This is a genomic window from Lysinibacillus sp. TE18511, from assembly GCF_054062295.1.
Window position 1 is genome coordinate 57,672 of sequence record NZ_JBSSFD010000002.1, and the last position, 57,671, is coordinate 115,342.

Here is a 57,671-nt window from a genome sequence, read left to right on the forward strand (position 1 = left end):
ACCTTGACGATAATGGTCCTAAAGAGTTTGAGCTTGAAGAACACTTACTATACGTGATTGCCAAAAAAATTGCTGATCAATACGGTAAGCAGCTACCTGCCTGCCGTGTTGAAATGGCAAGTGAACTTCCATTAGCCCGTGGCTTAGGGAGCAGTGCTGCAGTAATCGTTGCTGGAATTGAACTTACTAATCAAGTCTGTGCGCTAGGCTTAACTGTACAGGATAAACTCAATTTATCCTCACAAATCGAAGGACACCCAGACAATGCAACAGCTTCCGTCTTAGGAGGATTAACAATTTCATCAATGGATGAGAACGGTGTTGTGGATACACTCCATGTGAATGATATTGATGCTTCCTTTGTTGTATATGTACCCGACGTCGAACTTAAAACAAGTGAATCTCGTTCTGTTTTACCAGAACAATTTGATCGAGCATATTCGGTGCATGCTTCTGCAAATGCTAATATGTTGGCTGCGTCATTAATGGCTCGTGATTTTGAGCGTGCAGGACACTATATGGAAACAGATTTATTTCATGAGCCTTTCCGTGCCAAACTAATTCCACAATATAAAGAAATTCGTGCAGCCGCAAAGGCTAACGGTGCATTTGGAACAGCCTTAAGCGGAGCAGGACCAACGCTGATTTCCATCATCCCTACTGCTATTGCACAGAATTTCGTAAATGCCATGGAAAATCAATTTCCAGAGCATCAAATTATCTTAACAAAAGCCGATGAATATGGTGTACAGGTAAATTTTGGACGTCTACTGTAAAAGTAGACGTTTCTTTTTGAAGGAGGAAGTAGCTTGAAACCAATTATATTCTGTGATTTTGATGGCACTATAACAGAAACTGATAATATCGTCTCACTTATGACTCAATTCGTACCAGAGGAATCTGAGAAAATTGCTAAAGCAATGATGAAACAAACAATATCCTTTAAAGATGGCGTATCAGCAATGTTCGAGCTATTATCAACTGAACAAAAGGATACTGTTATTCAATATTTACTGGATACAGCCATTATACGTGAGGGCTTTGGCGATTTCGTTCGTTTTGCACGAGAGAAACATATTCCGTTTTACATTGTTAGTGGTGGTGTCGATTTTTTCATTGAGCCACTACTAAAAAAATACGGCCCCTTTTCTGGTATATATTGCAATAGCGCCGATTTTTCAGATCAACAAATTAAGCTCGTCTTTCCCAATAGCTGTGATGAAGAATGTGAGAAATTTGAGACCCAGGGCTGTGGCTGCTGCAAACCAAGCGTCATGCGAAAAGTGGCACAGAGCGATCATTTTAAAATCGTGATTGGAGATTCCCTTTCTGATTTTGAGGCTGCAAAACAGGCAGATTTAGTACTTGCTAGGGATTATCTTATTAAACGCTGTGAAGACCTTCATATTCCTTACAAGCACTTTGAGACATTCTATGACTGCTTAGACGCTGTAAAAGAGCTTATTAAGGTAGAAAAGGCTATTTCAAAATAACCATAACAAAGGGAGCCTGTCTCCATTTAAGACGGCTCCCTTTGTAGGTTTATGATTTATTATTTACTTTAAAATGTCTTTTGCGACGTTCATACCAAATGACACAGATTATGAACCAAGTATAACCCATACTCCATCCAGCCAATACATCTGAAGCAAAATGACGAGCTCCAGCAACCCGAGACAAGCCAATAAGCACTGTTAATATAATTGCCCCAAGCCAAAGCAGCGTTTTTCGTCTCTTACTATTATTCTCTGAAAATATATAAGCGATTGTAAATAAATACAAGATACCTGTCATAGAATGCCCTGATGGAAAGCTAAAGGATGTTAATTGTTCTTCAATTTCAGGCCTTGGTCGTTGTACCCATTTTTTCAATAATTGGTTAAGAACGTTCCCAGCTGCAATTGTTAATAAAACAAATAATATAGCTCGGTAATTTTTTATCTTCCATGCTAAATACACAACTAATAATATCGCTACAGTTACTACAAATGCCGGTTCTCCTATATAATGAAAAAACTCTATAAAACGATTACCGAAAAATAGATTTGCCATTTTATTATCAAAATTAATGATCCACTTACTTTCATAAGTAGCGCGTAACACAAAAAAAGTAATTAGCGTTACTATCGCCAAAGGATATGCCCATTTCTTCACTTCATACTTCACCTCAAAACTAGTCATGCCATGTTGTTTTATTTTTCACATCATAACATATTTAAGTAAGTTAGAGGTAAATTTACTATCTAACTCAACGAGCTCCCTCTTTCTAGGGTAATGACAAATGTTTTTTTGTCAGGTTTATTAAAATAATTTGAAAGTACCAACGCAACGATAAATAAGATTGCAACAATAGATATTATCTTTCTAAACAAAATAAACACTTCCTCATCCCTTAATATCAGATTCAGTTTGAATTATTTTAATAATACAGGATCAAATAGCCAATCCATTGGTCCAAAGTTCGTATCCTTCTCGCCTTTTACCTCACGAGATATATTGTTTTTAATTACCAATTCTCTAAATTTTCTACTAAACAAAGTTTTTCTATACAAATATCTTCCATCATGGCTCCATTCTGCCGAGAAGAATATATCACCTGTTAAGTTTGTTAAATTTTCATACTTATAACTATCAGGTCCGTTGATAACCCCACTTAATCCGCAACGACACGGAGGTTGCTCTGTCGCAAAATACAACTTAACTCTTTCAGTGCTGCATTCAGGTAATACTTGTGTCGGTATAATTTGAAAAGCTTGTTGCTTCCCTTCTTCCGGTCCTTGATGAATTACCTCTAAAAGTTCATAGCCTCTAATATTCTCTCGCTTCATTAAGGTCACTAATTCCTGTGAAGCTACCCAATATCCACTCACATGTACTAGATGGCGATCTCTCATTTTTGTTGTATCTATCACCAATGGTGAAAGTTGCTCTTTTTCCAATAGCCCACAATGTTGACAGTAGGTGCTTATAGAAAATAAAGTCCCTCTATCTTCTATAAACATATCAGGTGAGTTACCTGTGGAATTTAATGTAAACAATGGTGCTTGCTCATATTCACTCTCTGAAAAATCAAAGTAAAAACGTTCTCCAATTGAAACAATCCCTAATTCGCGTTCCAATGATTTATATAATGCTGTTACATGTTCATATGTTATATTTTCATTTAATGTAAAAATAGGATTAAATGATGCCTTTAAATTCTTTTTTCTTATTTCAGGGGCACCAATACAAATCCCATAGCGATTATATACTTTAATGACTTGCTCTTGACTAGATTCATCTATAGAAAATAAATTTTCAAGTTCTACTTTCAAAATACACGCCTACCTTTATATAAAGTTTTATGGTGAAGTATGTTGACTAGCTGGTATCTTAAAAAATCTACAATCTCTACTTTATTCATAGATAGTCAGGCTGCTTATTTTAAACGAAATCTTATATATATTATTACTCACTATAACAAATCTACTTACCACGATTATCTTAAGCGTACCAGTACTAACACCGATATTTCAACGGTGGGTTTACGCCATTTTTTTGGCGGTCTTGCCCCAATTTTTGGCGTGATTTGGCGGACATCAAAAAACACCGCCAAAAAATGGCGGTGTTTCAAAACAATATAGGTATTTAACATTATAATTAAAGAAAGATTAACCAAGTTAATATATAGTATTTTAAATTCACCCAAACCTTAACAAATGTCATCCACAACTTTTGATAAAGAACCAAAAAATACCAATATCAATAACTTTAACATATAGCTAAACTATAGTAAATTCATTCTTTCTGCAAGATTTACAGCATCGGTACGAGAATCTACATTCAACAAAGAAAACAACTGTGTTAAGTATCTCTCTGTTGTTCGCTGAGGAATATTTAACTCTAAAGCAATTGCTTTGTTCGTGTGTCCTTTAGCAATCAATCTTAAAATTTTCTTTTCTTTTTCATTTAAGTGGATATCGAGCTTAGCATCCTGCAGTTTAAATCGACTATCGAGAAAATCCAAGAAATTTTGCGGTAAAACAATTTCACCATTTACAATAGCTCTTACAGTTCGTAATATTTGTTCTTTGGAGGCTGTTTTAGCTAAAATACCTTCTATTTTTCGTTCCAAAATAAGTGGATAATAATCTGTAATATCATTACCTGTATAAAGGATAATTGAAGCATTTGACTGGATAGCTTTTATGTTGCGGGCTAAGTTAATACCATTTTCTAATGGCATATTTATATCAATTAAGTAGATATCATACGGCTTGTTTTTAATTCTCTGTATGACATGAGTTGCATCACTTTCTGTATCAACTATAATATCTTCATTTTCTTGAAATAATTTTTTCGTTCCCTCTAACACAATAGGGTGATCATCCACTATAAGCATCGTAATCAAGTGTGTCACTTCCTTCTTTTACTGTAATTCTAATAGACATTCCTTCATTCACTTGTGAATCGATGTAAAAATACCCGTTAAAGGCCTTTACACGCTCTTGCATACCCCGAATTCCCATCGATTCTGCCACAATGATATCATCAACATTACAGCCTACACCATCATCCTTATAAATAATTTTAAAACCATCGCCCATTTCTTGAAGATGAATGGCAACTGTTGTTGCATAGGAATGTTTCATAGCATTGTTGAGTAATTCTTGAAATAATCGATAGATCATTAAATTCATACGCTCATCCTCTAAATAAAGACGATCTATCTTATAAAACAACTCAAAGCTTGCTCTTTCTATTACTTTGCGAATTAGCTTTTCTAATGCTGCATTTAGCCCTAATGTATCTAATAATGGAGGCTTCAAGTTTTCACAATAAGCTCTTAATTCATGTAAAGACGCAACCATCTGCTTATGAATCTTTACAAGTTTTTGTTGAATATCGGCAGGATCCTTTGCATTTACCAGAACATCAACTTCCCGAGCAATATGTAACTGTTCTTGTAAATTAGTGTCATGTAATTCTTGAGCTAATTGATATTTCTCCTCTTCAAATCTTAACCATAGTAGCTTGTTTAACCAAGGTAATTGACTATCATCTGCCTGTCTCATATGCTTTAGTTCCTCTAACAGTTCTTCCACCATCTTTGTATTTTCAATAAAATTATTTACATATAATAAAAGCAATTCAAGCCATAGAAGCTCTTCATCTTTTATATGAATCGAGTTATTATGTTCCAATACTAAGGCTCTTTTAAAATGAGCATCTTGATGGAGGAAGGCTAAGTAGATGTTCTCAATTCTCCGTATTTCCCCTAATTTTATATCCTCTATTAACGCTGGATTAATTGAAAGTTTTCCCTCAATCGTTGAAGTAAATTGATTAGTGTCATAGTCATAGGTTAATACAAATACATGCTCTAGCTCAAGATGTAATGAAACCTCACGTGCAAACTTCTCTAGAAGCTCATTTATTTTAATTGTTTTCCCAATTCTATCTACCGCAGTATATAGTTGATGTATATAGTCCCCTTTTGTCGAAAATAAAATTTTTCGCTTTCGATAATCGACCCTCTCTTTTATGTGAAAAAGCACAACTAACGATATAAAAGTGAAAAAAGAAACACCTGACACGACTGCCATTGATAAAAATTCCCCTGCAATCCAATACAAACCAACTGTAAACCATAACGTAAAAATCAATGAAAAAATGACATAATAACGAAGTCTTGTAATATGGTATTCAATATCAAATAATCGTTCTGCTAACTGTGTAAAGATAAAGCTAAAAGGGATAAGCAATAAAAATAAAGAGCTGGTTTCACCTGAAAGAATATACGTATCAAAAAAAATTTCAGGGAGTGAATACAAAAAAAGAAATGGCAGAAACGGTATCAATATACTACTTAACAATATTTTCAACTTAGGTGATTTATATTTGAAATAGCTTAGTAATAAGATACTAAGTATAATAAGAAGAAGAATAAAGAAAAGGGTTAATACTACATCATTAAAAAAATAATAAGAAGCAGGATAGAAAACACTAATACTGGCCAGTAAAAAAGCGATTACAGGGAAAATATAAAAGAGTTTGACATTATTTGTAAACAGCCAATTTATTTTTATAAATAAATGATAATCTCTTAAAAAATGTAATAATAAGACCAAACATAATACCATACTGCTACGATTTACTATAATCCCAATTCCATTTACTCTACTAGATACTCCACTGCTTACATAAGCTAATGCAACAGTTAGCATAAAAAGAATAAGTAAGTTAGTAAGCTTTGTATTTTTTTGATTAAGATGTAGATAGACCGTAATGAATAGAGTTAAAACATAATAACAAGCTGGAATTAAGAATATATAGTAGAATTGGTGAGGAATATCTAAATGTTTGATATGTATGTCTTGTATATCTCCATTTGGCTTCATTATTGTTATTTTATTAGCCGCCATTATTTTAGATTTATATTTTAGCTGATTTAGATGATCCATTGGCACATCATCTACTCTTAAAATAACATCATCCGATGAGATATTTCTCCATCCGGTCCAGTCTTTATAGTAGGGCTGCGTTACTCCCCACTTGCCATTCTCTTTTTCTACCTTAATTTCTAATAACGGCGCGCTATAATTCACATAATTCAGATAAAGGCCAATCACTAAATAGAGCATTATAGCGGGCCAAAATAACTTACTACTCAACGTTTTTACTCCCAAAATTTACTACCCAATTCTATTTCACTACTAAACGCATCTAAAGTTGCTTTTTGTTCTACAGACGAAATTCCAATCAATGAGGCTTTTTGTGTTTTTAATGGAGCAACTGGGTCTGGATTTTGTTCTAGATATTGAATTACATTCATCAAACAACTCTCTCCTCATTTCATTAGTTTTTTTAGGAGGTCTTTACCTAATTCGTTTATAGCCACATTTTCAAAATTATTTAATGCTTTAAACTTGTAAACATTTTTTATAGTAATTGCATAACGTATTGCACCACCATGTGTCAACTCGTTTTCTGTAGCATTATTATCTAAAATTGCATCTATATCACCGTTGTAATAATTTATTACAGCTTTAGAAACATCATTTTTCTGTGATAAAAGATAAATAATAGGCAATGAGTATCTTTTATTTAGCAGATCATTTTTAGGTCCCCAAGCTTTTAAACTTTGAACATCATTTTTGATTTGTTGGATAATACCTATGTATTTCCCATACTCCTCAACCTCGGAAGATATTTCTCCTTTTGCAAGCACTTCACCAATTAAACAACCCATCGCTGTTAAAGAACCAGACTTTTGGTCAATCATTTGTAAATATGATTGCTCATCCCTACAAATATTAAGTAAATCTAGCTGCTGACCATTTATACTCCGTAATGCATATTCTTCTAGTATCTGAATAGCAGTACCTTTATGTTCGAAAGAAGTTCCACTTATAATTCTAGAAGCCATAACTAGCATAGATATAGCCACATTTAATGATAATTCAGGTGTTTTACTCCAGCTATAGTTCGAATCCTGATCCTGTATGTCATCAATAATATCAAAGGACAAAATTAAAAGTTCAATCGCTGCAGCAATTTTATAAATGTCCTCGTTCAAACAATCTGTAAATGCTTCATAATGCCAATAACAAATTTCACCAAACGAATAACCAACTTCTTTTTTTTCTTCCTTAAAGCTTTTAAGCATTGATCGTAGTTCATAACCTATCAATGCCTCGTTTTTAATAAGAATGTCCAATGATTCATTAATCCGTTCGTCCAGTCCCTTCAATAGTCCTCTCCTCCCCTAAATATATTATCAAATAGTATACAGATTAATGGGAATTAATACTATACAAAAAAATATAAAGTAAATATTTTACATATATACTCATCATCAAAAGTAGCAATGATATTTGTTAAAACCTATGTCATATATATTAAGTTGGTTGGAGTTTAGACAGGACAAATTTTTAGGAATCATCGTCACAGTTGAACCCTGAGAAGGTGTAAAGCACCCAGTAAAAAACGGATGACTCTATAACCGCCAAAAAGTGGCGGTATATCTGTAAACCACGCCATTCTTTTGTTAAGGAATAGTAAAAAAAGTGGCGGTGTTGTATGATGGACCGCCATTTTTTGGCGTAAACCCAACATTGAAATGGCGTCCTAACTGATGATACGCTTACATTAAGCTAAGACAAATTTATTGTATTGCACGTAACGCTATCTTTGATTAATTCAAAGCTAAAATATTGGAACAATTTAAAACTACTAGCAAGGAAAATCGTCAATACCGGGAGTGATTGAAATGAAAAATGAAGTAAATGAAAACGTTCTAATACTTACGGCTACTTTTTCCTGTACAATTCGTGTCTCTGATGAAGAAATCAACATTAAAAAGCTTTCGAATGAACAGCAATATATTGAGCAAATAATTATTCATGCTGAGCAACAAGCGTACCAAGAAACGTTAGCAGAGTATAATAACCTGCCTACATTTTCAAATCTTATTTGCGATATTCCTGGATTTGAGGATACTTTTTTGCAAAAGCTCGATACTTTTATTGAGCCCTATGGAATTTTAAGAGTATCTGAAGAAAGTTTGTCTATGTTGCCTTTAATAGGTCCATTTACGTTAGGATTGAACATACATGCACCTATAATCTATACGTCTCCAAGCTATAGTATCATAAATGCAAGAGGCTATCGCTCTAGCACTTCCTCTAGTGTAAATGCTGTAAAAATAGGCGAACCGGTCGGCTTACCTGATTATCTCAATAATTTAGAATTAGAAATGGATATACCCTCTTCAGGGAAATCTATTACTATGATGGAAGCAAATTGGACACCTAAACAATCGACTGCCCATTTTATAGGGGTTTTCATTAATGACAGCGGTATTTCTTTTAACATTACTGCGGCATTTAATTCATGGAATAGAGCGTCCATTAAACACTAGGTTTAGGTTTTAAGCGTCACTAAAACCGTTATGTTGGTTTAACCCAGACACATTTATATCGAGGCATAATTAATTTATTTTCGAGCTCCCACTGCTATAAATAATGGGGATGGCACAGTTGCAAATGCGCCTCCCCATCCTATCTGACTTTCTATCCGTCACTTTTGTTTCTTTACATACTACAAAGGAGAGACGGCCTGCTATGCCTCTACGCAGAACCAAAAAAAGTGCCTCAAATGAATTTTGAGACACCTTTAATTATTAACCTTTTACATAATAAACTTCTTGACCGCTTTCGATCATGTAATCGGGTTTCGGTTTACCTGCATTTGCTTTATGACCAGCAACATGCTCAGGGTGCTTCTCCCAATTTTTCCATGCCTCTTCTGATTCCCAACGAATCACAATTAGCACTTCCTCATCACCACGGCGTACTTTTTTTACGAGTACTTGCTTATCAATAAAACCTGGTTGTTGTTCAAGTAATGTTGGACCATCTTCTTTTGCACCAAAGCGCTCAATAATTTTATCCGAATGCCCTTCTGTAACGACAATACGTTTAATTTGTACAAACATATTATTTAAACGCCTTTAAAACGTCATCAATTTTTTGAGTTTCAGAAGTTAAACCGCCACCAGATAAATACCAAACTTGTGAATCTAAATAGAAGATTTTATTGTTTTTCGCAGCGTTAGTAGCCCCAACGATTTCGTTTTCAATCGCAGCTTTCGTACCAGACTCACCTTCAGGGTTTACAGCAGAGTCGCGGTCAACAACAAATAAAACATCTGGATTTGTCTCACGTACATACTCGAAGCTTACATTGTCGCCATGTGTTTCAGCTTTAATGTTTTCATCAGCAGCTTTTACACCAAATACATCATGAATTACACCAAAACGTGAACCAGGACCATATGCAGATAATGAACCTTCAGATCCTAAAACGATTAGAGCTTTTTCATCAGATGAAGCTGTTTTAGCTTTAACTTCTTCTACTTTTGCTTCGTATGCAGCAAATGCATCAGCAGCTTCTTTTTCTTTACCAAAGATTTTACCAGCTAATTCAGTATTAGCTTTGAATGAATCCATGAAATTAGCATTATCTACACCAACATATACAGTAGGCGCAATTTTAGATAATTCTTCGTAAGCAGGAGCTTGACGACCAGAAATGAAAATAATATCTGGATTCATTGAAGATAATGCTTCAAAATCAGGCTCTTTTAAAGATCCCACATTTACATAAGTTGTATCTGAATATTTGCTTAAATAGCTAGGAACTGTTTTTTGAGGAACACCCGCAACTTCGACGCCTAAAGCATCTAAAGTATCAAGGAAACCATAGTCAAATACTACAACATTCTTTGGTTGTTCTTTAAGAGTTACTTCTTCAAATGTACTCTCACCATTAGTGCTACCTGGAATTGTGATTGGGTAAGCTGAAGCTTCTTCCTTTTTCTCTTCAGCAGGCTTACTATCAGTTTTAGAATCTGTATCCTCTTTTTTTGCATCGTCCTTTGAGCCGCAAGCAGCTAATACTAATAGCATCATCGCCATTAATACAGTAAGAAATTTCCAATTTTTCATTGTAAAATTGCTCCTTTAACATTATTATTTATTATTCAGATGGATATAACCATCCATTATTACTTCTATGAGTTAAAATACACGCAAATACGACAACCATTCTGTTCTTGAACGGGGATATCCATATCATAGATTTCCTTAAGCGCATCAGAGTTAATGATGTCATTTGTTGGACCGTCTTTGACAACACGTCCATTTTTTAATGCGACAATATGATCAGAGTATACGGAAGCAAAGTTAATATCGTGTAATACGATGATCACTGTTTTCCCTAGCTCATCAACCAGCTTACGCAAAATTTTCATGATTTGCACAGAGTGCTTCATATCCAAATTATTGAGCGGCTCATCAAGCAAAATATAGTCTGTGTCCTGTGCAATAACCATTGCGATAAATGCACGTTGACGTTGACCACCTGATAATTCATCCAAATAATTGTGCTGCATATCATCTAAATTCATATATTGAATTGCCTCGTCTACCTTTTGCTCATCCTCTGGCTTTAAATTCCCCTTTGAATAAGGAAAACGACCAAATGAAACGAGTTCACGAATTGTTAGGCGTACATTCATATAATTTGACTGCTTTAAAATCGATACACGCTTCGCAAAATCGTCCGACTTCCAATGACGTACCTCGGATTTATCGAGTAATACTTCTCCAGTGTCTGCATTAAGTAAACGGCTTACCATTGAAAGCAATGTTGATTTACCTGCACCATTCGGTCCAATAAAAGACGTAATTTTCCCTGGTGCAACGTCGACACTGACATCTTGAATGACCGGTTTTTTTCCAAAATACTTGGAGATTGCTTTTACTTGGATCATCCTGCTGACCTACTTTCCTTCAATAATAAGTAGATGAAGTACACACCACCTACAAAGTTTATAATAACGCTAAGTGTTGTATCGAAATTAAAAATACGTTCGACCATCCACTGTCCACCGACTAAAGCAATAACACTCATCACACAAGAACCTGCGATTAACACCGAGTGCTTGTACGTCTTAAAAAATTGATACGATAAATTTGCCACGATTAAGCCAAAGAATGTAATAGGTCCAACAAGAGCTGTAGAAACGGCGATTAACACCGAAGATACTATGAGCATACGCTGTACAAGCTTATCATACGGTACCCCTAGGTTAATTGCTGTATCACGACCAAGAGACATTACGTCTAATTGGTTCATGTGACGCCAACCATAAATAAAGGTAATGATTATGACAACAGCTGCAAGCCACACTAAATCCGAATTCACATTATTGAAGCTTGCAAACATTTTACTTTGTAAGCTTAAAAACTCATTTGGGTCTATTAATACTTGGAAGAACGTTGATACGCTTCCTAAAAACGTTCCGACAATCATACCGACAAGCAGCAAGAAATAAATCGGGCGTTTTCCTTCCTTGAACAATACACGATAAAAAATTAACGCAAAGACAACCATGGCTAAAACAGCTAGTACGAAATTGTATTTGGCGTTAATGACGAATATCGACATCGAGCCAAAGAAGTAATAGATGAACGTCTGAACCAACATATATAATGCATCAAGTCCCATTACACTTGGCGTTAAAATACGGTTATGTGTAATCGTTTGGAAAACCACTGTTGAATAAGCAATCGCAATCCCCGTTAACGACATCGCAAACACTTTAATAAGGCGACGCGGGAACGCATAATGATAGTTACCATTAAGTTCATAAAATACATACAGTAAAATAGAAGCTACAGCCAGCCCTAGTAAAATCAACATTTTTGTACGGTTACGCATATGCTTTCCCCCTAAACAACATAAATAGGAAGATCGCACTTCCGATGACGCCTACCGTCATACTAATTGGAATTTCATAAGGGAAAATCAGTACACGCCCTATAATGTCACATATTAATAAGAACGACATCCCGAGTAACGCTGTATGAGGCAATGTCTTAGCGAGATTATCCCCTTTGAACAAGGAAATTATATTGGGAATGATTAAACCAAGGAATGGAATCACGCCAACAGTAAGTACCACTGTCGTTGAAATAAGTGCTACTAACACTAAACCTAAATTCATAACGAATTTATAGGAGAGACCAAGGTTTTTTGCAAAATCCTCCCCCATTCCAGCCACTGTGAAGCGATTCGCATACATGTAAGCTATAATCAGCACGGGTACACTTATGTATAAAAGCTCATAACGACCTTTCATCATTAATGAGAAATCTCCTTGTAACCATGCAGAAATGTTTTGGATAATATCCGCCTTATACGCAAAGAACGTTGTAATCGACGAAAGGATATTCCCAAACATTAAGCCAATAAGCGGTATAAAAATCGCATCTTTAAACTTTATTCGATTTAATATTTGCATAAACAATAATGTGCCGGCTAAAGCAAATATGAAAGCAAAGGTAATTTTTTGAAAATACGTGACATTTGAGAAAAACATCATCGAAATTAGTATCCCCAACTTAGTAGCATCTAAAGTACCTGCTGTTGTTGGTGACACGAATTTATTCCTACTTAAGCTTTGCATAATTAAACCAGCAATACTCATACCTGCACCTGCTAACAAAATTGCTACAAGTCTCGGTATACGACTAATTAAGAATAGTCTAGTTTCTTCTGATTCGAAGTCTAAAAGGTCGCTAGGTTTAATATCTACTACACCGATAAATAGTGACACAATTGACAACACTACAGTTGCTGTTAAAAGATATCTTATTTTCATTGTAATCCCCGGTAGATTCATTTTTGCTCGTAATTGACTTTTTAATGAAAACGATTATCATTACTTACGATTCTCATTATAAGCATGTTTCCATTCTCAGTCAACCTTCAATTGAGAATTGATATCGTTTTATTCAAGAAACCTTAAAAACAACGCTATAATAACGTAATTTTCGTGATTTCTATTATTTTCGAGGTTGAATTGCTCTACATTTCCCACACACATAAAAAGGTAATTGAGAATAAAATACTAATACCTTCTCAATTACCTCATCAATTAAGCCATTTGTCGAACTCCTCTGAGCCATGCAACAACAATAAAAACTACTAAAATAAAACCGACATACCCCATTACAGCATATAACTTTGCTACAAGCGTCGTAAAACCAGCAAGGCTTGCTAAAAAACCCAAACCACCAATAAAGACAGCGGCTATTTTAAAACTAGGCCTGCTCGGTTTTAAAAATCTTACCATGAAAGAATAGAACATCCCCACTGCTGTATTATAAATCATCCCTAATAGAGAAATTGACATTAGTAGACCGACTAGAGGATGAATCTCATTCGCTAAGACTAGCATCGGTATATCTATACCAACGATTACATTCATTTTCGCAAGAAGGGAAAGGTTAATAAGCAAAATTAAAGCTCCTAACAAAATCCCGCCAATAACGCCTCCCATCCCTGCCACTTTCTCATTGCGGATAGATCCACACATAACAGTTAATAGCGAAAAACATACACCGATATTAAAAGACATATACAGTAAGGCCGTAACCCACCAACTTTTAGAGCTTGCCTGTGCTTGCCGTGCAATAACAGCTTGTTCTACAAAAGTTAAATCCATCGTAGCTAATGAATAGACCGCAATGGTCGATACAATTGTTAGCAGATAAGGTGTGGCAATAGCAATAATGTTTATAATGCTTTTCATATTCATCATAACTGTCGCTATAGTAAGTACAATCATGCAAATACTCCCCAGCCAAACTGGCAGTCCAAACATTTGTTGAAAAGTAGCACCCGCTCCTGCAAACATGATTACTGCTACACCAAATAAGAAGAGCGACAGTAAACAATCCATCACAAAACCTACAGTATTACCTGAAATTTGATAAATCAAATCCTTATGTGATTTCGTACGTAGCCTTGAGCTAATTTGTGCAATGCACATCCCTACTAAAGCAAATCCAATCGTAGCAATAAGTGCACCATAAATTCCATAAAAACCATAGCTCGTAAAATATAGTACGATTTCCTGTCCTGATGCAAACCCCGCACCGACGATAATTCCTACATAGGCACCACCGATTTGCAAACTTTTTTTCAATCAGTTCTCTCCCTGTTTATCCTATTATTAGGATCATCATCAAAACGTGTGGTTGATTTCCGTTCCGACTGGGCGCTTTGTCGCTGACGCTTCGCTTTCGCTTTCGCGCAGATAAAACATTTGCCGCTGACGCTTCGCTTTCGCGCAGATAAAACATTTGCCGCTGACGCTTCGCTTTCGCGCAGATAAAACATTTGTTGCTGACGCTACGTTAGCACTACGCTTTCGCACAGAGCAAAGCTTCCTGGGGGCGTCCGATGAACCGCTTATCCCCAAGGAGTCACCCAGCCACCACTCTAATCAACTTATTTACATAGTAGACATTTTTCCAAAAGTCATCCACAACATTTGGTGATGAACCTATTATTGATAGACCTTCTTACTGATTGTTAGCTTATCAATTACCTTCATATTAGGTGTATATCCAATTCCGGCCATTTGTGGCACATGAATATAACCATCCTCTACAATTACTTCAGGTGTAATGATATCTTCATACCAATAATGGTTAGAGCCGGCAGTATCTCCGGGCAATATAAAATTCGTGAGTGATGTTAATGCAATATTATGCGCTCGTCCGATTCCCGCCTCTAACATACCGCCACACCAAACAGGAATATTATTTACTTCGCATAAATCATGAATTCTCCTAGCTTCCGTTAAACCGCCAACACGCCCTATTTTGATATTGATTACACCACAACTACCAAGCTCTATCGCTTTTCGAGCATCCTCATAGGAGGTGATGCTTTCATCTAAGCAAATAGGCGTTTTTAACCTTCTCTGCAGCTTAGCATGATCGACAATATCATCTACTGCTAATGGCTGCTCAATCATTAATAAATTAAATGCATCAAGTTGCTGCAATACATTCATATCGTCCAATGTATAAGCCGAATTAGCATCTACCATTAATGGCAAATCTGGCATCTCAGCTCGAATAGCACGAATAACTTCTACATCGTGGCCAGGCTTAATTTTTACTTTTACTCGTTTATAGCCTTTATCTACATGACCTTTTAATAAATCAATTAATGCCTCTGTAGACGATTGAATACCTACGCTAACGCCTACCTCTATTCGCTCCTTATCTCCACCTAACGCTTGAGCAAGTGATTGTTTTGTTTGCTGAGCATAAATATCCCATATAGCCCCTTCAATAGAGGCCTTCGCCATGCAATTACGACGAATAGAGGAAAACAATGTACTGACTTCATCTGGATGCCCAATCTCTTTATGTAACAAGATGGGTATCAAAAAGTCTTCAAGCATATGCCATGTTGTTTTTAATGTCTCTTCTGTATACCAAGGCGCTACAAAGGCAACAGCTTCTCCCCATCCTACAGTCCCCGATTGATCTTTCGCTTCTATAAGTAAGAGCTCTTTTTCATCAATTGTGCCAAAACTCGTTGAAAATGGTGCTTTCATAGGCATTCTTATATGCCGCACTGTAATCTGTTCTAGTTTCACAAAAATTCACTCCTTATCCTCATTATAAAGCTAATAAGGAGCGTCTGACTAACAGATAGCTATGCACATATTCATCATGCTTTTTCATTCGAACAATCGCATAATTTTGTTCAAATAATGTCGTTAAAATAGTACGAACTTTATAACGCCAGTCCTCTGCAAGCTTAGGACTCTCTACTTTTATCTTTTGTGAAAATTGAGGAATAGGTAATAAATAGGCGTCCTTATAAAATGATTGATCTCGCCGAAATTCACTATCAATATCGAGCACAGGTAAACCATCCACCGTCAAAGACCACGATACAATTCCTTCAGCTTCTTCTTCCAATTCGTCCAGTGATTCCTCCACTTGATCGCGTTCAATCCACCACTCTATTACAATACGATCTGAAGGTAGCCCCTCGTTAAAATCATCCTGGAGTGGACCATAATAATCATTTTCATACTGATAACTAAAAGCATTGAGCTTCAAAAATGATAAATTAGCCATCCGTGCTTCTAGCGGATCAAATAGCCATCGCACAAGTTGAAATCCATGTTCTTTTGCATATTCCTGCTGGGCATGCTTTAATAATTCACCTACACCTTGTTCACGATATGTTTTCTCCACCCCAATCATGTGTGAGTGTAAATACATCATCCCTTCACGGCAACCAACAAAACAATAATTAAAGCCAATTAGCTTTTCACCCAAATATGCTCCAAGCACAAGTCCACCATTTTGTACAACTGCTAACAATTGATGCAAGGGAATAGCCTGACTCCCCCAAATTTCCGCGTTCAAGGTTTGTACTTCCGCAATCTCTGTAGCTGTCATTATTTTTTGTATACGCACTCTTTTTAACATTATGCTGAATCCTCCTTTGTTTTCCCCGATGCTAGCGCTAACAATACTGCTCTTGTAAGGATCTCAACTCCTGTTACTAGCCTTGCCTGCTTAAATCTCATCTTTGGATGATGTAATCCTGGTGTTAATCCACAGCCTAAACCTAACATTGTAGATTTTAAATGCGGCCTTTGAACAGCATAATGATGAAAATCTTCTCCTCCTGGTGTACGTACTGGCTTTCTTAGTTTCGACAGCCCCACTGCTTGAACAATTGCCTGTTCCATATTATATTGAGCAGTTAGGTCTACCTCAGCTGCTACTACATTTGCTACAGTACGTAATTCAATCTGTACCTTATACAAAAGCTTAGCGGAGTCAATGACTCGCTTTACTCCTTGGGCAAGGGCGTCCATCACATCATTTTGTTGAGCGCGAATATCAATGGTGAACGATGCATTCCCCGGAATAATATTGCCAGAGTCTCCTCCCGCTTGGAATTTTGTCATCTTAATTGATACCGGAACCATTGGATCTGTATGAATCGTTCTTAAATCTTCTATAATAGTCGCCCCTACTTCAATCGCATTTACGCCGAGATGCGGTCTTGCAGCATGGGCATCTTCTCCAATAATTTCTCCTTCGAGCAATCGAGAGGCTCCATGATACAACGCAGCACAATATGTACCATCTTCCAGCTCATGGACAGGTCTTACATGAACACCAAATAAAGAGTCTAAATCATCAATGATTCCTTCTTTTAAAACAGCTAAAGCACCTGTCCCTTTTTCTTCAGCTGGTTGAAAAATAACACGAATTGTACCGTTGAATGATTGAGCAAGCTCTTTCAAAAGTAATAGCGCACCAATTGCCATCGTCATATGACCGTCATGCCCACAGGAGTGATTCGCTCGAAATTCGCCATCTACCTCCTGCCATAGCGCGTCAATGTCCGTACGCAAACCAACTTTAGGCTCACCATTTCCCACATCAACATAAAGCCCTGTAATGTTTTTAAAGCGCACCGGCGAAAAACCTTCGCGTGTTAGTAAATCAAAAATATAATTTGTGGTTTCTATCTCATGCCAGCTTATTTCCGGGTTCGCGTGTAAATACGTGAAAATCTCCATTAATCTCGGCCTCAAACGATCCAAAGCTTCCTTCATAGAACTAACCTCCTGAATTTTCATACTATTACGATTATTATAACGAAAATAAAATCTTTTCTACAAACTTATACCCACATTCAACAAATCTATTCCACGAAAAAACCAATCACACTCAGACAGTGAATAAATAGATCACATCTATAACGCTGGATTCATTTCCGTGCCGACTCAGCTCTATCGTAAAGCGTCCGATGAGCTGCTTGGAGCAACATGGATTTTTGTGCGTAAGCGTAGCGGTAGCAACATCACAAAGGCATTATTACAGGACATGATGCTTTATGATGCGCTATTTAATAGTTCCATCCGTCACTTTGGCTCTTTTTTCCGTTGCTTCGTCGGGGCTATCCACGATTTTGGCTGTTCTATCCACGAATTCGGCTGCTCTATCCACCACTTTGACGGTTCTATCCACGAATTCGGCTGCTCTATCCACGACTTTGACGGTTCTATCCGTCGCTTCGGCCTTTCTTTCCGTCACCTTGGCTCTTCTTTCCGTCGCTCTGAGTTCTATCCGTCGCTCTGAGTTCTATCCGTCACCTTGGCTCTTCTTTCCGTCGCTTCGATAACTCTTTCCGTCACCTTGGCTCTTCTTTCCGTCGCTCTGAGTTCTATCCGTCACCTTGGCTCTTCTTCCGTCGCTTCGATAGCTCTATCCGTCACCTCGGCTCTTCTTTCCGTCGCTCTGAGTTCTATCCGTCACCTTGGCTCTTCTTTCCGTCGCTTCGATAGCTCTATCCGTCACCTTGGCTCTTCTTTCCATCGCTCTTAGTTCTTTCCGTCGCTTTGGCTCTTTTTTCCGTTGCTTCGTCGGGGCTATCCACGATTTTGGCTGTTCTATCCACGAATTCGGCTGTTCTATCCACCACTTTGACGGTTCTATCCACGAATTCGGCTGCTCTATCCACGACTTTGACGGTTCTATCCGTCGCTTTGGCCTTTCTTTCCTCCACTTCAGCTCTTCTAAATTTCCCATGCCCCTTAATACAAAAAAGGTGTGAGTACAGTTATTTAAATAACTGTATTCACACCTTTTAATTAGTTAATACCTCGCATAGCTTTTGAAATAATCGGCGAAAGTATTAAGATTATAATCCCTAAAACAATAGATAAGAAACCTAAGAAGCCGAAGTACGTGAATTCACTTACCGCTTCATAAACCTTTACAAGCTGTGCGTTAATAGCTTGCGCTGCGGCACTTGTTAAGAACCATAGTGACATTGTTTGTGCAGCAAAAGCCTTTGGAGCCAATTTTGTAGTGGCTGATAACCCCACTGGAGATAATAATAGCTCCCCAATCACAACTAAGAAGAATGATAGTACTAACCACCATGGGCTTACTAAAGTTTCCCCACCTGATAAATATGCTGGAATCATCATAACTAAGAATGATAATCCTGCGAAGAATAACGAAAATGCAAATTTACGTGGTGTAGATGGTTGTTTATCACCCAATTTTAACCACAACGTTGCGAATAATGGCGCCAACGTAATGACGAATAATGGGTTTAATGATTGGAACCAAGAAGATTGAAGCTGGAAGCCGCCAACATTCAACTGTGTACGTGAATCAGCATACGTAGCTAAAATTGTAGCGCCCTGCTCCTGGATCGCCCAAAACATCACTGCTGATAAAAACAACGGAATATATGCAAGTAGACGAGACTTCTCATCATTTGTTGTTTTTTCACTGCGATACATAACAATAAAGAACACGGTTGGAATGATAACCCCAAGAGCCGTAATGATTAAACTAAAAACATCCACTGTCAATACACCAGTTTTGATGCCAATACCACCTACGATGATGATCAGTAAAGCAGCAATTCCGAATCGTGTAAAGACTCTTTTTCGCTCTTCAGGCTTTAATGGATTGTTTACTTGTAAGCCTGCTTTGCCTAAATATTTTTTCTCTGTTAATTTATAAACAATTAAACCAATTAACATCCCTAACCCTGCCATACCGAAGCCAAGGTGGAAACTATACTTTTGTCCAATTGTTCCGACAATAAATGGTGCAATGAATGCCCCCATATTAATACCCATATAGAAAATTGAAAAACCTGCATCACGACGATTATCAGTTTCAGCATAAACATCTCCAACAACGCTAGAAACATTCGGTTTTAATAAGCCTGTCCCGATGACAATAAAGGCCATTGACGCAAATAACATGCCCACGCCACCAGGTAACGCTAGCAGTAAATGACCAATCATAATGAACACGCCACCATAGAAAATAGTTCTACGTGTACCTAACAGTCGATCGGCAATCCAGCCACCAATTATTCCCGACATATAAACAAGTGAGCCGTAGATGGCCATAATGGAGTTCGCTGTTCCACGATCCAGACCTAGACCGCCTTCATTCAATTCATAATACATAAAGAAAATCAGAATTGCTCGCATACCATAGTATGAGAATCGTTCCCAAAATTCTGTGAAAAATAATGTAAAGAGCCCTTTAGGGTGTCCGACAAAGCCATTTTGAGGGACGGATTTTACAATTTCATCTTTAGTAGACATAAAAATATCCTCTCCCAATTTCATTATTTAATAAAAATATTATTACCCATTGATAAGGATAAAAAACTTTATTTCATCATACTAAAGTGTTTTAAAAACTTTTTCAAGAGTTTTAAAAAATGTTGAAAATTTATCACTTTTCTATATATTCTGAATGATTTTTCTGTAATTATACCAAAACCATTGATATTCCTAAGTTTTTTACTCCTCGATACACACTAAATTACAAACCCCACAAAAAATTATTCTAAAATATATTATAGTCAGATTTTTTATTTTTTTAACAAACTAGCTAGGATTATCTAAAATTTCATGTACCGCGATACAAAACTGCTTTCACGATGACGCATTTTAACAAAAAAAGCATGCTAGAAGCGAAGTACCTCTGGCATACTTTTAGAACAATAATGTTATTTAATTACAAATTGCTGATATTTTGCATAATCCGCTTCTTTTACCTCTAGTGTTAGCAACGTACCATTTTCTTCATATGCTGTTTCATAGACAGAGGCATGTTCATTTAAATAAGATACGATATTCCCTTGTTCATACGGAATAAGCATTTTACATGTTATATAATCAGAGAAAATATGCTGACGTATCATTTGTAGTAATTCCTCTAATCCAATCCCTTGCTTCGCTGAAATCCAAATATTATCACCGCTGACAACAGGGTATGGGACGTTTGCTATATCAGCTTTATTATATACATAAATTGTCGGAATCCCCTCAACACCAACCGCTTTAAGCGTTTCATTTGTTACTTCCATCATAAAGCCGTGCTCAGAATTAGAAACATCCACAACATGTAGTAATAAGTCGGCATCGCGAGCTTCTTCTAATGTTGAGCGGAACGCCTTTACTAGATGATGTGGTAGTTTGCTGACGAAACCAACTGTATCTGTTAATAAGAATGTCTTTTTATCTGGCAATTCTATTTGACGGACAGATGTTTCAAGTGTGGCAAAAAGCATATCCTTTTCAAACACTTGTTTATGATCTTCTTGCCCTATCTTAGCAAGTAGCTGATTCATAATAGTTGACTTACCAGCATTCGTATAACCAACAATGGAAACGACAGGGATAGCGTTTTTGCGTCGTTGCTTACGCTGCGTCTCTCGTTGTTCCTTTACATGCTCTAGCTCCTTCTTAATTTTCGCAATCTGATCCTCAATTTTTCGACGGTCTAGTTCTAGTTTTGTTTCACCAGCACCACGGTTTTTAAAGCCACCACCTGTGCCACCACCTTGACGGCTGAGAGACGCATGCAAGCCGACTAATCGCGGTAGCATATATTGCAATTGAGCTAACTCGACCTGCATCTGTGCTTCACGTGTTTTAGCACGACGTCCAAAAATATCCAAAATCAACATCGTTCTATCAATAACCTTCGTCTCTAAATCACGCTCTAAATTACGGATTTGTGAAGGTGATAATTCATCATTAAAAATCACTAAATTCGCTTGTGCTTCATCATAAAAGTTTTTTATTTCTTCAATTTTACCAGTACCAACATAATGAGATGGCGTAATGCGCTCTAAGTTTTGCGTGATAATGCCAGCAACTTCAACATTTAAAGCTTCAGCTAAATTTTCTAGCTCTTCCATTGAATAATCAAAATGCTCATCATTCCGTAAATTTACGCCAACCAAAATGGCTTTTTCCAATAAAATATCTACTTCTTTAATTCTATCCATCCACAAACCTCCCACCAATACCTTAGTACTACTACGACAAATTTTCTCCATCTTACCATATAATGCACTAATCCGCGTCGTTTAAAAGCTAACTCTTGCTTTTACTAACGTTCATACCTAAAAATGCGCCCTCCTAAGCAAAAGGCGCATTCTCATTCATTTACTACCGTTCTTCTTTTAGTAATACTTCAGTACGATTGAATTCATCTTCAATATCCTTATTCGGTTTATAAGTTACAATACTGACAACTACCGCAACGATTAAGCACACTAAGAAACCTGGAACAATCTCATATAAGGCATCTGATAAAACGTCAATTTTCCCCCAGATAAAAGCTGTTGCAGCCCCTGTCACCATCCCACTGAGTGCTCCGTAATTCGTTAATTTTCTCCAATATAGTGACAGCAATATTACAGGACCGAACGCCGCACCGAAGCCAGCCCAAGCGAAGCCCACTAAGTTTAAAATAGAACTGTCTGGGTTCCATGCTAAAAACGCTGCGACAATAGCTACAACTAAAACAGCAACACGACCAATAAAGACATAATGCTTATCGTCCGCTGTTTTATTAAACAACGCTTTGTAAATGTCTTCTACAAGCGCTGACGAAGTAACAATTAATTGTGATGAAATGGTACTCATTACTGCGGCTAATATAGCAGCTAGCATGATGCCTGCAATAAATGGATGGAATAATATTTGACCAAGCACAATAAATACTGTCTCAGCGTCCTTTAGCTCACCTGCATTTTGCTCAAAATATGCAACACCTACCAAAGCTGTGGCAAGTGCCCCTAATAGGCTTAACATCATCCAACCAATACCGATACGACGAGCCTGCTTTGTTTCTTTTACTGAGCTAATGGCCATAAAGCGTACGATAATATGTGGTTGTCCAAAATAACCTAGTCCCCATGCAAGTGATGAAATAACGACTGCTGCTGTTGCAGTAGAAGGTAATAAGCTCAAATGTTGAGGATCCACCATTTTAATGGAGTCTATTGTGTCTCCAATTCCACCTGTTAAAAATAATCCGAATAACGGTACAGTAATAAGCGCTAAAAACATAATTAGACCTTGTAAAAAGTCTGTATAACTAACCGCTAAAAATCCTCCAAATAATGTATATGCCACAACAACCCCAGATACAATTAATAAGCCCGTGTGATAGTCATATCCAAAGGAACTATCGAAAAACTTGCCTCCTGCTACCATTCCTGAAGAAACATAAAATGTAAAAAAGATTAAAATAATAATACCTGACGCAATTCTTATTAACTTTGTATTGTCACGTAAACGATTATCTAAATAACTCGGAATGGTAATTGAGTCATTAGAAACTTGTGTATATACACGCAACCTTGGTGCTACCAATAACCAATTCAAATAAGCGCCAATTGTTAAACCAATGGCAATCCAGGCCTCAACAAGTCCATTTAAATAGATTGCACCTGGTAAACCCATTAACAACCAGCCAGACATATCTGCCGCACCTGCGCTCAACGCTGTGACAGCAGGACCAAGCGAACGCCCACCAAGCATGTAATCCGTTAAATTCGATGTTTTAATAAATGCATACCAACCGATCCCTAGCATAGCGACCATATAAATAATAATCGCAAGTAATTGATACATGTTTGCCGACATATTTCTCCTCCTCTTTCCCAGTTAGTCTTCTTTAGTAAAAACCTTATAATAAAAATACCACAAATAGACAATTCAACCTATAATCATTTAGAAAACTAATTCCGAAATGTAAAGTAACATTGTACTGCATAAAATGTGATAAACTAGTGCCATCTATTACACGATAAAGAAGGCGAAATGTATGACATTTGAAGAAATGAAAGCCCAGCTTATGGAGCTAATTTTACAACAGCAGCTCGTTACTGCTACAATCAGTCAACCTCGTATGAAATCAAACGAAGTAAAACGTATCAAACTAAAGCCTCTATTGCTTAAGGAAGTTTATCATATACAAATTGAATACCAATTTGAACGTATTTTAAAACACGAAAACATTCTATTAGAAGATTTCCCTGCGAAGCTAGAAGCAATTTTTAACGATTACCGTCAAGCACATATTGATTTTATGGATGAAAAAGTACATGTACAACTATCAAAAAAGAACAAAGTACTATGGAAATCTGATGAATCCTCGGCTCCAAAGCAAGTAAACTTAGCACATAATCGCAAGAAAAACTATTTACTAGCTGAAGATAAGCCATACCCCTTTTTAATTCGTCTTGGGGTGCAAACAGAAGAAGGAAAAGTAAAAAAACAAAAATACGATAAATTTAAACAAATTAACCGCTTCATCGAATTTATAGATGATGCATTAACATATTTACCAAAGGATCGTCAGGTTCGTATTTTAGATTTCGGCTCAGGCAAATCCTATTTAACATTCGCCCTATACCATTATTTAAAAGTTGAAAAAGGCTTAGATATTCGTGTCACTGGCTTAGATTTAAAGAAAGAAGTCATAGAAGAATGTTCACGAATTGCACAGGATTTAGGCTATGAGCAACTCGAATTTCTAGTAGGAGATATTAATGATTACAATGATGAGTCTGCTGTGGACATGGTGGTGACGCTTCACGCCTGTGATGTTGCTACAGATATGGCATTAGCCCGCGCTGTAAAATGGGGAGCGAGCGTTATTTTAAGTGTTCCTTGTTGCCAGCATGAGCTAAATCGCCAACTTAACGCACCAGCACTTGATATCATGCTTCAGCACGGCCTAGTACGGGAACGTTTCGCAGCGCTCGCAACCGACGCAATCCGAGCAGAAATTTTATCACTAGTTGGCTACGAGGCTCAATTGCTGGAATTTATTGATATGGAAAATACACCGAAAAACATTCTAATCCGAGCATATCGTACAGGCAAAAAGCCAAGCGTGGAACAACGTGCTAACTATGATGCATTTTTAAAGTTACTAAATGCTACACCATTTTTAGCAAATGAGTTACAAGAGTACTTGTAACATATTCACAGATATTTGTGATTGAAGCGCAGGTATTCGTCTCCTTGCCACTAGTATCTCTGAATTTTGTTCAATCAAATTGAAAGGGCAGTCCAAAACTTCTGGACTGCCCTTTCAAATTATAGTTCTTGTCGTAACGCTTGAATAACGTCAATTTTAGTGGCCTTACGTGCTGGGCGATAGCCTGAAATCATCGCTACACCAATACTAATCGCTGATGCAATAATAACAAGCTGCCACGGAATTAATGAAAATATAATATCACTCTTACTAAAAGCATCTTCACCTGTTGCTGCTTCAAGAATTAAAGGCAATGCAGCATTTGCCACAAAGCTAATGACATACGAAATTGCTACAGCGATCAAAGTACCCACAATACCGATGAAAGTGCTTTCCATTAAGAACAATCGTTGAATAAGCTTCGGACTTGCCCCGATTGCCTTTAAAACACCGATTTCACGAGTACGCTCAGTAACTGCCATAGTCATAGTATTGAAAATACCTATTGATGCGATTAATACAGCAATTGTTCCTACAAATATTAAACCGATTTTTAACACTAGGAAAAATACATTCATTTGATCCAATTCTTCAGTAACCGAGTATACGCTATAACCTTTGTCTTTTAGTTTGTCTAATATCGGCTTAACATTTTCCATACTATCAGCAAAAATATTAAACTCCGAATAAAACATTTCATCCTCTTTAACATCACCTGCTACTAAATTTGCAGCTAGCACAGGCTTTTGCTCTACACTCACATAAACGGAGTTATTTATCATCCAATCATTAGAAGGCTTCTCCATCACACCGACAATTGTATATTTCATCTTCTCTGTCTCTTCTACAGTACCCGTATTAGGAACTAAAGACATTTCAATCTCTTTACCAATTAAAGAATCCTTATAACCTTCTTCATTGCCATCATAATACGTGCCTTCCGCTTCAGCTTTTTTATTTTTTTCAACAATAATATTGCGTTCAGCATCATTTAATAATGTTTGAGCAAAATGATAACCTACAATGATTTCGTTTGGCTTTGATGGATACTTCCCTTCCGCAAGTTTGCCATTCACTTGCTCAAAATTCTGCATATTAGTAACGTATAAATTAGAGTTTGTATCACGTCCCTCAAAAAATGAGTGTGCGGGTGCATTGACAGTAATCGTTTCCAGCACCGTTTCCACATGCTCTATACCTTTTATTTCATGTATTTCATCTTCAGTAAATTGTTTATCGCCAAACACTTGAATTTTCGTAACTTTTTCATTCGATAGTATTTCATTGCGCAATGAATCTTGAAGCCCAAATCCGACTGATGCAAGGACAATTAAAAATGCACAGCCCATTGTTGCTGCTAACACAGTCATAAAAACGCGTACTTTATTTTTCTTTATATGCTGTGTTACAAAATCTAATTGATCTTTAAATAACATGCTATGCTTCCTCCTTCACAAGCTCACCATCATACATACGGAATTGTCGATGTGCTATTGTTGCTACTTCCTCGTCGTGAGTAATGATGACAAATGTTAAACCAAGCTCACGGTTTAAACTTTGAATAAGCAACAATATATCTTGCTCTGTTTCTGAATCAAGACTTCCTGTCGGCTCATCCGCCAATAAAATAGGTGGATTTGTAATCAGAGCTCTGGCAATACTAACACGCTGTTGCTGACCACCTGATAATTCATTTGGGTAATGGTCTGCCACCTCTGTTAGACCCACCTTGTCCATTATTTTTTGCACCTTTGCTTTACGCACAGCTTTCTTAGTACCCTGTAATTTTAATGGCAATTCTATATTTTCAAACGCCGTTAAGCCAGGCATCAGTTGAAAGTTTTGGAAGATAAATCCAAACTGTCGCAAGCGAAAAGCTGCACTCTCCGCTTCCGTGAGATTAGCTATTTCCTTTCCGTTTATCTTAATAGACCCTTGTTCAGCCTTCATAAATCCAGCTAACGTTTGTAATAAAGTTGATTTTCCAGAGCCACTTTTACCAACAATTGCGACAATCTCCCCTTTTTTCACCTCGAAGTTGACACCTTTTAATACCGGAACCTGTTTTTCCTTGCCTTTTTTTCCTATTAAAAATGTATGTTGTAAGTTCTCGACTTGAATCATTTTCAAATAAACGCCCCTTTCTCATACTTTCTCCATTGTAGTCAAGAATTCTTAATAAAGTTGAAGGATAAAAATGAAGATATTCTTAAGAAAAAGGGAAAACTTTTAGTAAAACGACACCTTTACATTCTCTTTACAATTCATTTAATATGTTTTCTAAATATTATGTCCAGATAGTATTATTTTTGTATTAAACAGCAGGTATAAATCTTTAAAAACACTATTTTTAAAGTGTTTATCTGTATTAATAAAAATAAACACAGAGATACTTTCATTATTTTGTGAACAATTTGTATATTACAGGAATGTAAAGTTTTGTGTAGATTAGATGAATTTTATGTAGAAAAATTAAAGATTTTGTTATGATAGTAAAGTTTAGAGGCTAATTTATTTATATCCAGGAGGATTCGATTTACATGCTTAACTCAAAAAAACAAGACCCTTTCTTTATAGCTTTGCATAAAATTGCTGAGAATATGAGAGAGGCCGTACATTACGCAAATGATTTTCGTATTAACAGTGTAGCTGACCTAAAAGAGATTAGCATTACTATGAAAAATTACGAAACAGCTGGTGATAAACTTATTCATGAACTGATCGTGATGCTAAACAAATCATTTATGACACCTATCGAACGCGAAGATATTCTCGAATTTGCTATTCGTATGGACGATGTATTAGATGGTACAGAGCATTGTATCGCTCATTTTGAAATGTTTTCCCTAACAGAAGTTGATGAATCAATGCGTACTTTCTTAGGCTATATTTCAAAAAGTGCTGATGAAATTGTTAAAGCAACAGAAGAGTTAAAGAAAAAGAATCTTATTGGCATGCGCCCACACGCAATCCTTATTAAGGACTATGAACGTGAATGTGATGAAGTACAACGTTCATCTATTAAAAAATTATTTGTAAATGAAAAAGATCCAATTCGACTTATTAAATATAAAGATATATATGAGCAACTTGAAGATATCGCTGATCATTGCCAAAACGTTGCAAATACAATGGAAACAATTATCATGCGTAATGCGTAATTAGGAGATGGGCACTTACAATGAACACAATCATTATTCTAACCGTACTGGTCGTTATCTTTGCCCTAACATTTGACTTTATCAATGGCTTCCACGATACAGCAAATGCTATCGCAACTTCAGTTTCCACTAGAGCATTGAAACCTCGTGTAGCCATCTTGCTGGCTGCAACGATGAACTTTATCGGAGCGATTACCTTCGTCGGTGTTGCAAAGGCTCTAACAAAAGACATTGTGGATCCATTCGCTTTAAATGCCTTTCCAGGAGACACGACAGGCTCAGTCGTTATTTTAGCAGCATTAATTTCAGCTATTATATGGAACTTACTTACATGGTATTTCGGTATTCCATCAAGTTCTTCTCACACTCTGATTGGATCCATTGCTGGTGCAGCAGTTGCATCTTCCGGCTTCGGAGTTCTAAACTATAGCGGTTTTACTAAAATCATTATGGCACTAGTGCTATCTCCAATCCTTGCAATTTGTGCTGGTTTTATTATGATGACACTATTTAAATTATTGTTTAAAAACTTAAATTTATATCGTACGAATAAAGGTTTCCGTACAATGCAAATTTTCACTGCTGCCATTCAATCTTTTACACATGGTACAAACGATGCGCAAAAAGCAATGGGGATTATGACAATGGCATTAATCGCGGCCGGTTTGCATACAGGAGATGAAATTCCTTTTTGGGTACGAGCATCAGCAGCAACTGCAATGGGGCTTGGTACCTCTATCGGTGGCTATAAAATTATTAAAACAGTCGGCGGTAAAATCATGAAAATCCGTCCTGTAAATGGGGTAGCAGCAGATTTAGCTTCTGCCTCAGTTATCTTCGGTGCTACATTAATTCACCTGCCGGTATCCACAACACACGTTATTTCTTCCTCTATCATGGGTGTCGGCTCGGCACAACGTGTTCGTGGTGTAAACTGGGGAATGGCACGTAAAATCGTAACTACTTGGATTATTACAATGCCAATTTCAGCCGTTATGGCAACTGTTATTTACTTTTTGTTATCTTTATTCTTTTAACTTCATTCCTGAAAGAAGTTAAAGCCTCTGGCGGAAGTCACGGAATTACGCCAAGGCATAATTGATTTTGATCGCATACTAAGACTCCTGTTCCTTGTCGGACAGGAGTCTTTACATTATCACACGACAAAATGTGACACATCCTTTACACTATTTATAAGGAGGATCGTACACTACTATGAAAACTTTTTCAGCCTTTATTACAGCTCACGCAAAAGCTATCGTGGCAATATGGTTCGTCATTTTTATAGCGATGGCTATGTTTGCCATGCAACTTCCAAGCAAACTTCAAGGAGACGGCTTTTTTGTTGAGGGAGATCATACCTACGTCACAAATGAGCTGGCAGAAACATTTGATTTGCCTTCTGATACAATCTTAGTCGTATTTGATCCGGCCGAGGATAAGAAAATTCAAGATACTTTAAAAAAGTTAGAAAAAGTAAAGGAGATTCATTCAATCCAGTCACCGCTTGATGATCCCTCTTTACAAAAGAATGGTATAGCCTATGCCATGGTTCATATTAAAAATGATGTTGAAAATCTACCTGATGTAGTGAAGGACATCCGTTCTTTAATAGAGGATGATGGAGTGAGCATTACAGGTGGGCCTGTTATTTCAGAGGACATCAATACAGCCAGTCAAAAGGATTTGGCGTCAGCGGAAGCAATTGGCTTACCAATCGCTATCATAGTGCTATTACTAGCTTTTGGTACTGTTGTAGCCTCAATCTTACCGATCATTATTGGTGTTGTCACTGTTGTCACTGCGTTCGGAATTTTAACACTGCTTAGCGGTAATGTGAATTTATCGATTTTTGTGTTAAATATAGTACCAATGCTTGGACTAGCATTAAGCATTGATTTCGCCTTATTGTTTATTAACCGATATCGCGAAGAACGTGCCCATACATCCATTGTACAAGCTATTCAAACGGCTATTCAGACAGCTGGTCGTTCTATCATCTTTTCTGCTGTGTGCGTCATGATCGGTTTAGGTGCCATGATTGTCATTGACGTCGAAATATTTCACAATATCGCTTTAGGAGGTACCATTGTTGTATTACTTGCCGTACTTTCTGGCTTAACCTTGCTTCCTGCTACTATGACACTACTAGGGGACCGCCTAAATAAATGGCGATTATTACGTGTAAAGCCTGATGGTGCAAATCGTTGGCGTGGCTTTGCAGGTTTTGTTATGAAACATCCCGTTACCATCGTTATTGCAGCATTATTATTACTAGGTATTGGTATGATTCCATTGAAGGATATTAAACTTACAATTCCTCAGGTGGATTCATTACCGACAAAATATGAGGCACGTGCAGCTTATGATAAATTAGATGAAACGTTTGGACTTGGTGATACCTCCACTTTATATTTACTAGCAGAACGTAAGGAAGGCTGGGAAGATAGTGAGGCACGTGAGCTTATTTACACTATTCAAGAAAAGTTACTCGATGACCCACTGGTAAATGATGTATCAACCATTTATACGACTGCGAACATTAAGTCACCCGAGGAACTAACTGCTTCTTTGGAAATTCCACAAGTGGCAGAACAATTAAAACCAATTCAAGATACGTTTTCTAAGGGCAATCAACTCTTTATCCCAATTACATTGGATGCAGCTGGTTCATCAACTACCGCTCAAAAATTCGCTCGAACTTGGAAAGATCAAGATTTAGGTGTCAATTTTGCACTCGGCGGTCCTGCGAAATTCAACCAAGAAATTTTTGATGAAATCTCTAGTAAAATTTTCTTGGCCGTAACCATTATTATCATATCAACATTCTTTATTTTAATGCTCGCTTTCCGTTCGATTTTAATCCCACTGAAAGCGATTATTATGAATATCATTGGACTTTCATCGGCCTTCGGTATTCTCGTCTATATTTTCCAATACGGACATTTAGGAATTGAAGCTGGTACGATTGTACTCATAATTCCAGTCATTGTATTTTGCCTTGTATTCGGCTTAAGTATGGACTATGAAGTCTTTTTAATATCACGTATTCAAGAGGAATATCAAAAAGATGCGGATAATACACGTGCTACGATTGATGGTCTAACCTCTACAAGTCGTATCATTACGTCAGCAGCGCTTATTATGATTGTCATAACAGGGGCATTCGCTTTCACAGATGTGATGCCAGTGAAGCAAATTGGTGTTGGTATAGCCATTGCAGTTGCCATCGATGCCACTATTATTCGTCTAATGCTCGTACCAAGTCTTATGAAGCTCCTCGGGGATTGGAATTGGTGGCTACCCTTTGCGAAGAAACAGAATAGATAGAGATCAATTATAGCTTGGCATAATTACGTCCGAAGTCGACTGAAAGAAGTAAAAAAATCCGCAACCTTCCGTGAGCTCTCCCTCACTCAAAGGTTGCGGATTTTTCTTATTTTGAATAAATACGGTCGTACCATTCTTTAGCTGCTTCTACCTCAGGCATCGTTAGCTGATGACCATAATGAAACCACTTCGTCGTTACCTCTGCCCCTGCTGACGTTAAAAGCGCCTGTAAGTCTTCCGATTCCTGTGCAGAACACATTGGGTCATTCGTTCCAGCACCAATAAAAACAGGGATTGAAGAAAGTGCAGGCAATTCAATACCACGTCTAGGCACCATTGGATGATGCAGTATTGCGCCTGTTAGAGCATCCTCAAAATGGAATAATAGGCTAGCAGCAATATTTGCGCCATTTGAATAGCCAATAGCAACAACTCGATTACGATCAAAGCTATACTGCTGCGCTGCCTCTAATAGAAAGTCATTTAATTCCTTCGTACGGAAAATTAAATCCTCTAGATCAAAAACACCCTCCGCCAATCGACGGAAAAAGCGTGGCATGCCATTTTCAAGCACATTTCCACGCACACTTAAAATGCTTGCTGTATCATCAATTTCCTTTGCAAGACCAATTAAGCTTTGTTCATTTCCACCTGTACCATGTAACAGTAAAAAAATTGGTTTTGTTTCATCTGTTCCTTTATGAAAAACGTGCTGCATTGACAGTTCACCTCTCAATTATCTTGAATTCGAGATAATTGTAGCCTGCGGCAAAATTAAATTCAAGCTCTTGGACTTATTAATTTCTCGATTTTCACGATTTGGCTGTTCCACATTATTTTTATAAAAGTTTTTAATCGAAAATACTGAAATTAAACATACAGCTATAACAGAAACAATCACTATTCCCACTATTTTTTTCCCATTCATTTGTTATGATCCCCCGGGTTACTTATTTCTTTTTACGAAAGCCCTCTTCTAGTAAATATTCTTTCGCAGCATCATGTGTACCAAAGGCTTCCTCTAAATTTTCGCCATGATAAACATTCCAAGAACGTTGCTCAAAGGCTAGCTTTAATTGAACACCTTCACGACTTTGCCATATCTCTTCAATTGGCTCTTGCTCTTCTTCTTCCGATAAATATTGAATGGAATCTTCAATAATTTCACGAAGCTGTTGTTCATTGTAGTCACGAATATTTACAAGGCCTTTATCATTTGCTTCTTCCTCATAGCTCAATAAATCTCCAACAAAGACAAAGCCGTTGCCATTTGGATGTAGCTTTTCTACAACAATGGTCTTTTCATAAAGGCTATCCATCAAGTGATAATTTAAGCGTTTTAATGAAATCTCCTTCTTTGTAAGTTCAGGGAATGACTCAATAATAGTTTGTTTTTGTTCAAATGTTAGCATATAAAAATGCTCCTTTTCTATTCAATCTACCTTACAGTATAACTTATTTTTCCTGTTATATCGAAGTAAAATACGCAGTTCTAAAAGTGAAAATAGTGGCTCCTCATCCATAGTGTGTGGTTGATTTCCGTTCCGACAGGGCGCTTTCCTGGGGGCGTCCGATGAGCCGCTTCGCTTCGCTCCAGGGTCTCATCTGTGACGCTGATCCCCAAGGAGTCGCCCTATCTCCACTCCAATCAACTTATTCACATGGCATACCCTAAAAAAATAATAACCCTAACTTTTGATGATAAGACAAAAATAGTAGTATATTTACGAAAGCCAGAGCCTAATAATTATCTAATATAAAGGTAAAAAAATCCGCTTAAAACTCCCTGCGGATAGAGCAAGAGCACACCGATGCGGCTCATACACTGTCCAAGGAAAGCGAAGCGGATTTTACCTTTTACAATTTTGCTAGAATTCTTATGGAAGACTTTTTCAGTCTCCTACAATTCATAACATTTTTTCTTTTACAAACTGAATAACATGCGCAACGTATAGTTCTCGATAAGGAATAAATTGTGCAGTACTAACTGGGCGCACAATTTTCACTCGTTGACCATCAGGGAAATATTCATAGCCTTCAATATTAAGAGTAGCTGTTTCGCCTAAAAAGAAGGCCTCTGCCTCATCAAGCTTTGCTCTAACGACCCCTGATACTTCTTCATATTGTAGCTCAAATGAATCCCAATCATGTTTGAATGGATATGTATAAACATGACAAAACTCATTGTCGATCATATTTTCCGAAACGATACTACAAGACGTCATGCCCATTTTAACAACTTCGTGAACGTGAATATCAAGTCCTAGCTCTTCCTTCACTTCACGTATTCCTGATTCTACTGTCTCGGTGGCTAACAGATGCCCTGCCGCTGTAATATCAAGTAAACCAGGGTAGTCCTTTTTTTGTGCACTACGGATTTGGAAATAAATATAGTCCTCATTGACAAGCCAACAGTGGAATGTTTCATGCCACAGCCCTTTTTCATGTACTTCTGCTCTTGTTGCTGTCCCAATCTGTTCATGCTGCTCATTAAAAACTTTCACAATTTCCTGTTCCATTTTTTTCGACTCCTATACTGACTTCGTAGCCTTATTCTTAATCGCGTTACGCTGATCATAAATATTGGATACAATCACTTTTAATACGGCATAGAATGGTACAGCAATAAGAATGCCGATGAAGCCTGCAATATTACCCGCCGCTAAAATAATCGTAATAACTGTTAACGGATGTATATCGAGTGTTTTCCCCATAACATTAGGTGTTATAAAGTTACTATCAATTTGCTGTGCCACGAGTGTGACAACTGAAACCCATATTACTAGAACGGGATCCTGAATAACTGCTACAACTACTGCTGGCGCAAAGGCAATCCAAGGTCCAATAAATGGAATCATATTCATAAAGAACGCGAATATAACAAGTAGCAACGAATACTCTAGACCCATCATTAAATACCCGACAAACATAATGAGCGCTAGTAAAAAACTAATTTGCAGCTGCCCTTGAATATAGCTACGTAGAACACCATCAATTTCACTTAACGTCTTCTTCACCCATTCACGGCGCTCACCACTGAAATATTTATAAATTGATGGTGCAAATTTTTCATGATCCTTCAACATAAAGATAAAGAAGAATGGAATTAAAATAGCTAATAAAGAGACAGATACAACTGATTGTAAAAACGAAACTAGTCCCTTACTTGCCACAATGGCAATATCTTGTACAGAATTCGCGATACTATCGATCATCTCTTTTAACTGCGGTGGGAAGTTTTCCATATTTCTCACCACGTAGTCAGTTGCATCTTGAATACTTTTACTAATCATTGGTATATTTTTCACTAGCTTATTTAACTGTTCTGCAATCGGATTACCAACAACCCAACCAAAGCCAACAGCGATTGCCATAAGTCCAATGACTATTGCCAATATACTTGACCATCTCGGCCATCTATGTTTTTCTAAAAACCTTTGAATCGGCTCTGTTACATAGTACAAAACACCACCAAGTAACAAAGGGACAAAAATAGTTTTTAAAATAATGACAAGCGGTGAAAAGATCCAATGAATCTCTACAAAATATTTAATGATTAATAGAACAAGTAAAAACCCTACACCTACTTGAAACCAAACTTTCCTCGTCACTTTCATTCACTTCCTTTTATCACATATAATGAAGATACTACTTATATATTTACCATTTCGCAAGTATCCTATTATTTATTATCAAATAAAATAGGTTTTTAAACAAAAAAATCCGCTACCCTCCCACGGACGTTCCGCAAGCCTCTCTATGCAAAAGCATCTAAAAGGGCTTGCATAACTTGTTTTCCCGTAGGAGTATAGCGAATCTTCACTTCTGTTGCATAACTTAACTGTTTATAATTTTGTATCGTCTACTGAATTTAAGTAATCTTCAATATCACCGATTACGGATTCAACACAGCCGTCCTCAAATGGCGAAATTAAGCCTGCTTCTTTTACAAGCTTTGTAAAGGACATAGAGCCCCCTAAACCACATAAATGGATATAATCCTTCCAAGCAGCTTCAAATTCTTCACGTGAACGTTTCCAGAATTGGAATGCACAAATTTGCGCTAACGTGTAATCAATGTAATAGAACGGACTCGCATAAATATGTCCCTGACGTTGCCATATACCACCAGCTTCTAGATAGCTGTTATGATCATAGTCACGGTGCGGTAAATATGTTTCCTCAATCTTTTTCCATGCAGCCTTGCGTTCAGCTGGTGTCATATTCGGATTTTCGTAGATAACATGCTGGAACTCATCAACTGCTACACCGTAAGGAAGGAATAATAAGCCGCTACTTAAGTGTGTAAACTTATATTTTTCTGTATCTTCCTTAAAGAATAACTCCATCCATGGCCATGTGAAAAATTCCATACTCATCGAATGAATTTCACAAGACTCATATGTTGGCCATAGGTATTCTGGGATACCAATGTTACGGCTTGAATAAACTTGGAAAGCATGTCCGGCTTCATGTGTTAACACATCGATATCGCCTGAAGTACCATTAAAGTTCGAGAAGATAAATGGTGAGTGATAGTTTTCGATAAATGTACAATAACCGCCACTCTCTTTTCCTTTCTTCGCCACTAAGTCCATTAAATCATGGTCAATCATGAAGTTGAAAAATTCACCAGTTTCAGGTGATAGTTCTTCATACATTTTTTTACCGTTCGCAACAATCCACTCCGGATCGCCTTTTGGTGTAGCATTTCCTGATAAAAAGTTTAATGCTTCATCATAGAACTTAAAGTCAGAAATACCAATACGTTTTGCCTGACGTTCGTATAATTTTGTTGCAAGTGGTACGATCAAATCACGAACTTGGTCACGGAATTTCTGTACCATTTCTGCGTTATAATCAATGCGATTCATTCGAATATAGCCTAGCTCAACATAGTTTTTATATCCTAATTTAACAGCAATTTCATGACGCACCTTGACAAGTTCATCATATAATCGATCAAACTCCTCTTCATGGCCCGCAAAAAAGCCAAAGCGTGCATCTGTTGCCGCCTTACGCATTGCACGATCAGTAGACTCTGCATATGGTCCAAGTTGTGCAAGTGTTAATGTTTCACCATTAAAATCAATTTGCGCAGAGGCAACTAGTTTATTGTATTCTGAAACAAGCTTATTCTCCTTTTGCATTAAATCAATGACTGTTGGTGAAAAGCCTTTAATTTGATAGGTTGCTAAATCGAATAACTGCTGACCCCATTTTTCTTCTAACTGTTCACGGAATGGAGAAACGATTAGTGCTTTATAATATTCTGTTGTTACCTCTTCTAGCTCAGGGCCAACCTCGTCGAAATAATCGCGTTCTGCATGATAAAATTCATCATTTGTATCAATTGAAGCACGAATATACACTAAGTTCGCCATTGTAGCATAATCATTACTTAATGCGTTTAACTTTCCGATTATCCCGCTTTGTTCGTCCATCGTTTGAGCATTTTTAAATTGCTCAATTAAAGATAATTGTTGCTCTTTCATTACCTCAATATTTGGACGGCTGTATTCATAGTCTTTAAACGTTTCCATTGAAATCCCCTCTTTCTGTCATATACCCCGTTATCTTTCTATTATATGACAAATCTATCATATTAAGAAACAATTTAGTAACCAATTATATATGTTTTTAATAGTGCTGCCCTTTCACGTAGTTTTAGCTTTGCTTCCACTGATTTTGGTGTTTTTGCCGCAACGACATCTACTTCAAAATCTAAAGACTCAGCTAAATATTTTGCACGTTTCAAATGAAAATCATTAGAGACAATCGTGATTCGCTTTGTTCCTGCAGGCAATAGTTCTTTAGAAAACAATAAATTCTCATAAGTGGATGTAGATTGGTCTTCCACTAATATTCTGTTCGTATCAATACCGTTATCCTGTAAGTACTTAAGCATGACAGAAGCCTCTGTCCGATCTTCATCCGCTCCTTGCCCGCCTGAAACAATCACTTTCACATGAGGATACTTATTTAAATGCTTAACAGCCTCCTCTAATCTATTTTTCAAAGAAAGCGATGGAACTCCCCCCGGTTTTACCTTCGCCCCTAGTACAATCACGTATTCAGCTGTGCCATTTGCAACCGGCTGGACACCTTGTTTCATCTCCTCGCCGAGCCAAATATAAACAACACCACCCACAGCGAGTAGCACAATACCAACTCTTAACACCCATTTTTTTCACAATTCTCCCCTCCTTTACCTTTTATTAACGATGAGTGAAGAAAAAGGATGCTTGTACGAGTAATTTTGTACAAACATCCTGATTGATTATCTTAATATAAAACGCTTAATCGAGTCCTGTAATGCCGTTATTTCATCCGTTAAATCATTGGAAGATTCACTAACAATTTGAATGGCATGCTGTTGTTCATCAACAGATGCCGTTACTTCCTCTGAAGCAGCAGCATTTTTCTCACTAATCATCGCAATACTTTCGATAGATTGTATAATGTTATCCTTTGAGCTATTCAAATATTCTACGCCCGCAGTCATGTCCCCAATGACAGCAATAATTTTCTCTACAGCTAATTCGATTTCCTTAAAGGATGATTCTGTTATGGCAACCGAATCATTTTGCTGACGAACAATGACGTTTGTTTTCTTCATCTCATCGTTCACTAAATTAGTTTCACTTTCAATCCCCTTTATGGTTGTACGCACTAGCTCGGTTGCTACAGATGTTTGATCCGCAAGCTTACGTACCTCCTCAGCAACAACTGCAAATCCTTTCCCCTGCTCACCGGCTCTAGCTGCTTCTATTGATGCATTTAATGCAAGTAGATTCGTCTGATTAGAAATTTCAGTAATGGTACCGACAATACCTTCAATTTCCCTAACTTTCACAATTAAGCTATTAAATACAGTCTGAACGTTATTAATCAATTCAGAAGACTCATGTGATTTCTCTTTTAAACCATTTACATTAACGAGACCTTTTTGATTTGATTCCTTCATATGTTGAGATGCATCAAGCATTACTTCATTTTTATCATGCAATATTTCAATCTGCTGAGCAAACTCAATGGCAGTTCTATTTGTATCCTCAGCATCTGAAGCTTGCTTTAATGCACCGCTTGAAACCTCGTTAATTGCTTTTACTATTTCATCTCCATAAGCGTTCGTTTCCTCTGCCACAGATGTTAAATTAGACGATGTCGATTGAATTTCTACAATAGTTTCCTCAACATCTGTAATTAGTGTTTTTAATTGATTTACCATGTCGTTAAAGCCTTCATTTAGCTGACCAATTTCATCTGTGCGTTGTAGATCTTCAATTTCTACAGTCAAATTCCCCTTGGCTACCTCACGTACGCGTTTAGATAATTTTTGAACTGGTAAAGCCAAATGTCTCGAGACCATTATGACAACTACCGTACCCATAATGATAGCTCCTACTAATGTAATACCGATAATGAGTAATAATGAGTTCGCTTCTTTATTAAAGTCCTGCATATATGTACCTGATGCTATGATCCATCCCCAGTGAGGATCTTTTGCAGAATAAATTATTTTATCAGCTATTACATCTTGACCCGGTAACTCAAATTCATATTGTGTATAACCCCCACCAGCAAGTGCTTTTTCGGTTACTTCCCGAATAAAATAGTTGCCGCTACTATCTTGATCTTTCCATAGGTTGTCCCCTTCTCGAGTCGGATGAGTTGTTAATGTCCCTTTTTCATCTAAGATGTATATATATCCGTACTCTCCCAAATCCCCAGGATAATTGATTGGTCTCTTTCCTTCACTATCCTTCGGTCCGAGTATCGCCTCCCGCACTCGCTCCTGCGCAACTTCTAAAGGAATATCACCCTTTTCAACACTTTCATTTGCTAACTCGATTAATTGCAGAGTAGTTTCAACACTATTCTGAATAACTTGTTCCCCAATATCCTCCATACCATTTTTAGCTTTACTATAACTAACTAAGCCTATAATCAAGCTTGGTATGATTAATAATGCTAATGAAATAATAATTAATTTCCCCTGTATTGAACGTAAAAACCTCATGCTTTAGCCCCCTTTTCTTCTTCATTCACCAAGACTATTAATCTATATTATGTTATGGTTTGAATTTTTTCACAATGGGTAAATTGCAATGCAAGGATGAATTATTTGATTTTTCAGCCAAATATAGATTTATAATGAGGGATTGATTTCCGTTCCGGTTGGGCGCTTTGTTGCTGCCGCTACGTTAGCACTACGCTTTCGCACAGAGCAAAGCTTCCTGGGGGCGTCCGATGAGCCGCTTTTGTTGTTGCTGTCGTTGCACTTTCGCACAGACAAAACCCAGTTGCTGTCGCTACGTTAGCACTACGCTTTCGCACAGAAAACATCCGCTGCGCTGCAGGGTCTCGGGCCTACACGATGTAGGTCACGAAGGCGTTATCACAGGACGTGATGCTCTTAGCCTGCGTTCCTCTATCGCTGATCCCCAAGGAGTCGCCCAACCTCCACTCCAATCAACTTATGTACACGGAATATGTTTTAATAGTTAAGAAAAAAACTATCTTTCTACAGAGGCATACCCTAATAGAAAAATAGTTTTTTGATTTTTATCCTAGTTTAAGATTCAATCCACGATTTTGGAGGTCCTATCCATCACTTTGACGTTTCTATCCACGATTTCGGAGGTTCTATCCATCACTTTGACGTTTCTATCCACGATTCCGGAGGTCCTATCCATCACTTTGACATTTCTATCCACGATTTTGGAGGTCCTATCCATCACTTTGACGTTTCTATCCACGATTTCGGTGGTTCTATCCATCACTTTGACGTTTCTATCCACGAGTGCCCTCTCTAACATGAAGATGATTTCCGTTCCAGGTACTTACTTACGGAAATCACCCCCTCGTTTTGCCGAAGAGTCATATTTATCTAATATGGTATCTTAATTTCATTGACTTAATAGTTTTCATAATAAAAAAACCAGTAGCTTTAAACACTACTGGTTTGATTAATTATTTATTATTATTCGCCTAGATCTGCATTATGGTAAACATTTTGTACATCTTCTAAATCTTCTAATGCATCAATTAGTTTTTCAAATTTCGCGATATCGTCACCAGTTAATGTTACTTCTGTTTGCGGCAGCATTGAAAGCTCTGCTACTGTAAATTCTTGAACACCAGCCGCTTTTAATGCTTCTTGTGTAGCAAAGAATTGTTCTGGCTCTGCATAAATAATTACAGTTTCATCTTCTTCTAGAATATCACGAGCATCAAGATCTGCTTCCATTAATATTTCAAGAACTTCATCTGCAGATTTACCTTCTAAACCGATAACTGCTGTTGAATCAAACATGTAGGCAACAGATCCACTGACACCCATATTCCCATTATTTTTACCAAATGCTGCACGTACATCAGAAGCTGTTCTATTTACATTATTTGTTAAAGCATCAACGATTAACATAGTTCCAGCTGGTCCGAAACCTTCATAGCGTAATTCATCGAAGTTTTCATCGCCGCCACCTTTTGCTTTATCGATTGCTTTTTCAATAATATGTTTAGGAACACTGTATGTTTTTGCTCGCTCAAGAACAACTTTAAGGGCACGGTTTGACTCAGGATCTGGCTCGCCTGATTTAGCTGCCACATAAATTTCGCGTCCGAATTTTGCATTAATACGGCTTGTACTTTGGTCTTTAGACGCTTTCTTTTCTTTAATATTGTTCCACTTACGACCCATTGTTTCCACTCTCTTTCAATGTTTAAGTTTATAAAAATCATAGATGCGCAGCTGCACATCTGTAAATGGTAGGTAAATCAATTATGCCTTGGCATAATTGCGTCCGGATTCGGCTTTGTGCTTGCACAAAGAACTCCTTTCCGATTCCGTGACATCCGCCGGAGGCTTTAACTCCTTTCAGCAGGTACAAAAGACACCGACTGAAAAGTTACCTAAACCAGCATTCATCCCACCAGCTATAGAGGAAGGAGACTCTGCTGAAAGAAGTTAAATACTCATCGTATCTTTACTCTGCAAATAATAACATAAATAATGATTACAAAGCTAGATATGCCAATGTTTAAGGTGACTTTCTTAAGGATTGATTGTCAAAAAAATAGAATTTTCAACATAACGTGTGGTTGATTTCCGTTCCGACCGGGCGCTTTGTTGCTGCTGCCGTTGCACTTTCGCACAGATAAAACATTGCTGACGCTACGTTAGCACTACGCTTTCGCACAAAGCAAAGCTTCCTTGGGGCGTCCGATGAACCGCTTCACTCGCGAGGCTCGCTCCAGGGTTTCAGGGCAACAGGATATTGGTCACGAAGGCGTTATCACAGGACGTGATGCTCTTAGCCTTCGTTCCTCTATCGCTAATCTCCAAGGAGTCGCCCAGTCTCCACTCCAATCAACTTATTTACATGACAAACGTTTTAACAAATGTCATAGCTAGCTTTCGGTGATGGATCAAAAAATGTGTCATCTATAGTCACTTTACAATTGGTTTTCTATTTTGATTTTTTCTAACAAGGCATGACAACCCTCTAAAACTAAATCATAGGTTTCTTGAAAATTTCCTGTATAGTACGGATCAGGTACATCTTTTTGATGATCAGTTAAATCTAAAAAGCGAAAAATCTTTGGTGAATCAGGATTGCCTAACATCGTTCGGCTATTACGTATATTACTTTCATCCATGCCAATAATGTAATCAAAATGGTTAAAGTCAGCCTTTTGTAATTGTCGGCCCTGCATCCCTTTCGTTGAGATGTCATATTCTTTTAGCTTATCTTGTGTTCCTCTGTGAGGAGGTTCTCCTATATGCCAAGAGCTTGTCGCAGCCGAATCTACTTCAATTCTATGACTTAAATGCTCCTTCTCTACCAAATCACGCATGACCGCTTCAGCCATTGGTGATCGACATATATTCCCCAAACATACAAAAAGTACTCGAATCATTTTTATGTCCTCCTACAATCAATTTCGCCTTGGCGTAATTGTAGCTGCCTTGCTGTCGCTACACATCTGTAGCTGACATTTCACCTCTTCAACAAAACATTTACTGAATGAAGACACCCAAAATCAACTTGATTCTGAGTGCCTTCTAAGTTGTCCCACATTTTACTGGCATGAATGATGTTTCACGTTATTTCTTTTCCGCTGTAACTCGCTTCTCTAATTCTTCAGTTAATGCTGCTAATTCATGCTCAAGGCGATGTGTAAATTCCTCGCGCCCTTCTTTACCTTTGCCTGTTACATAAAATGGCTCGCCATAAATTAGATAGCCTTTACCACGCTTAAAAAGATCACCAGCATTACGCGCACCAATATAAGCGGCTGGGACAATTTGTGCTTTTGCCAGCTGTGCTATTGTAATTGCACCTTGTTTTAAATCCGTACCTTCAGCATTTCGCGTACCAGATGGGAAGATCCCAACAATTTTACCCTCTTTCAATAACTGTGAAGGAATTTTAATAACGCTTGGTCCTGGATTGTCACGGTCAACCGGAAATGCATTTAAACGCTCTATAAGCCAGCCAAGACCCTTTATATCAAACAATTGCTTTTTAGCCATAAAGTGAATTTCCCGAGGGTATACTGCAACACCAAGATTTAAAATATCAACATAACCCGTGTGTGTACATGCAATAATAAACCCACCTTCCTTCGGTAAGTTTTGCTCTTCATATACACGCGCTTTTGAGCCCGATAATTTTAAAATCACTTTTACAACATTCGCTATAAATTTATACACTGTGTCATTCCTACCTTATTCAATAGTTACTCCCATTGTAATCGAAAATACCCATGTACTGCAATTGCATGTGAAATAAATCAATCATGTCTCGGCATAATTGTGTCCGGATTCGGCTTTGTGCTTAGCCCTGCAGATGTTTTTTGCGCGAAAGCGAAGCGGCAGCGGCAGATGTTTTTTGCGCGAAAGCGAAGCGGCAGCGGCAGATGTTTTTTGCGCGAAAGCGAAGCGGCAGCGGCAGATGTTTTATGTGCGAAAGCGCAGTGCCAACGTAGCGACAGCAACATGGTTTTGTCTGTGCGAAAGCGAAGCGTCAGCAACATGGTTTTGTCTGTGCGAAAGCGAAGCGTCAGCAACATGGTTTTGTCTGTGCGAAAGCGAAGCGTCAGCAACATGGTTTTATCTGCGCGAAAGCGGAGCGGCAGCGGCAACAACACGATGTTGGTCACTCAGGCGTTTTCACAGGATGTGAAGGTCTTAGCCTGAGTTCCTCTATTTCAGTAGGTGTTTAGGCACCTGCTGAAAAAAGTTAAACTCTTCCCACTAGTACATCCACATCAATCGTAATTTCTTCTAAATGGATATTGGCTTCCTCTTTTTTATGCCAGCCCATTGGTGTCATTTCAAGCAATGCCGGTACAAGCTCAGTAGCAAGCGGTACCGTATAAGTAATACGCTCCACACTAACATCGGCAAAGCTGTCTTTAAAACGGGCAACTATTTGTTCATTCGAATACGACTCTTTGGTAGAATCCGCATACAATTGCGCTCGAAGCTCATGTAAGTACTCACTTTGAGGCACAACCTTAACAACACAACCATTCTGAGTTAATAGACGTTTAAATTCTTCGTAATTGGCAGGAGATAAAATATTTAATATGGAATCGAAGCTTGATCTTGCAAATGGACTTTTCGCTAAATCACCAACACACCAAATTTGCTCTGGATAATGTCGAGCTGCAGCAAGTATGCCTTCTTTTGCTATATCAATACCAATGCCAATCCCTTGTTTCTTCGCCATAATACGTGCTAAATGTGAACCTTCACCACACCCTGTATCAAGCACGGTTTCTGCATTAGCAATTAGCTCTCCAATTTTATCTTCTACTAAATCATAGATCCCACTATCAATAACCGCTTTTCGAGATTCAAAGAGTTCTTTACTGTACTTAGAAATAGCACCATGTGTCAGCATATTGATATAGCCCTGCTTGGCAATATCAAATGAATGATTTGAGGAACATACTAGTCTCCCCTGTTCAAAAACACCAATTGACTCCTGACATATCGGACAAGCGAAAAGCGTTATATTTTCATCCATTAAGGCTGCCCCTGCAGCTCTTTTTGAAAGTGCCCCCATTAATTTACCTCCTTCTGTTCTGTAGGTGAAACAAGTGCGAAACGCTCCCACTTACGACTTCTCCATCTAAAGTATACAATAATCGCTCGTATCCATTCATCTGCCGAAATCGCGAGCCAAATACCTACTAAGCCCCAATCTAAAACAAAAACAAACAAGTAACCGAGTGGAAGGCTCATACAAACCATCGATAAAAAACCAATTTTCACTGGAAATCTCGCATCCCCTGAGGCACGCAAAGAGTTAATAACCACAATATTCATCGTACGGCCTGTCTCAAGCAGAATACTTAATGCTAGCACAGATGCTCCGATGGCTATTACCTCTGGATTATCAGTAAAAACGTGCATAAGCTGTTTCCGGAATATTGTCACAACTGCAACCATAATGATCGTAAAGATAAAAGCTGCACGCACACTTAACCAAAGCTGATGATAAGCTTCATCCTTTTTACCAGCACCAACATAACGTCCAATAATAATAGCTGTTCCTGTACCGATTGCAATCGCAAACAAATACGTAAACATCGAAATATTCATGGCGTATTGTCTTGCTGCAAGCGTCTCTGGGCCTAAGTACGTTGCATAATATAGGAAGACAATCTGACAAAACTGATAAAGAACTTGTTCAAATGCAGACGGCAAGCCTATATTTAATATTTTTCGAACATATTCCTTTGAATACTCGAAATAATAATCTAGCTTCAACCTGACTTCCAAGACTTGATACAACAGCCAGAAAAACACAAGAACTGCTAATCCACGACTTATAACTGAGGAAATAGCTGCACCTTTTACACCTAGCTCCGGTAATCCTAAGTTACCAAAGATTAAACCGTAATTTAATACAACATGCAGCACATTCATACCTAGTGATACATACATCGTTTGCTTTGTCCTACCATGTACACGGATAATCGCTGCTAACGCATTTATAATTGCCTGTAAAAAAATAAAACTTCCGATAATCACTAAATAGCTTTGTGCGTATTGAAGCACTTCCCCCTGCAAGTTCATCATCGTCATTAAATGACTTGAAAAGAAGAAAAATAAAATACTCATCACTAGTCCAACGATCAAATTCATCGTTACTGCTAAAGCGGATATCTTCGCAGCTTCCAAAAAACGCCTTGAGCCTAAATATTGCGACACAACAATAGAAGCACCATTACCAACTACTTCAAGTATTAAAATGGCAATATGAATATATTGATTGGCAGCACCAACCCCTGATACAGCATTATCTGATAGAGCACTGAGCATAAAAGTATCGGCTAGTCCCATCAACATAAATAAAAATACTTCTAAAAATATCGGCCACGTTAAATGAAACAAACTTAACTTGTTAGTCTCTTTTCTCACACTTTCTCTTATTGGATCTGCCAATACGTTTCACTTCTCCTGTACGCGTCATAAAATAATAGTATCTTATCATAGATTATTAGGCTGTAAAGAGTTTTAGTATTAATTATCAAAAAGATTAACACTTCACAAAAAAATCCCTTTCACGACCGTGTGAAAGGGTTTCCTATCAAGTTAAGCAATGCGCCTGTAATTGCGCACGCTTTTCTTTTGTTAGACCAAATTCTTGCTCTAAAAATGCTGTCTTTGAGCCAAATCGGTTATCCATCGCATCAAATGCCGCCTGTAAATAATCCTCACGGGCAGACATTAATGCATAAAATTGCTGTAATTCTCGATCATTGTAATCCTGCTGAATTGCCTGAGCCATCTGTTCTACCAAGGACCGTAAATGTATATTTGTATCTAAATAGTCCTCCATGATTGTTTCCTCAGGTACATCTAAAGCGAGCAAAATAAGTGCACCACCGATACCTGTTCGATCCTTTCCTACCGCACAATGATGTACAAGCCCTAAATTTTCAGGGTTTTGAATCGTTACCATTAACTCCTTAAACGAAGCATTATTAAAAGGCATTTGTGCATAAAATTCTCGGAACATCTCTGGATTTACAACCTTGTAAAAATCATTTCTTCCAGCGTTTGTAGGCATCTCAAAAGCATGATTGCCCTTTGCTGGAATTTGAATATATTTAGCTTGCGGGAAAATCGGATTAGGGTTATTTTGTGCCTCATGGTTGTCGCGATAATCAAAAATTGTTTTCACACCTAGCGTTCCAAAAAGCTCCTTATCTGCTTTCGTCATTTTGCCAAGCGCGGCTGAACGATAAAACAAGCCATTCTTTACAGAACGCCCATCTCTCGTCTTATATCCACCCATATCACGAAAATTATGAACAGCCTCAAACGGAATAATCTTCATATCAAACTGTTTCATTCACTGCACCTCCCTCTGTTAATAAACATTCTTATTTATATTCTATATAACAATTCGCTATAATACCAATTTTCGCACTAGGAAATGTCATCAGCTAGTCTCAAGCTGAGTGATGTAAGGTAATATCCGAGCACTTCTTCATCCACCTGAGCACTTTACCTCCCCAACCGAGCAACTATCATTAGATTCACCCAACATCAAAAAAGCTGCCCTTGATAAAGGACAGCTCTAAAATACTTTTCAATATAGTTTATTTAAATAACTCAGGATATGCTGCTTTTGCTACTAGCTCAACAGCTTCACCAATACGTGGACCTGGACGGTTTGAAATATCAGTATCTATATAATAAACCGCTTTGTTTTGAATGGCTGTGATTGAATTCCATCCATCACGTGCAAGAATTTCTCCCACTGAGTTTTCTACATAGCCTACTGTTGTTAAAATGACTTCTGGATTTTTCGCGATGACATCTTCCTCAGATACCTTTGCCCAGCTTTGAACGTCAGCAAATACATTTTTCACATTTGCAGCATTTAAAATCTCTTGTTGGAATGTACCAGAACCAGCTGTATAGATGTCTGGCTTTGGACCAATTTCTAAGTAAATATTTTTTGGTTCTTTTACATCTTTGACTTTTGCCTGGACTTCCGCAATTTTAGCTTTAATATCTTCATTTAACTTTTCGCCTTTATCTTCAATCCCCATGACAGATGCAATTTGTTGGATATCCCCGTAAACATCATCAAATGAAGCAGCCGATTTGATGGCAAAAACTTTAATTCCTACATCTTCAAGAGTTTTTAGCGCATTTAAGTTTTCATCATCATCACCACCAGTTATATAGGCAATAACGACATCTGGCTTTAACGCTAAAATACGCTCACTATTGAATTTTGTAGAATCAGAAACGCGCTCAATTTTTTGTGCTTCTTCTGGATACGTATCATACTCAGTTGCACCAACGATTTTATCGCCAACGCCTAGAGCAAATAAAATTTCTGTATTACTTGGTTGTAATGAAACAATAGTTTTCGGTACTGCATCAAACGCTACTTCTACACCACGATCATCCGTAACTTTATAGCTTGTGCTCTCAGTTTGTTGCTCGTCCTTAGAAACAGTGTCTTTGTTAGCATCCTCTTTTGTGCCGCAGCCTACTAATACGAGTGCTAACATTAATACAGAAAGCCATTGTAGATTAAACAATTTCTTCATTTCATTGATTCTCCTTTTTCTTTTTCATTGGGTATGACTTACTAATAAACGGTATTTCAGCAATACCAGCGCGCTGATTCATATAGACAGCCATAACAAAAAATATATTGGCTAGTAATCCTAAATAATCAAATAGAATAGCTGGTACTTCCCGTTCCTCAGAAACTTTGTGTAGAATACGGTATGATTTTTTCGCCTCACTACGACATACATGTAATGCAGCAGCAGCCTCTGTTCCTTGCGGTAATACAAAATTCTGAATCTCATCTTTCACATGACTAACATAAAAATCATAACGAACACTAAGCCACGCTAAATCATCTTCAGTTACTGCTAATTTCCCTCGGACGGAGCCATTTACATGGTAAGCCATTGGCAAAATAGCTAATAAATCATCTGCCACTACCCTTACTGTCTCTTTATTTACTGCTACTAAAGCGACACCCATATGTGTTGTAAGACTATCTGTTCGAATTTCAAAATCTACTGTTGATGCCTTTTCACGCATAAATGGATAGCAAGAATAACGTGCATCTTTTTTCAAATCTAGTCCCCGCTTTCCTTCGTGAAAAATTCTTACTAAAAGTGAGTATACATAAAAAAACGTCGACCCTACTCCTAAGGGACGACGAAAATAGCATAAATAGTGTCGCATAGACACGACAAAGCCTATGTATTTGCCGCATATCCTCCTAGCTTCCGAAGAGTATCTATACGTTCAAATAAAGGTCGGTCTCCTGGCTTGTACATCCAATCATGTCATGAGTCATAAAAACTTTCCCATCCGATATTCCGACAGTGGTATATCTTTTATGATTCCTGTACTTACAGTTGCGGAAACAGCTTCGGTCTTTCACCGAATTCCCAATTATGCTTGTTAACACCTTTATTTTGCAAGAATAATTCACTTGTAAAGCAGTTTAACACATATTGATAGGAAAAAATAGCTTTGAAATGAACGGAAAACACATGAATACGAACAATAGTAAGCCTATTTCTACATAGCTATACAAAATGATTCTCTAATCTATATTCAAGAGATTTATAGTTATGGCTCTTCAACTTGACTGCACATTCTGCGAGGGAACGCTCTCTGCAAACGTATCCTCCCTCCACACTAGGTGCTATCATCAGCATACTTCTTTAATCAAGAACAGATTCTAGTATTGATTCAAAGTTTTATAAAATTTTTTCAATAGCTTGCTCAACATCTAGCTGTGAATCTGTAGGTTCAAAGCGGGCAACTGTCTTACCATTTGTATCTATTAAAAATTTCGTAAAGTTCCAGCGAATATTACGACCGTCTAAAAAACTAGGCGCAATTTGGATAATTGCTTCCGCTAACATTTTTTCCTGCATACTTGCCTTGCCAAATTCGCGATAATCTATCTCGTGCTTTAAATAATTGAATAATGGGTGTGTCGTATCTCCATTTACCTGCACCAGTTCAAAAATTGGGAATGTTACACCATAGTTGATTTTACAAAGGTGAGTAGTTTGTTCGCCATCCTCAGGATTTTGATTATCGAATTGATCACAAGGAAAACCTAAAACGACAAAATTATCCTTCCCATATTTATCATACATTTTTTGTAAGTCTTCAAATTGATATGTAAAACGGCACTTGTTTGCTGTATTAACGATTAACAGCGTTTTTCCTCGATAAGTTTCCATTGATAATATCTCACCGTTTGGCTTCTTGACTAAATAATTATAAATGCTCATTGTTTAACTCCTTTTATTTTTTCCTATTTGTCAGGTGTGGTGATGGGCCTTAAAAATAGGCATACGTTAGCACAAAAAATCCTATTATCGGTCAATAATAAACCTATATTTTCCTACTCAGCACGCCTGATATATTATAAACTATTTCTCTATTAACGAAAGAATTTTCACAAAAAAAATAGCCATTCCACGTCTTTAATGGATGGCTTTCATATATTTCTTTTTGTATTTAACATCTTTTTCTTCCGCAATTAAACGCTCCGCAATTTTTAATAGCTTCGGGTCTTTCGTTTCATCAAATAGCTTTTTAAAAGATACAATAATATCATAGCGCATTAATGCCGGTTGCTTTTCGTCTAAGCATGTTTGAAATCTTTTTGCCAAATATGAAACGACTAAATCTCTTTGTACCTGCCCCGCTAAACCTATTTTCCAAATTGCCTGCAAAGTAAGTCTCGCCGTTTCTGTTTTTTCATCATACGTCACTGCCCAAATCTTTAAGAAATCCTCTAATACTCTCTCTTCTGGATCACTTTTTGCTGCCAATGCGCATAAAAATTGTGCCGCGCTTGCACGAACATGCCCATTTTTGTATGTAAGAGCCTGAATAAGTTGTTCCCAAACTGCATATGTCCAATCAACTGGTTCCTGCATTATTTTCATCAATTCTTCGAAAGATTCATATTGAATATCGCGGTCACGTTCTGTTAAATTACTAAAAAGTTGCATAATCCCTTTTTCCATGATTCATCCCTACCTTTATTGTTTCAGACCGTAATAATATTTTTATGTTTTATGGTACACTAAACTTACTTTGCGCAAAGAAGGTGAGTTTATGAATAAAATTAATTCTAGGAAACTGATTTTTAGAATGATTATGATTATTACTTTAATTGTAGCTGCATATTTTATTATCCCAGTTTCCGTTCCCGTTATATTAGCTGGTGTTACTGCATTTTTTTTAGAGCCAATTGTTATGTTCTTTAAACGGCGATGGAAAATGTCTCGAAAAATTGCAGTTGCGTTTATTTATATAGTGAGCGTTATTTTAATTTCCATCATTTGCTATTTTACTATTACACAACTTATGTCGCAAATAATTTCAATTTCAAAGCAAGCTCCCTATTATATTTCAAAACTATCAGAAATGTGGCTTAGTATGCAAGAAAACATTTCTAAATACACAGAAGACTTCCCTCCTGAAGTAAGTGCCTCGCTTCAAAATACAACAATGGATTTCATAAAGAAAATCGAAGAATCTTTTTTAAACTTTTTTAATTATACTAAAGTTACAGCCTTCTTTGCTGAAATCCCAAGCCTATTTATCAGTCTTCTTGTTTATACGATTGCTCTATTTTTATTTATGTTAGATTTACCCAAGTTAAAACAGATCACCTATAAATATTTAAAGCCTAGCACTGCAAATAAATTGAAAATCGTCGCGAATCGTTTAAAGGATGCTATTTTCGGCTATATGAAGGCACATTTACTCGTTAGCTTTATTATCGGGGGCGTCACACTTATTGGGCTGTTACTAATCCAACCAAAATACGCAATAACGATGACAATTATTATATGGCTAATTGATATTATTCCTTTTCTCGGTTCTATTATTATTTTGGCACCATGGGGGCTTTATCACCTATTAGTAGGAAATATATCTATAGCTGTAAAATTATTCATCCTAGCTGCTATTTTACTCATTATTCGTCGAGTAGTCGAGCCTAAATTAATGGGTCACCATATCGGTTTATCAACTTTACCTACATTAATTGCCATGTTTATTGGTCTTCAGTTATTTGGTGTGATCGGTTTACTCGCAGGACCTTTTGTCATTATTTTCTTTATTGCATTAAAAGAAACAGGTATTATCAAGCTGAATTTTAAAATATAGCATTTTATCTAAACATCAATTCAATCATCCTCAAACAAAAAAAGGTCATCTTTGTATTTTTTCTTTACAAAGATGACCTTTTTGTCATTTCAATCGTCTATATAATGTAAGGCTTATTGAATACGACCGAAGCCTACTAAATATTGATTCCACCAATCAAGTGATTCAATGACAACACCTTTATTTTGAGCATCAATCATCGTGTTGTTACCTAAGTAAATACCTACATGCGCTACGCCTGAACCATAGCTGAAGAATACTAAGTCACCTACACGTGCTTCGCTTGCTGAAATACGTTGTGTTGCTGAATATTGTTGTGATGCTGTACGCGGTAAAGATACACCTGCTTGCTTGTAAGACCATTGTACAAGACCTGAGCAGTCAAATCCTGTCGATGGGTTGTTGCCGCCCCAAACATAGCTAGTGCCTAGGAATTGTTTCGCAGTGGAAATAGCATCACCTGAAGATGCAGTACCTGAGCCAGACCCAACAACGACTTTTTGTGAATTACCTTTGTTACCTTTGTTATCATTGTTACCATTGTTACCGTTGTTGTCATTGTTAGCATTGCTGTCATTGCTAGCATTGCTGTTTGTTGCTTGTACAACTGGAGTAACTGCTTGAAGTGCACGTAAACGAGCTGCTTCTTCCTCTGCTTTTTTACGTTCTTCTTCTAAACGTTCTTCTTCTTGTTTCGTTGCAATTTCTGCCTTTAATGCAAGAGATTTTGCTTCGTTTTCAGCTTTTTTTACTTCCATTTCGCTTTCCTTTTGTTGAAGCTCTTGGAATTGCTTTTGAAGCTCTTTTTGTTTTTCATCTAAAGTTGCTTTTTGTTTCTCTAAGTTAGCCTTATCTGCTTCTTGTTGATCTACTAATTCTTGGTCGGCATCCATTAATGTTTTTACCGCTACGACACGGTCCATTAAATCTGCAAAGCTTTTTGATTCAAGAACAACATTTAAGTAAACACCCACAGTGTCATCTTGCGCTTGATACGCAGCCATACGCTCACTTAAAATTTTTGAACGTTGCTCAATACGCTTTTCAGTTTCTGTAATATCTGCATCAACGTCTTTAATATCTGTTTGTACTTTGTTAAATACTTTTACTTTTTCATCGATCTCTTTTTGTAAATTTGTTAATTCTTCTTGTAGCTTTTTAACTTCTGTATCTATTTTAGCTTTCTTATCAATCATTTGTTGAGATGTTTCTTCTGCGTGCACTTCTGTCGGTTGAACTGTGTTAAATAATAAGCCACCAGCTAGCGCTAATGCTAGCACCATCGACTTACGCCATTTATTGCGCTTACCCACGTTACTTCTTTCCCTTCATTAGTCAATTTCGCTCTTGGAGTTTTAATGTAATCAATTGAACGATTTATTTTGTAATTTCTTATATTTATATTAGCCTTTTAAAGTTTAGCATTATCAGCACAACTTTTATACTATTTCACACCTATTTAATCGTTTAGTAAAACTCGAAATATATTTGTAACATTCGTGTAAAATCTAAAATATTCTACAAAATACCGTTTCTTTCTACAAAATATCATTTTCAGCTACTTTCCTATTAGATTCACTCACTAATTTGTAATGTTTTTGTAATATTTCTCGACAACGTTTTGAACATAAAAAAAGGTAAGGGAACATCTCCCCTACCTATTGCTTCATAGAACGTAACGCTTGAATAGAAAGCCGAACTAACAGAATAGCACACAAAAATAAACCTATGTATGCAGCTGTATTTAAGTAAACGGCGTATGAATCGTGAATAAATTGTGAGATTGCTAAAAGTGCTACAGAAATAATGCCAAAGGTAATACCAACGAGAAGTAAGACCAAACGGGAAAACAGATTTGTAATAAAACGAGCATTATGCTCATCCGAAAAAACATCGTGATGTAAAATAATTTTTCCGCTCTCTACTCGTTGAATAAGCTGATCAACCCGTCTTGGCATTTTGCGTAATGTCGGAATAAGCATTGATAGTTCTTCTTGCAAGCGTTCCTTTGTTGCCATCGGTTCTTTAAATGGCTTTAGGAGAGATGCCCGCATATACGTGGATGAAAAATCTTTCGCTTCCATAAAAATATCAAAACGCGAATCAATTACACGTAATGTCCCATCCAATGTTACTAATGATCGTAACGCTAAACCTACTGCGGGATAGAAAGCAAGACCGAAATCACGGACAACCGTAAATAACGCATGTATTAATTCTTCTGTTGGAATTCGATCCACGTAAGAAATTTTCAACAAAATTTGATCAATGGCTTGCTCCATCTTTGCACGCTCTGCATGATCAGCATTTTCAACCAATAGTGTTAGACCATCATATAAAATATTTGAATCATTTAGCTGAATCCCCATTAAAAATAGCTTTAAGCCCTCTTGTTGTGTAGCCCCCAAACGACCAACAGCCCCAAAATCAAGGAGGATTGGTGTACCATCCTTCTCATCAATATGAATATTTCCCGGATGTGGGTCTGCATGAAATATACCCGAAAAAAGCATCTGCTCAAAGAAGGAATATAAAACAGTACGCGCAAACTGCCTACGATCAATTTCTAAACTATTAAAAACAGCCGCACCATCTGCAACACTTTTCCCCCGTACGTATTCCATGACAATAATATTTTCATCACAATATGCTGTATAGATTTTAGGAATACGCACCTTATAATCGCTTTTAGCAAGGGCATTAGTCACTTGCAATGTATTCCGAACCTCTATATCTAAATGAATTTCCTCGCGTAATCCATCTGCAAATCCTCTAGCAAGTTCTCGAAAGCCCAGCGATTCAGCCCATGTAGACTTGCTTGTTAGCCAATTAGAAAATTCCTCCAAAATCTCAAGGTCGTCTCGCATGATCCCCTTTATCTCTGGTCGCAGTAGCTTCACCACGACTTCATCATAATTCTTTAATCGCGCCTTATGTACTTGTCCAATAGACGCTGCCGCAATAGGCTCCATTTGAAAACTTGCAAATATCTCATTCACCGGCTTAGGAAGTGAACCTTCTAAAATTTGAGTTACCTGCTCTGACGGTAAAGGCTTCACACGATGCTGCAGCCTCTCCAATTCGTCAATAAAGATAGGTGAAAACAGTTCCTTACGTGTAGAAAGCACCTGACCAAATTTAATAAATATCCCACCGCATTGCTCCAAAGTAGACCTTAAAGCAATCGCAAGCTCCTTTTCATTTTCTCGTTGTCTTGCGTATTTAATCGTTTGCACAACACCATTTGTCACAGCTATTTTTAACACCTGTCGTAAGCGCTTTTGTTGTCGCCAGTAGCTACGAAGGCGCAACAATAAATTTTTTTGGTCATTACGACGTTCCCCAGCTGTAATACCACTTGGGTCAAAAAGCTCAAAAACAAGGTAGAGCAGCATAGAAATTAGCAGCATGCTACCAAGCCAAATAAGTGTACTGACCTCTGTCACCGTTTGCATCACTGTTTCAGATAAAAAATCTGTATGGCGCAAATAAGAATACCAGTAGACAAAGGATGTCAGCGTCACACTAATAACTACAGAAAGAACCCTACGAACAAAATTGATATTTGAGCCAATTAATCGACCACTTACAAAATAAATAATCCCTGATACGGCAATGATTTGGATTAAAAATTTCAAAAAAATCAACAGCGTCACCTCCGATGCTACTTCCTAATACTGCTAGTATAACAAATTACGATCTGTACTTCTTTTAATATAAAACGAATCCATTTTGAAAAAAGATCTCTCAAAATGGATTCTGTATTTTAAATATCTGTTTTTACAAAAAATTAATCACTCTTGTTACTTACTGTGTCATTCATCGGTTTGCGGCTTTATAATTGCATCTTTTTTCGGCATTGAATCACCATCTATATCTTCAAAAAATAGAGGCAGTCCTTCTGCTAAGACAGGGTGAATAACTTTAGTCGGATCTTGTCTTTGATGATGGATATGTAAATGAGGTTCTGAGGATGAACCGCTATTCCCAACACGCCCAATGACATCTCCTGGCTCTACAGTATCTCCCACTTCAACAGTGACGCTATCTTTTTTCAAATGATTAAGTAAAAGATAAGTGCCTGTTTCTTTTATCTTTATGTACACATAATTCCCTTCTATCGACGTAAAATCTTCTGTCCCTGGTGTAATGTCAGCTTCATCATTTGAAACAGCAACAACAATTCCAGAAACCGGTGCATTAATTTCCTTATTCCATATTCCGTAATCCTCATTGCTATCACTGTTAATGTTATAAGGCTCCATTACTAAATCATAGGCCCATCTCTCTGATGCCCATACTGCATGAGGTAAATTATCTTTAACATGATTACCACCCCACCCAACAACAGTTTCTTCAGTTAAAGGCCAACCTACAGTTATAGATGGTTGAGTACGTTCAATAGTGTTCGGATAAGCACAAAGAATAATATTCATAGTCATTAAAATTGGAAAGATGAATATGATGTTTATCACTATATTCATAAACCACTTAACACTTCTTTGCTTTTTAACAATTAATATGATTAACATGACAAAATTAATCATCAATCCTATAGCTCCTACTACTGGTAAAATTAATTTAAGTATTGTCCATGAATATACACCGAAAATACCACCAATAAAAAAAGCACTGATCCATAATAATAAAATAAGCGCTATTAACACACCATTTGTATAACCATACTTCCGCAACAATTTTTTAAAAATAAACTCGTTCCTCCCTATGTCAAAATCTTTATCAACAATTCTATTTACTAAATTTAGGCTCATCACCATAACATGTGGTTGATTTCCGTTCCGACTGAGCGCTTTGTTGTTGCTGTCGCTACGCTTTCGCACAGATAAAACATTTGCTGACGCTTCGCTTTCGCACAGAGCAAAGCTTCCTGGGGGCGTCCGATGAGCCGCTTCACTCGCGTTGCTCGCTCCAGGGTCTCGGGCCTACACGATGTAGGTCACGAAGGCGTTATCACAGGACGTGATGCTCTTAGCCTTCGTTCCTCTTTCGCTGATCCCCAAGGAGTCGCCCAGTCTCCACTCCAATCAACTTATATCAATTTCGCCTTGGCGTAATTGCGTCCGGATTTTGAATTGTGCTCGCACAATTCATTCCTTTGAAAATCCGTGACATCCGCCGGAGGCTTTATCTTCATTCAGTAGGGGGTATGGAACCTATTGACAGGGAACCACATCCGTATTTATCTCACTACCTTCAGAGGTAGGAGTCTTCTACTGAATGAAGATAAAAGGCATACGTTTTAGCAAATGCTATACACAACTTTCGGTGATCATTCTAAATATATCAATTTAAGGATAAGATGCCCATAAGACCTCAGACGTAGGTGTAGTAAGCAATAAAAAAATACCTTTAGACAAAAATTATCTAAAGGTATTAAGCATTGACAGGTTTTTAAGTGGACACTAGCACTGTACCGTTAATCATTGTATTCATTTCTTTAATTTTCGATATAGCTTGTAAGAAGTTCTGTCAGTTCACAGCATCCTTTAATTTGTTGAAAGGACCTTCTCCCAATCTATTGTGCCATTTTTAACTTGTTCCCGTTTTTCTTTATTCATAATATCATTTGGACGTCCACCGTTTGGCCAATCTTTATCATGATTAGCCCATTCAGGTCGATCCTGCGATAAAATATAGGCTGCTAAATCAGCGGCATCTTGATCTGTCAAAGTTCCAGCTGCTCCAATTGGCATATTGGTTTTAATGTAGCCAGCCATTTTTGACATACGT

At 37.3% G+C, this 57,671-nt stretch carries 59 protein-coding genes and 1 riboswitch (2 of these 60 cut by a window edge); of the genes, 13 read left to right on the top strand and 46 right to left on the bottom strand.

Features of this window, described 5'->3' with window-relative positions; translation table 11 throughout:
• Both thrB and ACVWXS_RS01665 read left to right on the top strand, forming a co-directional pair.
• Nucleotides 1-776 carry the 3' portion of a homoserine kinase gene (thrB, locus tag ACVWXS_RS01660; protein ID WP_456955565.1) on the top strand. 133 nt of this gene lie to the left of the window's left edge, so only the last 776 of its 909 coding nucleotides appear in the window; its start codon lies beyond the left edge, outside the window; the stop codon is at nt 774-776.
• Nucleotides 777-809: 33 nt separating this feature from the next.
• The gene (locus ACVWXS_RS01665; protein ID WP_368637583.1) at nt 810-1,493 is read left to right on the top strand and encodes a 2-hydroxy-3-keto-5-methylthiopentenyl-1-phosphate phosphatase; all 684 of its coding nucleotides are present in this window, start codon (nt 810-812) and stop codon (nt 1,491-1,493) included.
• A 49-nt stretch (nt 1,494-1,542) separates the two neighbouring features.
• On the opposite strand, the gene ACVWXS_RS01670 is transcribed toward ACVWXS_RS01665, so the two are convergent.
• From ACVWXS_RS01670 to ACVWXS_RS01695, 6 genes are all read right to left on the bottom strand, one after another.
• Entirely contained in the window at nt 1,543-2,154 is a 612-nt protein-coding gene (locus ACVWXS_RS01670) for a phosphatase PAP2 family protein (protein WP_456955567.1), read from the bottom strand.
• A 260-nt stretch (nt 2,155-2,414) separates the two neighbouring features.
• Complete coding sequence (locus ACVWXS_RS01675) at nt 2,415-3,314, bottom strand: hypothetical protein (RefSeq protein WP_456955569.1); 900 nt, start codon at nt 3,312-3,314, stop codon at nt 2,415-2,417.
• Between the two features lie 452 nt (nt 3,315-3,766).
• Nucleotides 3,767-4,381 carry a response regulator gene (locus tag ACVWXS_RS01680; RefSeq protein WP_456955866.1) on the bottom strand — a complete coding sequence of 205 codons (615 nt, stop codon included), beginning with the start codon at nt 4,379-4,381 and terminating at the stop codon, nt 3,767-3,769.
• On the bottom strand, nt 4,365-6,623 hold the full coding sequence (locus ACVWXS_RS01685) for a sensor histidine kinase (protein ID WP_456955868.1): 2,259 nt from the start codon (nt 6,621-6,623) through the stop codon (nt 4,365-4,367). The genes ACVWXS_RS01680 and ACVWXS_RS01685 overlap by 17 nt, the downstream gene beginning before the upstream one ends.
• 35 nt (nt 6,624-6,658) lie before the next feature.
• Nucleotides 6,659-6,814 carry a competence pheromone ComX gene (gene comX / locus ACVWXS_RS01690; protein ID WP_456955571.1) on the bottom strand — a complete coding sequence of 52 codons (156 nt, stop codon included), beginning with the start codon at nt 6,812-6,814 and terminating at the stop codon, nt 6,659-6,661.
• A gap of 15 nt (nt 6,815-6,829) precedes the next feature.
• A complete protein-coding gene (locus ACVWXS_RS01695) occupies nt 6,830-7,732 on the bottom strand; it encodes a polyprenyl synthetase family protein (protein WP_456955573.1) in 903 nt (300 codons plus the stop codon).
• Nucleotides 7,733-8,251: 519 nt separating this feature from the next.
• Here ACVWXS_RS01695 and ACVWXS_RS01700 point away from each other — a divergent pair.
• A complete protein-coding gene (locus ACVWXS_RS01700) occupies nt 8,252-8,902 on the top strand; it encodes a hypothetical protein (protein WP_456955575.1) in 651 nt (216 codons plus the stop codon).
• A 261-nt stretch (nt 8,903-9,163) separates the two neighbouring features.
• Here ACVWXS_RS01700 and ACVWXS_RS01705 read toward each other — a convergent pair whose 3' ends face one another.
• From ACVWXS_RS01705 to ACVWXS_RS01750, 10 genes are all read right to left on the bottom strand, one after another.
• Nucleotides 9,164-9,478: an antibiotic biosynthesis monooxygenase family protein gene (locus ACVWXS_RS01705; RefSeq protein WP_368637577.1), complete on the bottom strand. Its 315-nt coding sequence runs from the start codon at nt 9,476-9,478 to the stop codon at nt 9,164-9,166.
• Nucleotide 9,479: 1 nt separating this feature from the next.
• Nucleotides 9,480-10,490: a siderophore ABC transporter substrate-binding protein gene (locus ACVWXS_RS01710; protein ID WP_456955577.1), complete on the bottom strand. Its 1,011-nt coding sequence runs from the start codon at nt 10,488-10,490 to the stop codon at nt 9,480-9,482.
• 65 nt (nt 10,491-10,555) lie between these two features.
• Complete coding sequence (locus ACVWXS_RS01715; protein ID WP_068984914.1) at nt 10,556-11,317, bottom strand: iron ABC transporter ATP-binding protein; 762 nt, start codon at nt 11,315-11,317, stop codon at nt 10,556-10,558.
• On the bottom strand, nt 11,314-12,267 hold the full coding sequence (locus tag ACVWXS_RS01720; protein ID WP_368637575.1) for an iron chelate uptake ABC transporter family permease subunit: 954 nt from the start codon (nt 12,265-12,267) through the stop codon (nt 11,314-11,316). The genes ACVWXS_RS01715 and ACVWXS_RS01720 overlap by 4 nt, the downstream gene beginning before the upstream one ends.
• Nucleotides 12,260-13,210 carry an ABC transporter permease gene (locus ACVWXS_RS01725; protein WP_068984916.1) on the bottom strand — a complete coding sequence of 317 codons (951 nt, stop codon included), beginning with the start codon at nt 13,208-13,210 and terminating at the stop codon, nt 12,260-12,262. The genes ACVWXS_RS01720 and ACVWXS_RS01725 overlap by 8 nt, the downstream gene beginning before the upstream one ends.
• A 276-nt stretch (nt 13,211-13,486) precedes the next feature.
• Nucleotides 13,487-14,539 carry a YkvI family membrane protein gene (locus ACVWXS_RS01730; protein ID WP_456955580.1) on the bottom strand — a complete coding sequence of 351 codons (1,053 nt, stop codon included), beginning with the start codon at nt 14,537-14,539 and terminating at the stop codon, nt 13,487-13,489.
• A gap of 39 nt (nt 14,540-14,578) precedes the next feature.
• Nucleotides 14,579-14,770 (bottom strand): hypothetical protein, encoded by a 192-nt coding sequence (locus tag ACVWXS_RS01735; protein WP_456955582.1) that lies wholly within the window; start codon nt 14,768-14,770, stop codon nt 14,579-14,581.
• 132 nt (nt 14,771-14,902) lie between these two features.
• On the bottom strand, nt 14,903-16,009 hold the full coding sequence (menC, locus tag ACVWXS_RS01740; protein WP_456955584.1) for an o-succinylbenzoate synthase: 1,107 nt from the start codon (nt 16,007-16,009) through the stop codon (nt 14,903-14,905).
• A gap of 22 nt (nt 16,010-16,031) precedes the next feature.
• Nucleotides 16,032-16,856: a GNAT family N-acetyltransferase gene (locus tag ACVWXS_RS01745; protein ID WP_456955586.1), complete on the bottom strand. Its 825-nt coding sequence runs from the start codon at nt 16,854-16,856 to the stop codon at nt 16,032-16,034.
• Nucleotides 16,856-18,001 (bottom strand): M20 peptidase aminoacylase family protein, encoded by a 1,146-nt coding sequence (locus tag ACVWXS_RS01750; protein ID WP_456955588.1) that lies wholly within the window; start codon nt 17,999-18,001, stop codon nt 16,856-16,858. The genes ACVWXS_RS01745 and ACVWXS_RS01750 overlap by 1 nt, the downstream gene beginning before the upstream one ends.
• A 163-nt stretch (nt 18,002-18,164) precedes the next feature.
• Here ACVWXS_RS01750 and ACVWXS_RS01755 point away from each other — a divergent pair, with 163 nt between their 5' ends.
• From ACVWXS_RS01755 to ACVWXS_RS01765, 3 genes are read left to right on the top strand one after another with little or no spacing between them, the layout of a single operon-like run.
• Nucleotides 18,165-18,527: a hypothetical protein gene (locus ACVWXS_RS01755; RefSeq protein WP_456955590.1), complete on the top strand. Its 363-nt coding sequence runs from the start codon at nt 18,165-18,167 to the stop codon at nt 18,525-18,527.
• A 15-nt stretch (nt 18,528-18,542) separates the two neighbouring features.
• Nucleotides 18,543-18,773: a hypothetical protein gene (locus ACVWXS_RS01760; protein WP_456955592.1), complete on the top strand. Its 231-nt coding sequence runs from the start codon at nt 18,543-18,545 to the stop codon at nt 18,771-18,773.
• Nucleotides 18,748-19,002: a hypothetical protein gene (locus ACVWXS_RS01765; protein ID WP_456955594.1), complete on the top strand. Its 255-nt coding sequence runs from the start codon at nt 18,748-18,750 to the stop codon at nt 19,000-19,002. Before ACVWXS_RS01760 ends, ACVWXS_RS01765 begins: the two co-directional genes overlap by 26 nt.
• 37 nt (nt 19,003-19,039) lie before the next feature.
• On the opposite strand, the gene ACVWXS_RS01770 is transcribed toward ACVWXS_RS01765, so the two are convergent.
• The 3 genes from ACVWXS_RS01770 to putP form a co-directional block, all read right to left on the bottom strand.
• Complete coding sequence (locus tag ACVWXS_RS01770; protein ID WP_456955596.1) at nt 19,040-20,527, bottom strand: peptide MFS transporter; 1,488 nt, start codon at nt 20,525-20,527, stop codon at nt 19,040-19,042.
• Nucleotides 20,528-20,937: 410 nt separating this feature from the next.
• Nucleotides 20,938-22,224 carry a GTPase HflX gene (hflX, locus tag ACVWXS_RS01775; protein ID WP_368637566.1) on the bottom strand — a complete coding sequence of 429 codons (1,287 nt, stop codon included), beginning with the start codon at nt 22,222-22,224 and terminating at the stop codon, nt 20,938-20,940.
• A gap of 163 nt (nt 22,225-22,387) precedes the next feature.
• Nucleotides 22,388-23,872: a sodium/proline symporter PutP gene (gene putP / locus ACVWXS_RS01780; RefSeq protein WP_456955598.1), complete on the bottom strand. Its 1,485-nt coding sequence runs from the start codon at nt 23,870-23,872 to the stop codon at nt 22,388-22,390.
• A 181-nt stretch (nt 23,873-24,053) separates the two neighbouring features.
• Between putP and ACVWXS_RS01785 the strand changes: the two genes are divergently transcribed.
• Nucleotides 24,054-25,214 (top strand): class I SAM-dependent methyltransferase, encoded by a 1,161-nt coding sequence (locus ACVWXS_RS01785; RefSeq protein ID WP_456955600.1) that lies wholly within the window; start codon nt 24,054-24,056, stop codon nt 25,212-25,214.
• A gap of 119 nt (nt 25,215-25,333) precedes the next feature.
• On the opposite strand, the gene ACVWXS_RS01790 is transcribed toward ACVWXS_RS01785, so the two are convergent.
• The gene (locus ACVWXS_RS01790; RefSeq protein WP_456955602.1) at nt 25,334-26,650 is read right to left on the bottom strand and encodes an ABC transporter permease; all 1,317 of its coding nucleotides are present in this window, start codon (nt 26,648-26,650) and stop codon (nt 25,334-25,336) included.
• A gap of 1 nt (nt 26,651) precedes the next feature.
• Complete coding sequence (locus tag ACVWXS_RS01795; RefSeq protein WP_456955870.1) at nt 26,652-27,338, bottom strand: ABC transporter ATP-binding protein; 687 nt, start codon at nt 27,336-27,338, stop codon at nt 26,652-26,654.
• A gap of 416 nt (nt 27,339-27,754) precedes the next feature.
• Between ACVWXS_RS01795 and ACVWXS_RS01800 the strand changes: the two genes are divergently transcribed.
• The 3 genes from ACVWXS_RS01800 (at nt 27,755) to ACVWXS_RS01810 (ending at nt 31,705) form a co-directional block, all read left to right on the top strand.
• Nucleotides 27,755-28,375, top strand: a complete 621-nt coding sequence (locus tag ACVWXS_RS01800) for a DUF47 domain-containing protein (protein WP_456955604.1) — start codon at nt 27,755-27,757, stop codon at nt 28,373-28,375.
• A gap of 20 nt (nt 28,376-28,395) precedes the next feature.
• On the top strand, nt 28,396-29,412 hold the full coding sequence (locus ACVWXS_RS01805; protein WP_456955606.1) for an anion permease: 1,017 nt from the start codon (nt 28,396-28,398) through the stop codon (nt 29,410-29,412).
• Between the two features lie 178 nt (nt 29,413-29,590).
• Nucleotides 29,591-31,705, top strand: a complete 2,115-nt coding sequence (locus tag ACVWXS_RS01810; RefSeq protein WP_456955608.1) for an MMPL family transporter — start codon at nt 29,591-29,593, stop codon at nt 31,703-31,705.
• A gap of 106 nt (nt 31,706-31,811) precedes the next feature.
• On the opposite strand, the gene ACVWXS_RS01815 is transcribed toward ACVWXS_RS01810, so the two are convergent.
• The 10 genes from ACVWXS_RS01815 to ACVWXS_RS01860 all read right to left on the bottom strand — a co-directional run bounded on the left by ACVWXS_RS01815 (nt 31,812) and on the right by ACVWXS_RS01860 (nt 40,045).
• The gene (locus ACVWXS_RS01815) at nt 31,812-32,423 is read right to left on the bottom strand and encodes an alpha/beta hydrolase (RefSeq protein ID WP_423474688.1); all 612 of its coding nucleotides are present in this window, start codon (nt 32,421-32,423) and stop codon (nt 31,812-31,814) included.
• A gap of 18 nt (nt 32,424-32,441) precedes the next feature.
• Nucleotides 32,442-32,633, bottom strand: coding sequence for a hypothetical protein (locus ACVWXS_RS01820; RefSeq protein ID WP_068984930.1), 192 nt, complete (start codon nt 32,631-32,633; stop codon nt 32,442-32,444).
• A 22-nt stretch (nt 32,634-32,655) separates the two neighbouring features.
• The gene (locus ACVWXS_RS01825; RefSeq protein WP_374964897.1) at nt 32,656-33,117 is read right to left on the bottom strand and encodes a hypothetical protein; all 462 of its coding nucleotides are present in this window, start codon (nt 33,115-33,117) and stop codon (nt 32,656-32,658) included.
• Nucleotides 33,118-33,197: 80 nt separating this feature from the next.
• Nucleotides 33,198-33,329 (bottom strand): hypothetical protein, encoded by a 132-nt coding sequence (locus ACVWXS_RS01830; protein WP_456955611.1) that lies wholly within the window; start codon nt 33,327-33,329, stop codon nt 33,198-33,200.
• Between the two features lie 283 nt (nt 33,330-33,612).
• Nucleotides 33,613-34,224 carry an NUDIX hydrolase gene (locus ACVWXS_RS01835; protein WP_456955613.1) on the bottom strand — a complete coding sequence of 204 codons (612 nt, stop codon included), beginning with the start codon at nt 34,222-34,224 and terminating at the stop codon, nt 33,613-33,615.
• 12 nt (nt 34,225-34,236) lie between these two features.
• A complete protein-coding gene (locus ACVWXS_RS01840) occupies nt 34,237-35,322 on the bottom strand; it encodes an AI-2E family transporter (RefSeq protein WP_368637557.1) in 1,086 nt (361 codons plus the stop codon).
• A gap of 228 nt (nt 35,323-35,550) precedes the next feature.
• Entirely contained in the window at nt 35,551-37,248 is a 1,698-nt protein-coding gene (locus ACVWXS_RS01845; protein ID WP_456955615.1) for a M3 family oligoendopeptidase, read from the bottom strand.
• 74 nt (nt 37,249-37,322) lie between these two features.
• Nucleotides 37,323-37,886: a YdcF family protein gene (locus tag ACVWXS_RS01850; protein WP_456955616.1), complete on the bottom strand. Its 564-nt coding sequence runs from the start codon at nt 37,884-37,886 to the stop codon at nt 37,323-37,325.
• A gap of 99 nt (nt 37,887-37,985) precedes the next feature.
• Nucleotides 37,986-39,728: a methyl-accepting chemotaxis protein gene (locus tag ACVWXS_RS01855; protein ID WP_456955618.1), complete on the bottom strand. Its 1,743-nt coding sequence runs from the start codon at nt 39,726-39,728 to the stop codon at nt 37,986-37,988.
• 179 nt (nt 39,729-39,907) lie between these two features.
• Nucleotides 39,908-40,045, bottom strand: coding sequence for a hypothetical protein (locus tag ACVWXS_RS01860; RefSeq protein WP_456955620.1), 138 nt, complete (start codon nt 40,043-40,045; stop codon nt 39,908-39,910).
• 279 nt (nt 40,046-40,324) lie between these two features.
• Between ACVWXS_RS01860 and ACVWXS_RS01865 the strand changes: the two genes are divergently transcribed.
• The gene (locus ACVWXS_RS01865; protein WP_456955622.1) at nt 40,325-40,615 is read left to right on the top strand and encodes a hypothetical protein; all 291 of its coding nucleotides are present in this window, start codon (nt 40,325-40,327) and stop codon (nt 40,613-40,615) included.
• Nucleotides 40,616-40,691: 76 nt separating this feature from the next.
• Here the strand turns inward: ACVWXS_RS01865 and ACVWXS_RS01870 are convergent, their stop codons facing one another.
• From ACVWXS_RS01870 to ACVWXS_RS01880, 3 genes are all read right to left on the bottom strand, one after another.
• Nucleotides 40,692-41,411, bottom strand: coding sequence for a YebC/PmpR family DNA-binding transcriptional regulator (locus ACVWXS_RS01870; protein ID WP_368637553.1), 720 nt, complete (start codon nt 41,409-41,411; stop codon nt 40,692-40,694).
• A gap of 755 nt (nt 41,412-42,166) precedes the next feature.
• Nucleotides 42,167-42,631, bottom strand: a complete 465-nt coding sequence (locus ACVWXS_RS01875; protein WP_423474680.1) for a low molecular weight protein-tyrosine-phosphatase — start codon at nt 42,629-42,631, stop codon at nt 42,167-42,169.
• Between the two features lie 187 nt (nt 42,632-42,818).
• On the bottom strand, nt 42,819-43,427 hold the full coding sequence (locus tag ACVWXS_RS01880) for a lysophospholipid acyltransferase family protein (protein WP_368637551.1): 609 nt from the start codon (nt 43,425-43,427) through the stop codon (nt 42,819-42,821).
• Between the two features lie 178 nt (nt 43,428-43,605).
• On the opposite strand from ACVWXS_RS01880, the gene ACVWXS_RS01885 reads away from it, so the two are divergent.
• Nucleotides 43,606-43,899, top strand: a complete 294-nt coding sequence (locus ACVWXS_RS01885) for a hypothetical protein (RefSeq protein WP_456955625.1) — start codon at nt 43,606-43,608, stop codon at nt 43,897-43,899.
• 57 nt (nt 43,900-43,956) lie between these two features.
• Here ACVWXS_RS01885 and ACVWXS_RS01890 read toward each other — a convergent pair whose 3' ends face one another.
• The 7 genes from ACVWXS_RS01890 to ACVWXS_RS01920 all read right to left on the bottom strand — a co-directional run bounded on the left by ACVWXS_RS01890 (nt 43,957) and on the right by ACVWXS_RS01920 (nt 50,770).
• Nucleotides 43,957-44,787, bottom strand: coding sequence for a putative RNA methyltransferase (locus tag ACVWXS_RS01890; protein ID WP_456955627.1), 831 nt, complete (start codon nt 44,785-44,787; stop codon nt 43,957-43,959).
• The gene (locus ACVWXS_RS01895) at nt 44,787-46,172 is read right to left on the bottom strand and encodes an MATE family efflux transporter (RefSeq protein WP_456955629.1); all 1,386 of its coding nucleotides are present in this window, start codon (nt 46,170-46,172) and stop codon (nt 44,787-44,789) included. The genes ACVWXS_RS01890 and ACVWXS_RS01895 overlap by 1 nt, the downstream gene beginning before the upstream one ends.
• 145 nt (nt 46,173-46,317) lie before the next feature.
• Nucleotides 46,318-47,085, bottom strand: a complete 768-nt coding sequence (locus ACVWXS_RS01900) for a tyrosine-protein phosphatase (RefSeq protein ID WP_456955631.1) — start codon at nt 47,083-47,085, stop codon at nt 46,318-46,320.
• Between the two features lie 250 nt (nt 47,086-47,335).
• A complete protein-coding gene (locus ACVWXS_RS01905; protein WP_368637547.1) occupies nt 47,336-48,301 on the bottom strand; it encodes an ABC transporter substrate-binding protein in 966 nt (321 codons plus the stop codon).
• 1 nt (nt 48,302) lies between these two features.
• Entirely contained in the window at nt 48,303-48,845 is a 543-nt protein-coding gene (locus tag ACVWXS_RS01910; RefSeq protein ID WP_456955633.1) for a hypothetical protein, read from the bottom strand.
• A 166-nt stretch (nt 48,846-49,011) separates the two neighbouring features.
• A riboswitch (cobalamin riboswitch) is annotated at nt 49,012-49,204 on the bottom strand.
• Nucleotides 49,205-49,480: 276 nt separating this feature from the next.
• Nucleotides 49,481-50,026, bottom strand: coding sequence for a glutathione peroxidase (locus tag ACVWXS_RS01915; RefSeq protein WP_368637545.1), 546 nt, complete (start codon nt 50,024-50,026; stop codon nt 49,481-49,483).
• Nucleotides 50,027-50,221: 195 nt separating this feature from the next.
• A complete protein-coding gene (locus ACVWXS_RS01920; protein WP_368637544.1) occupies nt 50,222-50,770 on the bottom strand; it encodes a hypothetical protein in 549 nt (182 codons plus the stop codon).
• 91 nt (nt 50,771-50,861) lie between these two features.
• Between ACVWXS_RS01920 and ytvI the strand changes: the two genes are divergently transcribed.
• The gene (ytvI, locus tag ACVWXS_RS01925; RefSeq protein ID WP_368637543.1) at nt 50,862-51,920 is read left to right on the top strand and encodes a sporulation integral membrane protein YtvI; all 1,059 of its coding nucleotides are present in this window, start codon (nt 50,862-50,864) and stop codon (nt 51,918-51,920) included.
• 113 nt (nt 51,921-52,033) lie between these two features.
• Here ytvI and ACVWXS_RS01930 read toward each other — a convergent pair whose 3' ends face one another.
• From ACVWXS_RS01930 to ACVWXS_RS01950, 5 genes are all read right to left on the bottom strand, one after another.
• Nucleotides 52,034-53,233, bottom strand: a complete 1,200-nt coding sequence (locus ACVWXS_RS01930; RefSeq protein WP_456955637.1) for a C40 family peptidase — start codon at nt 53,231-53,233, stop codon at nt 52,034-52,036.
• Nucleotides 53,234-53,578: 345 nt separating this feature from the next.
• Nucleotides 53,579-55,567, bottom strand: coding sequence for an ABC1 kinase family protein (locus ACVWXS_RS01935; RefSeq protein WP_368637541.1), 1,989 nt, complete (start codon nt 55,565-55,567; stop codon nt 53,579-53,581).
• Between the two features lie 168 nt (nt 55,568-55,735).
• Nucleotides 55,736-56,698 (bottom strand): M23 family metallopeptidase, encoded by a 963-nt coding sequence (locus ACVWXS_RS01940; protein WP_456955872.1) that lies wholly within the window; start codon nt 56,696-56,698, stop codon nt 55,736-55,738.
• Nucleotides 56,692-56,835 (bottom strand): hypothetical protein, encoded by a 144-nt coding sequence (locus ACVWXS_RS01945; RefSeq protein ID WP_456955639.1) that lies wholly within the window; start codon nt 56,833-56,835, stop codon nt 56,692-56,694. The genes ACVWXS_RS01940 and ACVWXS_RS01945 overlap by 7 nt, the downstream gene beginning before the upstream one ends.
• A 592-nt stretch (nt 56,836-57,427) precedes the next feature.
• Nucleotides 57,428-57,671, bottom strand: partial view of a c-type cytochrome gene (locus ACVWXS_RS01950; protein ID WP_427420313.1) — the final stretch only. The gene runs 707 nt beyond the window's last position; 244 of the gene's 951 nt are visible here — the last part of the coding sequence; its start codon lies off the right edge, out of view; it ends in the stop codon at nt 57,428-57,430.

Bases quoted from the DNA above. Each gene is read 5' to 3' on its own strand.
- ACVWXS_RS01680 (WP_456955866.1), bottom strand. From the start codon at position 4,381: ATGCTTATAGTGGATGATCACCCTATTGTGTTAGAGGGAACGAAAAAA.
- ACVWXS_RS01685 (WP_456955868.1), bottom strand. From the start codon at position 6,623: ATGCTCTATTTAGTGATTGGCCTTTATCTGAATTATGTGAATTATAGC.
- comX (WP_456955571.1), bottom strand. From the start codon at position 6,814: ATGAATGTAATTCAATATCTAGAACAAAATCCAGACCCAGTTGCTCCA.
- ACVWXS_RS01700 (WP_456955575.1), top strand. From the start codon at position 8,252: ATGAAAAATGAAGTAAATGAAAACGTTCTAATACTTACGGCTACTTTT.
- ACVWXS_RS01705 (WP_368637577.1), bottom strand. From the start codon at position 9,478: ATGTTTGTACAAATTAAACGTATTGTCGTTACAGAAGGGCATTCGGAT.
- ACVWXS_RS01710 (WP_456955577.1), bottom strand. From the start codon at position 10,490: ATGAAAAATTGGAAATTTCTTACTGTATTAATGGCGATGATGCTATTA.
- ACVWXS_RS01715 (WP_068984914.1), bottom strand. From the start codon at position 11,317: ATGATCCAAGTAAAAGCAATCTCCAAGTATTTTGGAAAAAAACCGGTC.
- ACVWXS_RS01720 (WP_368637575.1), bottom strand. From the start codon at position 12,267: ATGCGTAACCGTACAAAAATGTTGATTTTACTAGGGCTGGCTGTAGCT.
- ACVWXS_RS01725 (WP_068984916.1), bottom strand. From the start codon at position 13,210: ATGAAAATAAGATATCTTTTAACAGCAACTGTAGTGTTGTCAATTGTG.
- ACVWXS_RS01745 (WP_456955586.1), bottom strand. From the start codon at position 16,856: ATGTTAAAAAGAGTGCGTATACAAAAAATAATGACAGCTACAGAGATT.
- ACVWXS_RS01750 (WP_456955588.1), bottom strand. From the start codon at position 18,001: ATGAAGGAAGCTTTGGATCGTTTGAGGCCGAGATTAATGGAGATTTTC.
- ACVWXS_RS01770 (WP_456955596.1), bottom strand. From the start codon at position 20,527: ATGTCTACTAAAGATGAAATTGTAAAATCCGTCCCTCAAAATGGCTTT.
- hflX (WP_368637566.1), bottom strand. From the start codon at position 22,224: ATGGATAGAATTAAAGAAGTAGATATTTTATTGGAAAAAGCCATTTTG.
- putP (WP_456955598.1), bottom strand. From the start codon at position 23,872: ATGTCGGCAAACATGTATCAATTACTTGCGATTATTATTTATATGGTC.
- ACVWXS_RS01785 (WP_456955600.1), top strand. From the start codon at position 24,054: ATGACATTTGAAGAAATGAAAGCCCAGCTTATGGAGCTAATTTTACAA.
- ACVWXS_RS01790 (WP_456955602.1), bottom strand. From the start codon at position 26,650: ATGTTATTTAAAGATCAATTAGATTTTGTAACACAGCATATAAAGAAA.
- ACVWXS_RS01795 (WP_456955870.1), bottom strand. From the start codon at position 27,338: ATGATTCAAGTCGAGAACTTACAACATACATTTTTAATAGGAAAAAAA.
- ACVWXS_RS01800 (WP_456955604.1), top strand. From the start codon at position 27,755: ATGCTTAACTCAAAAAAACAAGACCCTTTCTTTATAGCTTTGCATAAA.
- ACVWXS_RS01805 (WP_456955606.1), top strand. From the start codon at position 28,396: ATGAACACAATCATTATTCTAACCGTACTGGTCGTTATCTTTGCCCTA.
- ACVWXS_RS01810 (WP_456955608.1), top strand. From the start codon at position 29,591: ATGAAAACTTTTTCAGCCTTTATTACAGCTCACGCAAAAGCTATCGTG.
- ACVWXS_RS01815 (WP_423474688.1), bottom strand. From the start codon at position 32,423: ATGCAGCACGTTTTTCATAAAGGAACAGATGAAACAAAACCAATTTTT.
- ACVWXS_RS01820 (WP_068984930.1), bottom strand. From the start codon at position 32,633: ATGAATGGGAAAAAAATAGTGGGAATAGTGATTGTTTCTGTTATAGCT.
- ACVWXS_RS01825 (WP_374964897.1), bottom strand. From the start codon at position 33,117: ATGCTAACATTTGAACAAAAACAAACTATTATTGAGTCATTCCCTGAA.
- ACVWXS_RS01835 (WP_456955613.1), bottom strand. From the start codon at position 34,224: ATGGAACAGGAAATTGTGAAAGTTTTTAATGAGCAGCATGAACAGATT.
- ACVWXS_RS01840 (WP_368637557.1), bottom strand. From the start codon at position 35,322: ATGAAAGTGACGAGGAAAGTTTGGTTTCAAGTAGGTGTAGGGTTTTTA.
- ACVWXS_RS01845 (WP_456955615.1), bottom strand. From the start codon at position 37,248: ATGGAAACGTTTAAAGACTATGAATACAGCCGTCCAAATATTGAGGTA.
- ACVWXS_RS01855 (WP_456955618.1), bottom strand. From the start codon at position 39,728: ATGAGGTTTTTACGTTCAATACAGGGGAAATTAATTATTATTTCATTA.
- ACVWXS_RS01870 (WP_368637553.1), bottom strand. From the start codon at position 41,411: ATGGGTCGTAAGTGGAACAATATTAAAGAAAAGAAAGCGTCTAAAGAC.
- ACVWXS_RS01875 (WP_423474680.1), bottom strand. From the start codon at position 42,631: ATGATTCGAGTACTTTTTGTATGTTTGGGGAATATATGTCGATCACCA.
- ACVWXS_RS01890 (WP_456955627.1), bottom strand. From the start codon at position 44,787: ATGGGGGCACTTTCAAAAAGAGCTGCAGGGGCAGCCTTAATGGATGAA.
- ACVWXS_RS01900 (WP_456955631.1), bottom strand. From the start codon at position 47,085: ATGAAACAGTTTGATATGAAGATTATTCCGTTTGAGGCTGTTCATAAT.
- ACVWXS_RS01905 (WP_368637547.1), bottom strand. From the start codon at position 48,301: ATGAAGAAATTGTTTAATCTACAATGGCTTTCTGTATTAATGTTAGCA.
- ACVWXS_RS01915 (WP_368637545.1), bottom strand. From the start codon at position 50,026: ATGAGCATTTATAATTATTTAGTCAAGAAGCCAAACGGTGAGATATTA.
- ACVWXS_RS01920 (WP_368637544.1), bottom strand. From the start codon at position 50,770: ATGGAAAAAGGGATTATGCAACTTTTTAGTAATTTAACAGAACGTGAC.
- ytvI (WP_368637543.1), top strand. From the start codon at position 50,862: ATGAATAAAATTAATTCTAGGAAACTGATTTTTAGAATGATTATGATT.
- ACVWXS_RS01940 (WP_456955872.1), bottom strand. From the start codon at position 56,698: ATGGTGATGAGCCTAAATTTAGTAAATAGAATTGTTGATAAAGATTTT.